Below are 57,671 nucleotides of genomic sequence, written 5' to 3' on the forward strand. Positions count from 1 at the left end.
GGGAGCGGGCGGTGCCGGCGCGGGAGCCGCGGGAGCGGGCGCTGCCGGTTGCGCGGGCTGGGGAGCCGGCTTGCCGGGCGCCGCCTGGCCGCCGGACGGCTTTGCGGCCGCCGCCTTCGCGTCGGTTGCCGCCTGTTTGTCCGCCGCCGCCTGCGCCCGGGCGAGGGCCAGAGTAGCGGCCTCGGCATCCTGGCCGGCCTGGTAGGCCCGCTCCGCCTCGGCGGTCGTGTCCTTGAGCAGGGCGAGCTGTTCGAATAGGTCGTTGGAGCGCTGACGTTCGGTCTCGTAGGCTGCCTCGGCCGCCTGGGAGGCACTGTTCGCCGCGTCGTATTTGGTCAAGGATTCCGCGCTGAGCCGGGCACGCTCGTCGGCAGCGGATGCCGCCTGCTCACCCAGCGACACGGCGGTGTTCTTGTCCTGCAGGGCCTCTCGGTAGACCGTGTCGGACTGCTCGCTCAGCTTGCTCGCGGTACCGAGCTGTTCCAGCAGTTCGTCGGCGTTGTCCCCGTCGAGGAACAGGCTCAGCGACAGGTCCTGGGACCCGGTCTTCGCCAGGTGCGCGGCGATCAGGCCGGCGCGCATCTTCGAGGTCGCGGCCCGGGCCTCCGCCGCCGCCGCCTGCCTGGTCAGGCTCGCCTCCCGGGTTGTGGCGGCGTCGAGGTCGTCCAGAGCGACGCGGTAGGCCTCCGCTGCGATCAAAGAGGCCTTCGTAGACGCGGCCGCCGAGGTCTGCAGCCCGATGAGCAGTTGGGTGATCGATTCGATCTCAGCCTGCTTGGTGGCCTCGCTCAGTTTGGCCTTCTGCACGTCATCCCAGCTGGGGTAGCCGGGTTCGGCAAACGCTGCGGGGGCAGCGACGCCGACGGATGCCGTGACCGCCCCGAGCGCGACCGCAGCGAACAGCCGGGACGGTTTCTTACGCCAGCCCCGTCGCTCAGGGCGCAGCGTTTCGGCATGCTGTTCTGCATTCTGAGGCTCGGTGCCCGTGGGCCCGGTGCCCTTAGCCAAGAGCAGCACCGCGGTCTGCCATGAACGGAGCCGGGTTGATCTGGCTGCCGTTGGTGCGCACCTCGAAGTGCAGATGGCATCCGCTGGCCGCTCCGGTCTCACCGGAGCTGGCGATGTTCTGCCCGGCGGACACGCTCTGGCCATTGGAAACGAAGATCCCACCCGACCGGATGTGGGCGTAGCCGGTGGAGACGCCGTTGGCGTGCTGGATCAGGACGAAGTTTCCATAGGTGCCGTAGGTGCCCGCATAGACGACGGTGCCGCTGCTGGCAGCGTAGATTCCGGCGCCGCAGCCCGTCCCGAGGTCGGTGCCGCTGTGGAACCCCTTGCTGCAGCCGTTGTCGCCGCAGATCACTGCCCGTGGTCCGTAACCGTCGGTGATGCGCCCGCCGGCCGGCACCGCCCAGCCCCCGCCGCCGACGGAGCCGCCACCGCCGGAGCTGCTCGATCCGCCACCACCACCGCCACCACCGCTGGACTGGGCCGCAGCCGCAGCTGCTGCTGCTCGCGCGTTTGCGGCGGCGCGTTCCGCCCGCACCCGCTCGGCTTCGATCGCCGCCAGGCGTGCCCGTTCGGCCACGCCTGCCTCATAGCCGGCCGACGTGGTGGCCTGGGCATCCTGCATGAATCTGAGTTGGGCGTCGAGCTCGACGCTCTTCGCCTCGGATTCTGCCAGGGCGGCCGCTGCGGCCTGCGCTGCGGCCTGCGCTGCGGCCAGGGCGTCCTCGGCGGCGATGCGGAGCTTCTCCCGCTCGGCCCGGGCAACCTTGGCTTGGTCGCCCAGCGACTTGGCCACGTTCGTGGCGGTCTGCGCCTCCTCGTACACGCTGCTGCTGCGCTCGACCAGCTTGCTCATGCTGCCGAGCTTCGACAGCAGGGCATCGGCGTCCTCGCCGCTCGCCTCACCATCGAGGAAGAGGTTGACGCTGAGGTCGGTGCCGCCGGTTCGGTACAGTTGCGCGGCAAGCTGTCCGGCCTGGCGGGTCGCGGTCTCGGCGACGGCGGTGCTGGCCGTGGCCTGCGCCTCCAAGTCATCGGCGCGGCGGCTCGCCTCATCGAATTTCTCCTGGGCGCTCTGCAGTTCCGCGCCCCGGGCTTCGGATTCCGCCTGGGTCTGCGTGACTTGGGTCTGCAGATTGGCGATCAGATCCTGGATCGCGCTGACCTGCGCAGATGCGGCCGCCGTGTTCGACTTGGCGTTCTGCAGATCTTCCCAAGACGGGTAGTCGATCGCCTGGGCCGTGCCGGCAGGGCCGACCAGCGCGACGAAGAGGGAAAGCGCGGCAACGAAACCGGTCGCCATACTGACGCGGTGACGACGGTTGCGCGGACCTCGCGAGGATCCACCATCCCCGTGTCGTGCTCGTGCTTCGCGGCCGAATCGAACTGCCGTGCGCTTCATTACTCCCCGATCGGGTTCATTACACACATCCGCTACTGCGGAAAGAACGGTTCACAGTAACAACGGGAGGTCAAAATTTCCCCCCCTCGAATCTAGCCGTCCGTCAAGCAAAACCCTGGAAATTCACAGGCTCGGCGGTTCTGACACCCCCGAGCGGCACAATTTCCGTTCTCGATTTGGGATTGGCGGCAGGTTGACCGTATGCTTATGCGTCGGAAGCCATGAGTTCTATGGCGTCTCGGCCCCATCGTTTAGCGGCCTAGGACGGCGCCCTTTCACGGCGTTAACACGGGTTCGAATCCCGTTGGGGCTACGCATCCTGATGGTCTGGGATGTGCAAGAATACATAAGTACGAATTAGCAACACGAACGCACAGCAGCATGAAAACAGCATCACCACTCAAAAATGACGAACTGAAGATTAATTTGGTTCCCATTACGAGGCCCTGTAGCGCAGTTGGTTAGCGCGCCGCCCTGTCACGGCGGAGGTCGCCGGTTCAAGTCCGGTCAGGGTCGCACAGGCAACAAGCCCTTTCGGAAGAAAGGGTTTTTTTCCTTGGAGCGGCTTATGCAGCCTCTTCTGGCCCTGTAGCTCAGTTGGTAGAGCGTTCGACTGAAAATCGAAAGGTCACCGGATCGACGCCGGTCGGGGCCACTGAAATCCTCGTAAGGCTCTACTTACGGGGATTTCTTTTTTCTGCGTTAGTTTTCAGTCGGTCACCCCGCATAAACCCCGCACATTCAGATCAGGCCTTCAAGTCGCTGGCCCATCACCTCGGCAGCACGCTTCGACCCCTTAACCGTGTCCATGTAGACGTCTTGAGTCGTGGACGGGTTCTCGTGACCTAGGGAGTCGGCGAACTTAGTGGCTGACAACCCCGCTTTGTCGAGGATCGTCGCTACGGGCTTGCGAAACGAATGCGTAGAGAGTTCGGGGTAGCCGAGCACGTCGCGCCGGTCGCGAATCTCGCGCTGCGTGTTCAACGGATCGCGTAGGCGCATCAGCGACGTCCGGAATAGAAGCGTCGTGACCTCCCGCAGTACTTCGTGACGGCGGCGGAGCAACTCCATCGTCTGCGCCGGCAGGGGCGTGGTGCGTGCCGACTTCTCGGTCTTGGGGAAGTTCTGCCGCACAACGCCCTGGCCCTTCACCCGAACGTTGATGGACTCAACGGTGGCCGTGCCGGCTTGAAAATCCACTGAGGCCATATCGAGGGCGCAGGCCTCGTCGACGATGTCTTTTGCATCGCGGAGCGACCTGGCTAGACGATCGAGTTTGGCCACCACGAGTGTGTCCCTGCTCCTGCAGGCGGCAATTGCTTCGCGTAATCCCGGCCTCGCACGGTTGGTTCCCGTCAAGGCATGATCGGTGTAGATCAGATTCGATCTAACGCCCAGTCGTTCCAGGGCGTTTTGTTGGGCGGTGAGGTCTTGCTCATATGTGGATACGCGCGCGTACCCGATCAGTAGTTCAGTCATGACGGCACAATTCACCTCGACCTGCAGGGCCGTCAATATTCTCCAGCCCTCCATTGACTCCGGACTGCTACACTTTTACTACTTAGTAAAAGGTGGTGATCGATATGTCAGCAGGTGTTCTTGCTCGTTCCGCCCGGGCTGCGAGCGGACTCACGCAAAGCCAGCTCGCGATTCGCTCAGGGATCGCCGGCTCGTCGCTCTCTCTGATTGAACACGGCAAGCGCGAGCCGACAGTCGCCACACTCGAGGCACTGTTACTTGCGACCCGCCACACGATTGTGACAGTCCCGACGGTACGCAGCGATGCAGCCCGTATCGCATCCGAGATCGGGGAAGCAATCACCGGATCAGATGACGTCTCGGCCTTCCGGCGGTTCCTCCAACTCGCCGACAACCTCGCTTCAGAACGCGGAGCCACCCGAGTCGGCCTCGCGTTGAGCGAGCCGTCCCCCACCGGGTCCGAGCGATGGGACGCCGCGATCGCCGCGCTCTGCGAATACCGGCTCAAGGCAGACGCCCTGCCCGTTCCGGACTGGGTCACCAGGAAAGTAGGACACCCTGACACCCCGTGGGCACCGCGCACAAGCGACTATGACATCCCGGCAGACCCGGCGCGAGTACCCGTCGAGTTCCTCCGCCGCGGCATCCTGATTGAAGTCGAAACCCTGGAAAGCGTCTAATGCCAGGAGATCAACTCGACCGCGATGACCTCATCCGCGGCATCAACGCGGTCATCATTAAACTCCGCGCGGCCGGCCAGCCTGCAGGCATCCGAATAGTCGGAGGCGCGGCACTCGCGCTTTAATACTTCGACCGCCGGACAACCTCAGATGTCGATGCGCACCTGCAGCCAGAGCAACCTATCTTGAAGGCCGCAGTTGAAGTCGCCAACGAGAACGGCTGGCCGCAAAACTGGCTCAACAGCAACGCCACGATGTTTCTACCGTCCTACGGGGCTGACCCTGGCTGGGAGGTCCTCTACGCGAACGAGGACATCACGGTGGAAGTGGCCTCGCCCCGGGCACTGCTAGCCATGAAGCTCAACGCGTCACGCCCGGGGCGCGACGTGCAGGACATCGCCTACCTGCTCGCGATCTGCGATGTTCGTGAACTCAGTGCGGCCGAGGAATTACTGAATGACTTTTTCCCGGGAGACGGGCTCCCCGACAAAGCACTGCGCCTCCTCGAACCCATCTTCAAGCAGGGGATCCCCGCAGTTCCAGCATCGCCGCCCCCTCCCCTCCTGGGTACGCACACCTCACAGCGAGCACCTCAACAAAAGCCCGGCCCCGCAGAATAGGGGGGACTCCGAGGTTCCCAAATGGCACGCAGCTGCCAAACGCCGACTCGAAGCCATAGCGGCGAATTCTGTGCCCCATGAAGGTCCGTCTTACGAGTGCGCTGCCGGGATGTTGACGCAGCACGCCATCCATATAGGTCTGCCTGTGTCTGTTCGCACATACGGCGTTGACGAGCCTTGGACGGCTTGAACATGACGAACCGACGTGCAGTGACTGATTTGTTGGTGACATCGGGCCCGCCATACCGATGCGCTGCTGGCAACTGCAATCAGCATCGGCCGGCGGGAGAGATGGCCGGAGCTCCTGTCAGCGGGGGACAGCGTGAAGAAGATTCTTGGTGCGATTCTGATTGGGAGCGTTGTCCTGGCTGTCGCCGCTTCCATCATCGTCAGGACCTTCGAAGACAGGCTCACAAAGGAACTCGTTGCGCAGGTGTCGCGACTGGCGATTCCCGCGGGCTGGAATCAACAGGCAGACACTGTCCGGCGCGAACAATTCTTATGTGTGAGCACCAACCCCTGTCCGAGCATTTCCTGGCGGTGGGAAGCGGAAGCCGGTGAGGTGGTGACCGCCGAAGACCTAGTTCAGATCGCTCCTGCGGCGGATGTGACCCTTACTGTGGATCGGCTGTGCGAACAGCCAGCGAACAACGGCGGACGCGCCATTATGTGCATCGGGCGTGGCGTTGAGGACGGCTATGAATATCAGTTGACGTTGAGCCGTGCTGCCCCTGGGGAGCCTCTGCAGGTATCGCTCTATGTGAGCCCAGTCTCAACCCCGTAGCCGTAGGAGCCACTCCGGCCCGAGATTGCTGCTGCTCGATCGGGGTCGGAGTGCACAAAGGCGCAAGCAAGCTCGACGAGCAAACCAACCCCCTGTCGTTGCAGATAGAGAACTCCTCCTCGGGTGAAGACACCTACCAGGCGGCTTACACCGGTTGGACTCTGTCGTCGGGGACGATCACTGCTATCGGCAGCGTGACGACGGCGGCGGGGAGTCGGTTCAACTACACCGACACCTACACGACACAAGACGCGACCGACGCCGGTCGGGGCCACCGAAGGTCAGTCCCAGGCTTCTACTGGGGTGGCCTTCTTTTTTGTCCTCAATCCGGCCTCCGCTGGCACGGGAACGTACTCGGCCTCCGGCGCTGCGGTCTTGTGCAGCCCTGCCCCCACCCCCCCCCCTTCGGGGTGCTACGACTCCGGCTGGAACCGAGGTACGTTCCGTTCTGTAACACGCTGAGAGAGCGCCAGATCACCCACTGACGCGCGGGCAACCGGCATCGGCGTGCCCGGCGCCCCACATCGACCTGTAACCCGAACTGCAGGGAATCACCGTGAATCCGATTCGAACGTGTCGACCTTTCTGCATCCGCGCCGTGCGCCGTGGCCTCGTCCTCCCTCCCGAGGTGATCTGATGGGCATCGCGGCGTCGGCCGACATCGACCCGAGCGCCGTGATCGGCCCCGGCTGCCTGATTAGCACTCTGGTGCAGGTGGGTGCATACGCGCGGCTCGGACCGGACTGCGTTCTCGGTCGCGGCGCCTACATCGGCCCCGGTGTTGTCGTCGGAAGGCACTGCACGATCCAGGACTACGCGATCGTCTCTGAGCCGTCCCTGCTCGAAGACGGGGTCTTCGTCGGCGCGGCGGCGGTCTTCAGCAACGACGCTCATCCGCGGGCCGTCACTCCCGACGGAACGCGCAAGGCGATCGACGAGCGGGACCTGGTCGGGGTGACCGTGCGCACGGGGGCGTCAATCGGCGCCCACGCGGTGTGCATCGCGCCGCTCACAATCGGGCGCTGGGCCATGGTGGCAGCCGGTGCGGTGGTCACCGAGGATGTCCCCGACTACGCCTTGGTTGCCGGCGTGCCTGCTCGGCGCATCGGCTGGGTCGGGCGCAGCGGCATGCCACTCCGGGCTGGAGGCGACGGTCGACTCGTCTGCCCGGTCACCGGCGAGAAATACATCGAGCACGACGGCCTGCTCACGCGCACATGACCGGTCGGCGCTAAAGCTCGGTGTCGGTCGGTGCGAACGTGTCGCAGCTGCCGGCACCGTCGGTGAAGCCGGTCTGGAACCACCGTTGGCGCTGCGCGCTGGAGCCGTGGGTCCACGCCTCCGGGTTGACCTGGCCCTGCATGGACTCCTGGATGCGGTCGTCGCCGATCGCGGATGCCGCACTGAGCGCATCCTGGATCTGCGCCTCCGTGATGGGCTTCAGGAAGGGCACTCCACCGTCGTCACGAGTGTCGGAGGCAGCCCCGGCCCAGGCGCCGGCGAAGCAGTCGGCCTGAAGTTCGACTCTTACCGCGGCGGAGCCGTCCCCGGTCTGGCCATCCTGGGAGGCCGCGAGGGTCCCTTCCAGATTCTGGATGTGGTGACCCCATTCGTGCGCCAGGACATACATTTCGGCGAGGGAACCGCCGGAGGCGCCGAAGCGGGTGCGCAAGTCGCCGAAGAACGCGGTGTCGATGTAAATGGTCGCGTCCGGCGGGCAGTAGAACGGCCCGGTGGCGCTCGTAGCCCCGCCGCACGCCGTTCCGACGCTGTCGGTGAACAGCGCGACCGGCGGCTGCTGGTACTCGGTTCCACGGGTGGGCAGTTCCTCGCCCCAGAACACGTCCAGAGACGCCGCGGCGCCCTTCATCCGGCACTCGACGTCCTCGTTCGCCTGGGCGCCGGTCGTGCACTCGGACAGGTTGGACACGCTGCCGCCGTCGGCGGGCTGCGTGCCACCGCCGGCCAAGCCGCTCAAGTCGACCCCCAGAACCTGGGAAAGCAGGAACAGGACGATGACTCCCACCCCACCTCCGCCCACGGCGATTCCCGTATTGCGGCCCCGTTTGCTGACCCGGCCGCCGCCGATGTTCGCGTTGTCGTTGAACGTCATGGAGAAACGCTACCCGGTGATGCGGGTCCTCTGTGCCGGCGCGAGATGCGAGTTTGCACCTGCGGATGACCGGCCTGTGCATGCCAACTCGTCCTACCCCCCATTCGGGGCCCGAGCCATCCTGGGCGTTCGGGGGTATGGTCTCCCCGCAAGCAGTTGATTTTCCAGCACGTATTTGTCAGCCCGGGTGGCCCGTTCCCTAGACAGGCACCCCCGGGTGAATCCCATTCCGCTCTGTAAACCCGAAATGCAGAGGACCCCGTGAACACGTTTGCTACGTGTCGACGTGTTCGTCGACCCTTTTTTGAAGGCCCCACCCCGGCCGAGCCCCCAGCGCTGCACTGCGCCCGCCAGCGAACCTTCGGTGGCGGGGTGAGCACACGGTGACGGATCCACGACCGCGCCTGTCCTTCGCCGGGCGTCTCCCCAGTGCCCAGCCGAAGCTTGCCCTGGTGCCGGCACCGACGCTCACGAAGCCGGTCACGGTCGACGCGAGGTCCTCCGGTCTGGTCTGGGCCCGACAATTTCGCGCAAAACTTTTGATAAGCGACGTGGGCATCGTCATGATCGCGGTCACGACCGCCCTGATCGTCAGGTTCCGCGGGGAGGATGCCCGGGCATCCGTCGGCGGATATCAGGCCGACTACTGGCTGGTCGCGCTGCTTATCGCCCTGAGCTGGATCGCTACCCTGGGGGCCTTCCACACCAGAGACTCGCGCGTCATCGGTATCGGGGCCACCGAATACAAGCAGGTGATCAACGCGAGCGCGATCGCTTTCGGTCTCCTTGCCATCGGCTTCCTGGCGTTCCAGGTCGACGTTGCGCGCGGCTTCTTCGTGCTCGCTCTCCCTCTCGGCATTTGCGGCCTCGTCTTGGAACGCTGGCTGTGGCGGCGGTGGTTGCTGCGCCAGAGGCTGTTCGGCCATTACCTCGCGCGCGTCATCGTGGTCGGCAATCGCCCCGATGTCGAATATGTGGTCGGACAGATCGAGAATGCCGGCGCCACCTATTACGTGGTGGGGGTCGCACTCGCGAACGGTTCGATGGCACCGGTGAAGAGCGAAAGCCGAACGATCCCCGTGGTTTCCGACCCCGCGCACGTTGCGGTCGCGGCCTCCGATCTTGCTGTAGACACGGTGATCGTCGCGGGCCAGCCCACTGGAGGGAGCGAGTACATCCGCAACCTCGGCTGGCAGCTGGAGGGAACTTCTGCAGACTTGGTCTTGTCCAACCAGCTCACGGATGTCGCCGGTCCCCGCATTCATTTCCGCCCGGTCGAGGGGCTGCCCCTGATCCACGTGGAGATACCACAATTCGAGGGCGCAAGGCATGTGCTCAAACGCGTCCTTGATATCGGCGTGTCCGGAATCTCGATTCTATTTTTCTGGCCGCTCCTGGTGGCCATCTCGATTGCGGTCAAGATCGACTCCCCCGGCCCGGTCCTCTTCCACCAGGAGCGGTGCGGGCGCAATGAGCGCACCTTTCAAATAGTCAAGTTTCGCTCCATGGTTCAGACGGCAGAGGACGACCTCGCAGGTTTGCTCGACCAGAACGAGGCATCCGGGGCCCTATTCAAGATTCGCAATGACCCGCGCATCACCCGGGTGGGTCGCGTGCTCCGAAAGTACTCGCTGGACGAATTGCCTCAGCTCTGGAACATCCTGGTCGGGAACATGAGCCTCGTCGGCCCGCGCCCGCCACTTCCGGTGGAGGTCGAAGCCTATGAAACCCACGTGCACCGGCGCCTCTACATCAAACCGGGCCTGACGGGGATGTGGCAGGTCAACGGCCGCTCGAACCTGAGCTGGGAGGACAGCGTGCGGCTGGACCTCTACTACGTCGAAAATTGGTCGTTGGCCGGTGACCTGATCATCATCTGGCGCACCTTCAAAACAGTCATGCGACCGGTGGGTGCGTACTGATGGCCATCGAAAGAGCAACGATCAACGGAGGTAACCTCGTGACACGAACAGTCGGCTACGCTGGCGGGGCTTTCGACCTGTTCCACATCGGCCACCTCAACATCCTCAAGCACGCGAAGAGCCAGTGCGACTACTTGTTCGCCGGCGTGCTGTCTGACGAAATGCTCCTGACGACCAAGGGCGCCCCACCCGTTGTGCCGTTGGCCGAGAGGCTTGAGATCGTTCGTCACATCGCCTTCGTCGATGAAGCGGTACCTGAGGTCTCCGCAGACAAAATGGACACCTGGCGCACGCTTCACTTCGACGTCTACTTCAAAGGCGACGATTGGAAGGGCACCGAGAAAGGTCGCCTGCTGGAGCGCCGGTTCGCCGAGGTCGGCGTAGAAGTCATCTACTTTCCCTATACCGTTTCGACCTCGAGCACGGCCCTCCGGCTTGCGCTGAAGGCTCTGGCCCCCAACGCGGCAGATTATCGACCGGTTCATGACTACAGCAACAGTGAGCGATAGGACGATCATGGTGTCGAAAAGGGCGTTGATCACCGGGGTAACCGGCCAGGACGGCTCCTATCTGGCCGAGTTCCTCCTGTCCATGGGCTATGAGGTTCACGGCCTCAAGCGCCGGTCGTCGCAGCTCAACACCCAGCGAATCGATCACATCTATCAGGACCCGCACGAGCACAACGCGCGTTTTTTCCTGCATTTCGGAGATCTGTCCGATTCGTCGAACCTCACCCGAATTATTCAGGAGGTGCAGCCGGACGAGATCTACAACCTCGGTGCACAGTCCCATGTTGCAGTGAGCTTCGAAATGCCCGAGTACACCGCTGACATCGATGCCCTGGGCACTCTGCGGCTCCTGGAAGCGGTGAGATTGCTGGGGATGACGGATAGGGTCAGGTTCTACCAAGCCTCGACATCTGAACTGTACGGGTTGGTCCGGGAGACACCTCAAAGCGAGATCACTCCCTTCTATCCGCGTTCTCCGTATGCGGTCGCCAAGTTGTACGCCTATTGGATGACGGTTAATTACCGAGAGTCCTACGGGATGTACGCCTGCAACGGGATTCTGTTCAATCACGAATCCCCACGCCGCGGCGAGACATTCGTGACGAGGAAGATCACCCGGGCCATCGCCAACATCGCCCAGGGTCTCGAGTCCTGCCTGTTCCTCGGAAATCTGAACTCTCTGCGCGACTGGGGGCACGCACGCGACTACGTTCGTCTCCAATGGATGATGCTGCAGCAGGATTCGCCGGAGGACTTCGTGATCGCCACGGGAGTTCAGTATTCGGTGCGAGAATTCGTCGAATGGTCGGCGAGCGAGGCTGGAATCACCCTGCGATTCGAGGGTCAAGGCCTGAACGAGATCGGCATCGTCGACAGCGTGGCCGGGGATCTCACGCCGGCTGTGCGCCCCGGTGACGTTATCGTGCGAGTCGATCCCCGTTACTTCCGACCCGCCGAAGTTGAGACCCTGCTCGGCGACTCGACACGTGCCCGTCTCAAGCTGGGCTGGCTGCCGGAGATAAGCGTTCGAGAGATGTGCGCGGAAATGGTCGCCTCAGACCTGGTGATCGCACAGAAGACCGCCCTCTTGAAAAGTCACGGTTTCCCGTCCCTCGTGTCCCTGGAGGGCTGATGGCCCGAGAACCCGGCGCTGCTGTCTATGTCGCCGGACACAACGGGATGGTGGGGTCGGCGATCGTGCGACGGCTCATGTCGTTGGGCTACGTGAACATTGTGACCGCCCTCCACTCTGAGCTCGACCTTGTCGACCAGCGAGCCGTTCAAGCCTTCTTCGACCGCAATCGCATCGACCAGGTCTACCTCGCTGCCGCGAAAGTCGGCGGGATTATTGCCAACAACTCCTCACCGGCCGATTTCATCTATGACAACCTGCTGATCGAGGCGAACATCATCAAGTCTTCACACGACTTCGGAGTTCCGAAGCTCCTCTTCCTCGGTTCGTCCTGCATCTATCCCCGGCTAGCCGACCAGCCGATACGCGAAGAGGCGCTGATGGCCGGTGAATTGGAACCGACGAACGAGCCGTACGCCGTGGCGAAAATCGCAGGAATCAAACTCTGCGAGAGCTTCAATCGTCAATACGGGCGCGATTATCGCAGCGTGATGCCCTCGAATCTCTATGGTCCCGGCGACAACTACCACGCATCCTTCAGCCATGTCATCCCCGGTTTACTCCGGCGTTTTCACGATGCACGAGAGCACGGGGAGGCTGAGGTCGTCATCTGGGGAAGCGGCAGTCCGCGACGGGAATTTCTTCATGTCGACGATATGGCGGCAGCCAGCGTACATATCATGGAGCTCGATCGGGAGGCGTACCAGACAAGCACGACGCCAATGCTGTCGCACGTCAACGTCGGGACCGGATCGGACTGCAGCATCAAAGACCTGGCAATGGCGATCGCGAAAGTCACCGGCTTCACCGGCAAGCTCACTTTCGACACCAGCAAGCCCGACGGCACCCCCCGAAAGCTGTTGGACGTTTCCCGAATCCGGGCGCTGGGTTGGGAGTCGACGATCGATCTCGAGGACGGCCTTGACGACGCTTACACCTGGTTCGTCTCCCACCAGGCCGATTTTCGCGGTCGGTGAGCACGATCATGAGAGTTACCGTCGTCGGCCTCAACTATCCCCCTGAGCCCACCGGCATCGCCGTCTACACCTCGGGGCTCTCGGAGGCGCTGGCCGCGACCGGCCACCCGGTCACGGTCATCACCGGCAATCCCCACTACCCGCAATGGCGGATCTATGACGGCTACGGCGGCCGCAACCGCGTACACGGGTACGAACGGATCAGGGGCGTCAGCGTTACCAGAGTCCATCACGGTGTGCCGTCGGAACCGCGCTTGTGGAACCGCCTGGGTATGGAACTCAGCTTCGGGGTTCGCGCATTGTTCAGCAATTGGGATAGGCCCGACGTCGCCGTGATGGTCACGCCTGCCCTATTCTCCGTAGCTGCGGCATTGCTGCGCGCGCGCCTGTTCCACATCAACACCTGCATTTGGGTGCAGGACATTTATAGCCTCGGAGTGTCCGAAAGCGGAACTGGTGGCCGCCTGGCCACCTGGCTGCTCCGGCGGATTGAGCGGTCCATCCTCCGCAGGGCGAACACGGTGGTCGTTATCCACGAGCGGTTCAAGCGGTATCTGGTCGAGGACATGGATATCGACTGCAACTCCGTACAGGTCGTGCGGAACTGGTGCCACACGGGAAACCCGAACGCCCTCGACCGGCAAGAAGTGCGTTCCTCACACGGATGGAAGGCGGACGATATCGTCGTTCTCCACGCGGGCAACATGGGTGCCAAGCAGGCCCTTGAGAACGTTGTCCACGCTTCTGAGATCGCAGAGGAGCGGGGATCGAGAGTGAGGTTCGTTCTCCTCGGTGATGGGAACCAACGGCACCGACTCGAAGCCATGGGAGGGAACCCGCATCTCGAATTCATCGATCCCCTTCCCGAAGACGCGTTCCAGGCGGCCCTCTCGGCCGCGGACATCCTGCTCGTCAATGAGCGGCCTGGCTTGACGGAGATGTGCGTGCCGAGCAAACTCACGACCTACTTCAACACGGGGTTGCCCGTCATCGCGGCCACTGATGCATCCAGTGTCACCGCTGAGGAGCTCGCCTTGGCCGGCGGCGGAGTCAGAATCAACGCCGCAGTCCCCGGCGATCTGGTGGACGCGGCCGAGATGCTCGGTGGCGATGCAGAGTCTTCGGCCGCATACGGCGCGGCCGGTCAGCGATTCTCGGCCGCCTTCCTCTCGTCGGATTCTGCACTCAGCAGGTTTCGAGCGATCCTGGAGCAGGGGGCATCCGTCGGCCGCGTCAGGGTAAGGAGAAACTGGTGGTCACGGCGGCAGCCAGACCAGCAGGGGATCCGCAACGATCAGCTGACGACGATTGATCTGAACTCGACCGGCGGTTCGCCCGGATAGTTCTTGCAGAGCCAGAAATAGCCTCCCCGGTTGCTCGCATCATCGATTTCCATCGACCAGCCTTCGCCGTCGAGCCGCAGGATGCGAATGCTGTTGGCCAGGACTTCGAGCTGGAGGCGCACCCATTCCGCCGCCCGGGGAGGGGCAGTAGCCATCATTTTGAGCCGAGTGCCGTCGGTCGAACCAGCAGCCCGACTGAACAGTTCGAGGGACCCATTGGCTCGGAGAACCAGGTGGTAGCCGGACACGTCAGTGGCCACCCTGACGCGGTACGGCCGGTCGTCAGCGATGCCAAAGGCGATCCCGGCGTGCTGCTCTGCCCTCGGAAGCGACCCTGGCCAGCGCAGCTCACACGTGATCCGATACGAGCCTGGACCCACCGGACACATTGAGCCCATCAGGTAGCTCTGCACGTCATGGTGGTCCAATGTCACGGATCCGGCTTCCCCATCGATCACGGGCTGCACCCGGGTGCCCGCGTCGACTGTCCAAGGCAGGTCGCCAGCGGCTCGCAGTCCCGTTCCGAAGGCGTCTCCTTGACTCGCAGCGGTCGTCCCCGTCACGTAGGGCAGGTTGGAGCACATCATCCCTGCCACGCCGAGGTCGCTCATCCGGTCACGCATCGAGCGAAAGTGAACTTCCCACGCAATGACCGGTTTGCCGTAGCCCACCAACGTGGCCACCTGAGCATCCGTCGCCCTGTGTGACACCCCGAGGAGATCGAAACGTGGCGCAAGTTCATCGGCGCGCTCGTACAGTTCCGGAGTGAAGTATCCCCAGGTCGTGTATCCGTGCTCGTCAACGAGTGCATACTGTGCCGCACCCGCCCATTGCTTCCAGATCACATGCTCTGTGGACTGCGGGTAGCTGTCCATGAGCTCCAGCAGGGCTTCCGTGTTGGTGCCTTGCTTGTCCTCGAGAAAGATCACGTGTGTTGCTGCGAAGGCGTTCAAGACGTCGGCGAGCAGAGGAAGCGGCTGCTGTTTCGCAGCAGGGCCGAGCCAGGCTGTCGCGTCGCTTCGGAGCTGCGACAGCTCCTTCCAGGTGACTTCCGCGATCGTGAGGTCGACACCCGTCATCCGTTTGGTCGTCAGATCGTGATGACACACGAACACGCCGTCGGATGTAGCGCTGACCGAGACTTCGATCGCTGTGGCCCCGCTGCCGATGGAGCGGCTGTACGAATCCAAGCTGTGCTCCACCCAATTGTCTCCGGAGCCACGGTGCGCTACATAGAACGGTGTCGTCCGGAGGAGATCTCCGATCGCATATCGTGCAGCAGCCGCCGGTGAAACGGGGACCGAAGGTGCGGGTGCTGCTTGGCAGGCCGACAACAGCAGAGACGACGCTCCAACCAGGATGAACTGCCTGCGGCTCATCGATGGCCGAGACGGAGCACAGCTGGTCAGAGCAGCGTTCCGTCCCTCGATGCCGCTCGGCACGTTACCCCGCTGAATAGGTGATGGTGAGCAGCGGGCGATACGTGGCATTGGTGCTGTTCGTCGACCACAGCCGGATGTTGTCCAGGCCGGTGCTGACCAGTGCGACGGACACCGTCGTACCCGCCAGCGCGCTCAACTGCGCTGCGTCGAGCGTGACCGAGTAGTTGGTGTTCGTTGCCGTTGCGCCGGTAAGGCTCCCCAGATCCACTCCCAGACCGGTGGGTCTGTTGTTCCAAGTGACCGTACCCTCCGCCCAGTCCCCACTCAGGAGTTTGAACATCTGGGTGTCCACCGACGCGGCACTCGAATCGGTCGAGGTGCGCACCCGCAGTGTCGCCCCGGTCAGCACCGTGCCCGCCGGCGCAGCCGGAACGGCGAACTTCAGGTACGACTCGATCAGCGACGGGCCGGCGCCACGTGCCGACAACTGGTTATTGGATCCGAAGTTGGACGTGGGAAGCGCCTGATAGACCATCGCATCATCGCTGGCACCGGCAGTCACAATCACCGGCTGCACAGGGGCGGCTTCAACCGTCGCCTGTGCAGCACCCGAGGCAGCGCTCAGGTTACCGGCAGCATCACGGGCCATCACCTTGTAGAAGTAAGTCCCCGCCGCCAGGCCGGGATCCGGGTAAGACGCACTCGAGGTCTCCGCGATCTTGCTCGAGGCATCGGCTACGAACGCAGCCGAGGAGCCCCGGTGCACCGTATACCCCGTGACCGCGACATTGTCCGTTGACGCCGTCCAGGCCAGCGAAACCGAACTCCCCGACACCGACGTCGTCAGATCAGTCGGAACACTCGGCGCGACAGCGTCAGGGGTCGCTATGGTCGCGGATACCGTCGTGGAAGCCGGGCTTGCGTTGCCGCGGGCGTCGTAGGCGACAACGACGTAATAATACGTCCCGTCGGCAAGCCCTGAATCCACGAAGGTCGCGTCCGTTACATCGGCGATCTTGTTGGACGCGCCTGAGACGAAGCCGGAGGCAGACCCGCGGTGCACCGAGTAGCCGGTGACGCCGACATTATCCGTTGACGGAGTCCAGGCCAGTGTGACGGATCCGCCAGAGACGGTCGACCTCAGGTCACCGGGAGCGCTCGGCGCCGTGGTGTCGGGCACAGTGTTGGTGCCCAGCTCGTAGTGAGCCGCAACGACCGCCGGGCTCAACGCCGACGGATAGACCGCTACTTCGTCGAGCGTCCCCGAGAAATAGGGACTCGCGGGCTGCGCGGGCCAGCTATTGAGATTGCCCCCGCCCGCACGCCAGTAGCCGTCGAAGCCCTCGTTGACGGTGGTGGGGTTCGATCCGATCTCTGAGCCATCCAGGAAGAGCCTCATTCCATCGGGGCCTTGCGTGCCAACCACGTGATGCCAGGTGTCGTCGTTGAATCCCGTCGTCGATTCGATGAACTGGAATCCCCCGGCATAGACGCCGAAGATGACGCTCCCCGAATTGGTCATATATATCTGCTTGTCGTAGCTCGAACCCTGACCGGTTGCGACGTTTTCGAATCCGACGATCTTCCCGCCGGATGCCGTGCCCGTCTTGAACCACGCTTCAGTGGAGAACTGCGTGAAGGAGGAGCGCGCGGTCTTGGTCGCGACGCCTCCGCTCTGAGTTCCGCTGGCCTGCACGGCGGACCCAACCTGAATGGCCCTCGGCTGCTGCAACTGCACGGCAGCGCCGTATTCGCCGTCGCTCTGGCCACTCGAGGATGAGTCCTTCGCCGTGATGCCAGAGGCTTCGTCGAAGCGCCAGTACACATCAGCCTGGTCTGTGAACACCCTGGCTCCATACGCGTCCGTCGGAGTCGGCGGCACGGCCGGGGTACCCCCAGCGAGAGTGAAGTGGTTTGCGATCTGCGTCGCGCCCAGGGCGGACCCATAGATCGCGGTGTCGTCGATCTGACCGGCGAAGAAGGCGCTGGACGGCTGGCTGGGCCATCCATTCAGGTTGTCGCCGCCGACATGCCAGTTGCCGCTGTAGGCCTGGCTGGTGTTGGTGGCGTTCTGGCCCACTCTGACGCCATCCACGTATAACTTCATGCCCGTCGCGCTCTGGGTGGCCACGATGTGGTGCCAGGCGTCGTCGTTGTATGACGATGCCGTCGTGATGGTTTCGGTACGACCGATGTAGACACCGAACGTCAGTCGGCCTTGGTCGTTCATGTAAATATGTTTGTCGTAGCTGCCGCTCAGTGAGGTGTTGCCGTTTCCCGTGTGCGGCCGGCCATCCCCGAAGCCGATGATCTTCCCCCCTCGGGTCGTCGTCGTCTTGATCCAGGTTTCGATCGAATACGTGGTGGGTGCCGGTGCCTGCTGGTCGCTCCAGATGTAGCCGTCGGTTCCATTGAACGCCGCGGAGGTGTTTGTGTCACCGGCGATCGCGCCGGCCGCCCGGTATGTGACGCCGTTCTTGTAGAGGCCGTTCAAACCGGTGACTGTGGCGCCGGACTTGTCCTGAGCCCAGGGACCGGCGGCCTCGTCCAGGCGCCAATAGAGCAGGGCTCCGTCCTGGATCACTTGACTGGGGTAGTCGACGCCCTTGATGACGGCGCGAGCAGCGACCGACGCCGACAGTGGGCTGGTGTTGACTCCATCGTTCGCGCTCACCCGATACGTGTAGTTCGTGCCCGCTGTGACATTCGTGTCCACGACGGTCACCTGAGGTCGGGTCCACCACAGCGAGCTGGCTGGTCCCGTCCAGATTGGGGTCGGACCATTGTTCCGGTAGACGCTGTACGTCAGGGCACTGTCGTCAGGGTCGACAACGGTCCGGAAGCGGATCTGGTTGGCACCAGAGGTGAGAGCTTCTGCCGCCACGACCGGGATGGGCGGCGCAGCGACGTCATCCGGACCGAACCGGGTGAGCCCCTGCTGGACCGATCCATTGACGACCGTGAACTCACCGCCGTACCAGAGGTATTTCTTTCCCGTGGTGGCACCGGTGGCAATGGTGAGAGCACGAGGGCCGATGCCTTCGCCGGTGCCGTCATTCGAAGTCGGAAACCAACCCAGCAAGGCCGCGTTGGAGGTGTTCTGCGCCATCATGAACATCCGTTTTCCGTCAGGGAAGGCGTTGTTCGATGAGCAATCGTGCGCGTGACTTGCGGAATACAGGGTGCCCCCGTACTCGAGGACCGCTTGAGTTGCGCCCAGGCAGGTGTCGCGCCAGGTTTGATCGAGTGTGCTCCAATTAATGGCGAAGCGACCGTCGAAGACTCCACCTCCAGTCCCCTCGTTGCCCCCGTAGAACGACGTGCCGTCTGACCACAGGGTCTTCGTCACCGAGGTCCGGGGAATGAACCCGAGGGGGTAGTTGCGCACGTTCACCCCGGATATCGCGTCGACGACCGCGATGGAGTGGGAATCCTGATCGTTGACGGTGAAGAAGTCACCACCAATGGCTACCTTGGTGCCGTCAGGGGACACGGCCACGGCGCGCCCGATCGTGTCAGCTGCAGGGGCCCATGCCAGAAGCGCGCCCGATGTCGCATCCACCGCTGCGAAACGCTTGCGCACCTGGCCGCCGACGGACTGGAATTCCCCAGCCAAGTAGAGAGTCGACGAGGTGGCGGCCATGCCGAAGACGAAGGAGGACACGCCGGCCACCCGGAACGGCTTGACCGTGCAGGCGACCGGGTCGATCGCCGCAACCCGCGCGGCGTTCACTCCGCCGACGGAGGAGAAGTTGCCCCCGATGTAGATGGTGTTGCCGTCAGGTGAGGCAATCACGGACCGCACGGTTGGCGTAGCCCCGTTCAGGGTCACTGCAAACTGACAGCTGTCGGGTGCCCCCGTCTCCGCGTTGAAAATCGCAAGTGTGCCCTGATTCCTCGCCACCCCTGCGCCACCGTTGGGCGGCCTGACCTGAGAAAATGTGCCACCCACCACGACTTTGCCGTGCACCGTGCCGACTCCGTAGACAACTCCATTCGTCTGCCAGGTCGAAAGGTTGTCCGCGCTGAAAGCGGTGCCGGCGGAGAGTGCCGACGCCGGTTGTGGCACGGAACTCGCCGTGACGAGACCGGCCACAACAGCCACGGTCGTGAGTATTGCGGCAAGTTTGTGCATAGCTACCTATCCCTCGGGTGAACAGCCTCGTCGCCGAAAGACGCGCCAGACTGCGGATGAACTATGAAATCCAGCCTTACGCGGCCTCGGAGCACTTCGGGTAAGGAAGCGTGGCTCAGCTGCGACGAAAGGAATCGACGGCGGCAACCTACGCCCAGTGCGCCACAGCGCGCAATGCCCCCGATGGATGACGAAAAGCGAGGGGGCTACGATGAGCCCACACCAGGGGCACCTGCTCCGAGTTCCATCGATCCAGGGACGGCCCGTGATGACACAGTTCCGTGAAGCTCACGCACGACTCGCGAGCGCACAGAAGACAAAGTCGGGAGTATCGCTGTACACGCGATACGTCAACCGGCCGTTCGGGCGAGTACTGGCCTCGGTGTGTTTTGGACTCAGGATGACGCCCAACCAGGTCACGGTGCTGTCGGCCGTCGCGACAGGTGCGGGCCTCGTCCTCCTCGTCAGCGGAGAGCCGAGCCCACTTCGGGCCGCCGGTGTGACTGTGCTACTGATTCTCGGCTTCGCACTGGATTCGGCGGACGGCCAGGTCGCACGCCTGACCGGCGGAGGCTCGCCCTCAGGCGAATGGCTCGACCACGTCGTGGACGCCGGAAAGATCGTCATGGTCCACGCCGCCATCCTCATCACGGCGTACCGATTCTGGTCATTGGAGCCGATCTGGTACCTTGTGCCTCTGGCCTTCCAGGTCGTTTCCGTCGTCACTTTCGTCGGTGGATTACTGACTGACCTGCTCCTGCGCCGGGTCACCCACATAGCCTCGACCACCCCGGCAATCGGCGAGGGCGGGGTTCGTCGCCACTCGAAAATCAGAGCCATCGCCCTTCTGCCGGCCGACTACGGGATCCTCTCGCTGAGCTTCAGCCTGACGGGCTGGCCAGCCGTGTTCATCGTGGTCTACAGCCTGCTCCTCGCCGCCAACGTGCTGATCATGGCGCTGCTGCTCGGCAAATGGTTCCGAGCGTTGTCTGCCGGGATCTAGAGCGCGTCTTCCACGGTTTCCCCTGTTGCGGGTATGAAGACCCGGCTGGTTCCCGTGGTCGAACGCTCGAACCACTCACCGTCGATCGGCCCGCGCAGTACGGCCGGAACTCCCGCCCACAGTCCGGGCAAGGCATCCTCTCTCGCCCGGGAGAGCACCGATCCACCCGCCAAAACCGACCGATCAGGCAGAATAGCGCCGCCAAGGAGCAAACAGCGCGCTCCGACAAAACTCCGGGATCCGATCCGCACCGGATACGCAGCCTGGGCATTTCGTCGCACGTCAATGCTGTGAGTGACGATTTTAGTCTCATGCCCGGCAACACTGGAATACTCCCCGATCACTATGGAACCGGAGCAATCGAACTGATGACGGCTCGTAACGAACGAGTGAGACCCGACATCCAGCGCAGCGCCGTCCGGATACAGTTTTTTGTACACGGGGTGGGACGAAAAAATGTTCAACCGGCCGATCGTTGCGTGATCGCCGATAGACACCGTGCGCATGTTCTTGAGCAGGTTCCACCGGCCGATCCGGCTGTTCGCTCCCATCGTGACCTGTGACACCCGAAAAACGAGACACGATCGGGCGATAGCGCTCGGATGAACGTCGTGGCCGATCGAGCGAAGAAGTCGGTTCTTTGCCGTGCTCGCCGGCAGTGCCCAGGCCAGCGCTCTCATCACGTCTTTGATCTGACTCATGAGCCGCCCACCCCGATTTCCGGATCCATTGTGACGTCGAGCGCGCCCCCGCTTCGGCTGGCGATTGCGCGGCGCATGCCGACGAGTTCGAGAACAAGCCTGAGTAAAAGTCCTGCGAAGATACCACAGAGCGCGCCCTCTGCCCCCCACAGAGCGGCCCCGACAGCGACGCAGGGGAGGCCGACCAGCGAACCAATGGCGGTCGCTCTGGTTACCACGTCGAGTCTGTGCAATGCCGCCAGGCAGGCCTTGCTCACCACCGCTTCGATCAGGCTCACCCCGGTGACGAGCGACATCAGCAGCAAGGTGAGAAAGGACGGTTTGATCTGGCCACCGCCGAGCCACCACACCAGTTCCGGGGCGATGGCCAGCATGAAACCGACGAGTGCCACTGCGAACACCACTGCGGCCGTAAGACCTGTCCTCACTCGGCGGGCGAGCTCCCGCTCACTAGCCCTCGGCACCCAGCCCTGAAGGATGGTGACGAACGGGCCGAGCCCGACGATCACCTGACGCTGCACCTTCTCGACCACCGCGTACACGGGCTGCGCGCCCGGAGCAATCAACGACACAATCACGATCGGGGTCGAGCTGTAGATCGACGAGAGCACGGTCGAGGTGACTCCCTGTCGCTGCGAAGCGAGCACCGCTCCGACCTGCCTGCGCGGAAGCGAACGGAGTCGACGGAGTTTCCACGGCCTCAGAATCCACACGGTGGAGGCCACGAATGCGGCCACCATGCCGATCAGCTGCCACAGCACGCCCACGAGAGCGCTCGACCCGTGGGTCATGTAGAAAATCCCGATGCCGGTGCCGAGCACCCGTGGGATGGTCTCAAAAACGAGGAGCCGATACGGTTGGGCGAGGCCGACGAACCACCAGTTCGCAGTCAGTCCCACGGTCGCCGTGGAGAGTGCGCCGACGCCGGCGAAAATGGCATAGTCGCGTCCAACGCTCCAGGCCACGGAGAACACGAGAAGGCCGATCGGGACGATGATGAGCAGCTTGCACGTGACCGACTCGGCATACGCGGTAAGTCGCATCTGGGCGTCCGCCCTCGCCACCGAAGCCGGCCCGGAAAGTCCCCAGCCGTAGGCGACGACCACCGCGCCGACGCCGCCGATGGATTGGCCCGCCGCAATCATTCCCCATGCCGCCGCACCGCTCGCCGTGACCATCGACGGGATGACGGCAAGCGAGACGACGGCCAGAAGCACCATCGAGATCGAATATCCGATCACGGTGTTCATGCTGGCGCGAACGCGTCTCAGCCGTCTGCCGCGCGGCGCACCTGCTCTCATCGCACCCTCATCTCGCCTTCCCGCGCTCAGATCGACGGGGTTACATGCGATCAAGCTAGCAGCACGTCGTTCGAGTGGGTATCTAGCTGCTGGTCGGTTGTCTGCGTACACTGACGGGCATGTCAGTCAGCGACGCGAGACCACGGATGGCCCAACCGGCAGGTCTCCCCCGCCGGAACCTGGCCGGATTCTCCGGAGCGGGGTACGAACGTGGACGAAACCCGATCTGGCAGGTCGCTTGGCTCCTCGTATCCGGGCTTGTTGTGGTTCGTTGGTGGTGCCCACCGCGTCTTCGCGTTGTGCTCCTGCGGCTCTTTGGGGCAACGGTCGGTGACAACGTCTTGATTCGCCATCGCGTGCGCATCCATTGGCCATGGAAACTGGTGGTCGGCGACAACTCGTGGATTGGGGAAGAGGTTTGGATTCTGAACCTCGAGCCGGTGGTCATTGGAAGTGACGTGTGCATTTCCCAGGGCGTGCTGCTGTGCACGGGCAGCCACGACCGCACTTCGCAGACATTCGAATTCGACAATGCACCGATTGTCGTAGAAGACGGCGCCTGGATCGCGGCCAGGGCCACAGTTCTCCGGGGCAGCCGCATCGGTCACGACAGCGTGATCGGCGCGACGGCTCTGGTCACCGGGAACGTGCCGGCCCGCGCGGTCCTGCGAGCTCCGCGCGCGGAACGATCGGACCTCACCGTCGACCGGAATCAGACCTGAATGCGTGTGCTCTCCATCGTGACGCTCGTCAGTCCCAACGGCGAGTACGGTGGCCCCGTTCGCGTTGCGTTGAACCAGGCCAGGGCACTTCGTGAAGCAGGCCATGAGGTTGTGGTGGCCGGTGGTGCCCGAGGTTTTGGCACGGACCTTCCGCACGAACTTGACGGAGTACCGCTCCGACTGTTTCCCGCGCGAACGATCATCCCTGGGATCGGTTTTGCCGGACTGTGCGCACCCGACCTGCAACAGTGGCTCAAACACGCCGCACGCTCTGTCGATATTGTGCACATCCACGCAGCTCGCGACCTCGTGACCTTGCCTGCGGCACGATGGTTGCGCAAAGCCCGGATACCGTACGTGATGCAGACGCACGGCATGATCGACCCCTCACGCAATCCCTTGGCATTTCCACTTGACCTGTTCATCACCCGGCCGGCTCTGCGGGGGGCGAAGGCGGTGTTCTACCTGACAGACCGGGAACGGACCGATCTCGGCGCCGTTGCAGGCCAACGCCCCAACCTGGTCCAGCTCGCCAATGGTGTTCCACAGTCGTCGAACGCCAGCCTCCCCGCTGCGGGCACGGAGGTTCTCTACCTGGCTCGACTCGCGCGCCGGAAGCGGCCGCAACTCTTCGTGGAAATGGCGCTTGCGCTCGCGGAGGAATTCCCGCACGTCTTGTTCACGCTGGTCGGTCCAGATGAGGGAGAGGGGCCAGCGGTTCAACGCCTGATCGACGAGGCCGATGCTCAGGGCAAACTCTCCTGGGAGGGACCCCTGGCACCAGGTGCAACCAACGAGCGGTTGGCGCGAGCCACCGTGTACGTTCTGCCTTCAGTCGATGAGCCGTATCCGATGTCGGTTCTTGAGGCCATGTCAGTCGGTGTGCCCGTGGTGATCACTGACAGCTGCGGGCTCGCTCCGGCGGTCAGTGAAATCGGCTGCGGAATTGTCGTCGACGACTCTCTTGACGCCCTCATCGGCGCTGTGGCAGCGCTCCTGCGCGACGGTGCCCTAACTCGGAGCATGGGTCAGGCCGGCGCCCTGGCTAGCCGGGACCGGTTCGGGATGCCGGCGATCGCTGAAGCCCTGGCCAGGGCGTATCGCTGAGAGAGTCCTCTCCGTGCAATCGCCCGGGCTTGCGAACAAGAAGTAGGCACGCCAGCGCAACCGCCACCGCTCCCGTCGCCTGGAGGAGCGAACCGCGCAAGAGAATCGTCATGTAGACGGGAAAGATCGCCCCGACGATGACCCAATAGCCAGATGCTTGGAATGCGGGAAGAAGCCGACTGTCCATGTCGCGCAAGAAATAGCCCACAAGAATAAAGCCCACGACAAGGGCCAGGATGCCGCCGTTGACCAGGAACTCCGCCCAGAGAGGGGCGGAGAGATTCTGAAAATTGTAGCCGCGGTATTGAGCGAGCAGAATTCCAGTGTCCACGGGTTTGTCCGGCCACACGCTTCGGGGTACCCAGAAAAGCAGGCTGCCCAGCGCTTGGCGACCCGGTTCGACCAGCCTGTCCAGATCGTACGAGAAGGCATTGGCGACTTGCCAGAAAGCGTCGTAGTCCGGGTTCCCCTGATACTCCTCGAAGAATCCGTTGCGCACCAGGTTGACCTCCGGGCGCCGGAAGGCGTCCGCCAGGGGAAAGAGGAAAATCAATCCCACAAGGGCGGAAGTCAACGTCACTCGAACACGCGCCGGAGTGAGCAGGGACCCGGCGTACACGACAAGGGCGAACAGGACAGTGCCCAAGCTGTAGCGTGCACTGCTCACCGGATTCACCACAGTCAATAAGACTGCGACCCCCGCGACAATCAGTCCGCTGTAAGCCGTTGTCAGCGGTCGGGCCGCCGTGCGCCTCAGCTGGGCGAGCGCACCGACACCCACCAACAACGGATAGATGGCAACGGCGTACATGATCGAGCGCACGGCGGGGTCGGTCCACGCCGCCGAGCGTGCTGCAAAAGCTTGATCCCTGCTGCCGAATAGCGATCCCACGCCGACTGTGGAGATGAAATACAGGCTGAGGACGAAGCCCCCGCCGACAAGCACCAGAGTCGACCAGGTGCGAACCCCGGTTATCGCCCCCCGGCGGACACCTCCAGGTGTTCGGAGCCCGGTCGTGCCCTGGGTGCGCTCGTGCCCGTAGGCAACAACTCGACCGATTTCGTAGCAGAGGACACCGAGACAGACCAGAGCGGCCGTGGGCAGCTCAAGCGACGCGTCGATCCCCTGAGTCGTGCGGGAGATGAGACCACTGCGGATCTGGACGGTCGGGGCGATCCCCATGAAAACGTAGACGAACATCCAGAAGAAGAAGTCGAAGAGCATGGGTCGACCGACAACGATGATGAGGGTGAGCCGCACGCCTGCCCACACGGAGAGGCCCAGTGTCAGAATCCACGCCGGTCCCCGGCCGACATCAGGTACCTGAGCCACGAGGGACAGCGGCACGACAGCGGCGAGGACTGCGCCGAGGACGGTGACACCAAGGACGGTTCGAAAACTGTTCGAGGACCCCGACGTACTGAGCTCGGCACCGCGGCCGGGGTCCGTCACGACAGCGCAGTCGTCACACGTGCTGCGATTGCGGCATGGCCTGCCTCATTCACACTGACACCGTCACCTGCGACCAATGATGGATCGAGTACCTTCGGTTCGAGCAGACTCACGAACGAGGCTCCTACGCGTGCCGCGGCGGCGCGAACTGCCGAGTCCAATTCGACCGCACGGGCGTCGTCCAAGCCCGTGGGCGCCGCCGGGCCGACGACGATCAGGGTGGCGTCGGGCAGTCCAACCCGCAAGGCCGCAAAGACCGCGTTGGTGGTTGCCACCGCATCAGGAGAAATCACATTCTTGCCACCCATCTCTGCCGCCAGCACCACGACGGAGGGATTCAGTTCGACTGTCCTGGCCACCAACTCCTGGTAGCTCGGGCACGACGAAGACCCACAGTTGTCAGGTGTCACTCCAAAGACAATGTCACCTCCCTGTGTCGCGAGGCTGATCTCCTGCCACCCCTTTGCGGCCGCGAGCACCGTCGACCATCTCGTAGCCGGCCCGCTGGCTCCAGCTCCCGCTGTGGTTGGTCCACCCAGGAAGACGGCCGTTGGTGCGCGCGGTGCGGGAGCGATGGTGGGGTAGGGGGTCTTCGGCGCTCCCGAACCCTCCGGGCCGACCGGCTGCAACGCGAGGAGCGCGAGGCCTAGGGCTCCCACGGCAAGCACCGCCACGACGGGGTACTTCCACCACCGAAGCCGAATCCGAAGTCGGGCTGTCATCTGCCCATAGTGGCATGCATATGCCACCCCTACGTGGGTCGCTGTGATAATGAGCTATTGATAGAGTCTCACCATTGGCCGGGTGTTCCGGTGCCGCTCGACACGGGGAAAGGCGAACTCGTGGATCAACGTGGGTTCTGGAACCTCTTACGATCACGATGGATTGCGCTCGCCACATTCGCGATTCTCGGCATCATGGCCGCGTCGGGCTATGTGCTGACCACCAAGCCTGAATACTCCGCGGAGTCTGAGCTGTTTGTTTCGGCAATCGGTAGCGACAACACCAGCGATCTTGCGCAGGGCAGCAACTACTCGCAACAGCAAGCGCGTAACTACAGCATCATGGCCACCCGCCAGATCGTGTTGGACCCTGTGATCACCGCGCTGGGCTTGAGCACCACTCCCGACGAACTCAGCCGTCGGGTGTCCGCCTCCGTGCCGCTGAACACGTCCCTCATCTCGATCGCGGTCACGGACACCTCGCCGGATCGCGCCGCCGCCACTGCCGATGCGGTGGCAACAAGCCTGGTCAACACTGTGATCCGTCTAGTCCCGAAAAGAAGCGATGGCACCACACCGCTACGCCTGGAGTCCGTTCAGAGTGCGACGACACCCACCTCACCGTCAGCGCCGAGCCCATCCATCGCTCTCGCATTCGGGTTGCTGGGCGGTCTCGTTGCCGGGCTCGGCTTCATTGTCCTGCGGGAGTTGACGAGCGCGAAAGTGAGAACCGCGGAACAGCTCAGGCAGCTCGGCCTGACGTTGCTCGGCACGATCGTCTACGACCGGGGAAGTGCAAACAACCCCTTGGTGCCGCAACGGGGCTTCAGCCCCATCCGGGCCGAGGAATTCAAGCAGGTCCGAACGAATCTGCATTTTCTCCAGACGGATCAGCGACACAAGGTGTTCGTGGTGACATCGTCCATTCCCGGCGAAGGAAAATCTGTCACCGCAGCGAATCTCGCCCTCACACTCGCGGCTTCCGGCAGCATGGTGTGTCTCGTCGAAGCGGACCTGAGGAGACCGTCGCTGGCGAACTACTTCGACCTCGAGGGATCCGTCGGCCTGACGACAATTCTCGCCCACGACGCCATCGTGGACGACGTACTTCAATCCTGGGGGCCGGACGGGCTCCAGATCCTGATGTCCGGGCCGGTTCCGCCCAATCCAAGCGAACTGCTCTCCTCCACACATGCGCAACAGGTCTTCGCCACGCTCCGCGCCCGATTCGACATCGTTGTCATCGACTGCCCGCCCCTCCTGCCCGTGACTGACGCGGCAATCCTCGGGCGGTATTTCGGCGGGGCGGTGCTCGTAGTCGGGTCTGGGAAGGTCGAAACGCGGGAACTTCGGAAGGCCGTCGAGAGTCTCAACGCGGCAGGGACTCCGGTGCTCGGTGCGATTCTGAACCTGGCCCCTGCTCGGCTTCTCGGCAGACACCGAGGCTCGTATTACGTGCCGGATTCAGTCCCGGAGCAGAAGCCGTCACATCAGGAACAGCTTGTCCGCGGCAGCGAAGAAGAGCAGCTCATTCCCTGATCGGTGACGGTGCCACCTCACCTGCTACCGAACGAGGAAGTGCCGCCAACCCGTGATCGAGACGGCGGCACCTCTGTCCTGTTGACGCTGGCTATTTGGTTCTGCTGCTCGCGGCGTAGTACTGCAGGTCCTGGACGACAGGACGTGCAACGACCTGATAGGGCGACGTGACGGCAGCTACCTGCGCCCCGTTTCGAGCCGCACTCGCACCGACCGTGCCCAGCGCCAGCGGAAAGGTCCTGGAGGATTCCCCTGCCGGCGCTTCGAACGTTGTCTTCGTTCCTCCGATCGAGACGGTCACTGTCGCCGGTGCCGTGAGGAATGTCAGCACGCCGACTGTGTCCCGAGGCTTCATGGAGGTTCCGCTCAACGTGGGCGACATGAGCTTCTGAGCCGTAGTCGGCGTTGCCGCGTGGGGCTGAATCCGATGCGTCACATAAATTGAGTCTCCGACGATGGTCGGCGCCGATCCCGTCTTGAACTGGCTCAGGTAGTACGCGTTGATATCCAGGAAAGCGTCGCCGTGCGCCGCTGACGGAGCGAACGATGTCCCCTCGGAATAGTCATTCCAGGTCACCAGCTGTACCAAGTCGGAACCATTCTTCAAGGCACGATTCCAGGAAGCCTTGAGGGTTTCAGTGTTGCCGGCTTCGTCGTAGAGGTAGCTCCGCGGGCGCACGTCCTGGACGGCAACAGGAGACATCCATTTCACGCCGAGCGCCTGTGCCTTGGCTGCGTAGTCTGGACCGTTCGCGATGGTGACCGGTGTGCGGGTCCCCCAGTTGCTCAGGGCATAACTGATCGGTGCGAAACTCTTCAGGTTCGCGTCATTGGCATCGAGGAACACCGCGATGAGCGCCGTCTTGATTCCATACTGCGATTCCAGAGTCGATTTCAGCTGGCCCCACCAAGCCGCGTTCTGACGCTCCGCGGCGAAGGAGGAGAGAACCATCTCGCCGGTGCTGAGCCGATAGGCGGCCGGCGACTTGTACAGCTCGGCAAGCTTGGCCGCGATGGTCGGAATGCCTGCCTTGCCGGCGCTGGCGGTCATATCCAGGTTCGGGACGATAGTGAAGTTTCTGCCGGACTGCTCCGCGCCCTGCATCAAATCGAGCGTTCGCTCCCAGTTGAGACCGGACAAACTCATGATGTCGACGGTGAAGCCGTCGATGCCGGCGTCGGCTGCGTCGGTGACTTCCTTCTTCATGTCAGTGAGTTTCCAGTCACCCGAAAGTGGAGCGCGCCCCTCCGGACGGTCGCGCAACAACCCGCCATAGTTGGCGTGGATTCCTCCCTCACCCCGGGTGGTGAGGTAGTTGTTTGCGTAGTAGTCCGACGAGGGCACCTTGTTCTCGATTGAGATGGGGTACGGGGGAAAGTAGTGTGCAAACACCTTCTTGCTGCTGGTATTCGACCCGGGCACCGCGAATGACAGTTTGTCGGATCCGACAACCGGCTCGGGCACCGATATCGAAGGCGCCAGAACGAGCCGCAACGTGGGGAGCGACTCTCCCCTGCCGGCGAACGAGGTGCTGACGTATTTCTGGGCGTAGCGCAGCTCAAAGGACGTCGAGCCGGACAGCGCCGTGTCAGTCAGACCCGAGAGCGGAACAGAAATGGACCTTCCGGATACTGCCTGAACCGCCGCGCCACTCAGCTCCACGTTGTTGTGGACGGGGCGATTCGAATCAGTCAGAGATGATGCACTCCAGGCGGAGGAAGCCGGGAAGACCTGAACTCCGGGCGCAGTCGACGTGGTACTGGCAACTTTCAGGTCCAGAGTTGCCGACACGATGCTCATGCCCGCGTATTGTGCGGTGTCGAATTTGAGGAAGGTCTTGTCAGCCGACGATGTGGCGTTCACGTAGGGAGTGGTGTTCTGGGGTGTGTTGGGCTGGCGGATCGTGGTCCAGGTCGCCTCTGTCGCTTTCACCGCGATCGGGGTACCGGTTCCAGTCGCCGTAGAGGTTGCCGCTGACGCGGGAATCGGGATGAAAGCCGACAGGGCCAGTGCCGCCGCCGCAAGGACGGCTGTCCACCTCCATGGCCTGGCAGGACCTGGACTGTCATTGGTGTGTCGGTTGGGGGAATTTTCGTGTGAATAGGGAGCAGACATACAACATCTCGGGATTGTGCGCGATGAGAAGCGCGAAAGGATGCGACCCCCCAAAGAGGGGTCACCTGAGCAATACTCGAATGCTATCGAACGAAAGCGCAGAATCAAACATCGCGAGAGTTGCACGCGCCCTGGATGGTCCTCCGGTGAGAATCGTCTCGTTGGAGTGCCAGCACATTCGTGGCCTTGTCGAGGACAGCCCCGGCCGGTGCATACTGGGCCCGTCGCGCGTTTCAGCCGGCGAAGCGGTCTGTGGCCTCGATGATGGCATCCAGATTCCCCGGCTCATCGAAGGAGTGGCCGGCATCCGGAATAAGTTTGAAATCGGCTTCCGGCCAGTTCTGGTGCAGGTCCCAGGCGGTGAATGCCGGGGTGCACATGTCGTAGCGGCCCTGCACGATGACGCCGGGAATGTCCTTCAGGCGCTCCGCATCGCGGATGAGCTGATTCGGCTCGAACCAGCCCTTGTTGGAGAAGTAGTGGTTTTCGATCCGGGCAAAAGCCACCGCGAACGCCGGTTCGGTGAAGCGCGCGATGGTGTCGGGCTGCTGCAGGAGCGTGATGGTCGAGGATTCCCAGGTGGACCAGGCGACACCCGCCCGCTCGCGCACATACTGGTCGGGGTCGTGCAGCAGGCGCCCGTAGGCCTTGATCAGGTGGCCCCGCTCCTCGACCGGGACCGGGGCGATGAAGCTCTCCCAGAGGTCCGGGTAGATCGCCGCGGCGCCGCCCTCGTAGAACCAGTCGAGCTCCATCGGCCGCAGCGTGAAGATGCCGCGCAGCACGAGCTCGGTGACCCGGTTTGGGTGCCTCTCGGCGTAGGCGAGGCTGAGGGTGCTGCCCCACGAGCCGCCGCAGACCAGCCAGCGATCGATACCGAGGTGCTCGCGGAGCTTCTCGAGGTCGGCCACGAGGTGCCAGGTGGTGTTGGTGCGAAGATCGGCGTCGGCCGCGCTCGCGTGCGGCGTGCTCTGGCCGCAGCCACGCTGGTCGAAGAGGATGATGCGGTACTTCTCCGGGTCGAAGACGCGGCGCTGGTTGGGGCTCGACCCACCGCCCGGTCCTCCATGCAGATAGACCGCCGGCTTTCCTTCGGGGTTGCCGGATGCCTCCCAGTACATGGTGTGCCCGTCACCGACGTCGAGTAGTCCGGTTTCGTAGGGTTCGATCTCGGGATAGAAGGTGCGCATACCCCCGAGCCTATTCGCCGGGTGTGGCCGCGCGGAATCGGAGCGGACCGCGGGTTCACGACGAGGGTGACCGTTCCGGTCGAGAGTGACCCAGGGGACGGACATTCTCGACCGGGAGAGGTTACTTTCTGGCCGGGGCCTTCTCGGCACGCGGGGCGGTGCCGTCGGCCCGCTGGGCAGCGTAGTAGTCCCTGGCCTCGTTCTGGCGTTCCAGCTCGGCACCGCTGGCGATCGACGACCGCAGGTGGTCCGGGCTGTAGCCGAAGGCGTCGACCAGGTCGAGCGCGTGCGGGCGGAGCCGGGTGAGGATGCGGTCGATGTACGCCGTGACCGACTGCGCGCGCTGAGCCGATAGGCGTCCGTGGATCAGGTACCAGGCGAGGTGCTTCTCCAGAAGCCCCAGGCCGAACAGGTCGCGCAGCCAGGTCAGGACCTGCTTCGTGCCGGCATCCGGCGTGGTCTCGACCGCCCGGGTGAACGCCTCCCACTGCAACAGCTCGCCGTGGGAGCGGGCCGCCTCGATCAGCTGGTCCTGGTTGGCGTTGAAGAGAGCCGCGGCATCCTTCGGCCCCAGCTTGCCCGCCGAACGGAGCTTGCCGGCGATCTCGGCGATCATCGTCTCGACCCGGTCGGTGAGCAGCTCACGTTGCACCTCAGTGTCGCGGAGGTGTCCGACGGACCGCGCGGTGGATCCGAAGTCGGCGACCGCCTGACCCAGGGTGCGGAGCCCCGTACCGTGGTAGGCGCGGCCGGCGGCCTGCTGCACGACATAGCGGGCGAGCACGCCCGGGCCGGCCGCGGCGAACTTGCGGCTGTAGTCGGTGAGCAGTCGCTTGGCTACGAGCTGGAGCAGCACGTTGTTGTCTCCCTCGAAGGTTGCGAAGACGTCCAGGTCGGCGCGGAGGCCCACCAGACGGTTTTCGGCCAGGAATCCGGCGCCTCCGCAGGCCTCGCGGGCCTCCTGCAGGGTGTCGAGCGCGTGCCAGGTGGAGAGGGGCTTGAGGGCGGCGGCGAGAGTTTCGAGGTCTTGCCGGTCGGCATCCGTGTTCGCCTGCCCGCTGAAGACCTGATCGAACTTGACCAGGAATTCGTCGTGCGCGAACGTATGCGCGTAGGTCGTGGCCAGGCGCGGAAGCAGCCTGCGCTGGTGGCGCTGGTAGTCGAGGATGACCTCCTCGTCGGTATCGCTGCCGGCGTTGAACTGGCGGCGCTGGCTGCCGTAGGTGATCGCGATCGTGAGGGCCATCGCGGATGCCTGGGTGGCGGCGCCGTCGAGCGAAACGCGACCCTGCACGAGGGTGCCGAGCATGGTGAAGAAGCGGCGGCCGGGGCTGGAGATCGGGCTGGCGTAGGTGCCGTCCTCGGCGACGTCGCCGTAGCGGTTCAGCAGATTCTCGCGCGGGATGCGCACCCCGTCGAAGTGGAGCCGGCCGTTGTCGATGCCGTTCAGCCCGCCCTTGAGGCCGTCGTCCTCGCCGCCGATCCCGGGCAGGAACGCCCCGGACTCGTCACGGATCGGCAGCCAGAAGGCGTGCACACCGTGGTTGACGCCCGCGGTGATCAGCTGGGCGAAGAGCACAGCGGCGATGCCATCTTTCGCGGCGTTGCCGAGATAGTCCTTCCACGCCGCGCGGAACGGGGTGTCTATGACGAATTCCGCCGTGGCCGGGTCGTACGTCGCCGTCGTGCCGATGGCCGCGACATCCGAACCGTGGCCCGTCTCGGTCATCGCGAAGACGCCGGGGACCTGCATGGTCATGATGCCGGGCAGGTAGGCGTCGTGGTGCTTCTTGGTGCCGAGGTGCAGCACGGCCGCGCCGAACAGGCCCCACTGCACGCCCGCCTTGATCTGCAGGCTTGGGTCGGCCGTGACGAGTTCCTCGAACCCGGCGATGTTTCCACCGTGATCGTCGGCGCCGCCGAGTTCCTCCGGGAACGCACGGTGCACGTGCCCGTTCTCGGCAAGGATGCGCAGCTGGCCGAGCACACGCTCGCGATGCTCGGCCATGGACTGGCCCTCGATGCGCTGCAGTTCGGGCCGGGCCGTGAGCTCTCGGGCGCGCAGACGCACATCGGCCCAGGTACCGAGCAGCTGGCGGCCCAGCGATTCAGTGTTCACCCGGGGGGCGCCGGCTTGGCCGGCGAGCATAACCGGGCCGGTGTCGACGCCGGGCGCCACGGGAGCCGTGACGGCGGAGGTCGTGTTCTTCTTGGCGGAGGTCCTGCCTGGGGTGCTGGCAGGTTTCTTGCTGTTGGAGCGCTGGGCAGTGTCAACCATCATTGGTCCTTCGTCTTCGCGCGAACTCGAAATTTTCTTACACGCTAGGGGGCACTTCCGGGGTGGAGAAATAGTGCGTGACGGGCCTACAACAAAGCATGCGTCGCCCGGCATCCGCCTTGTAGGATTCCACAGCGGTAGCGCGTCCGGCGGTACCGTTACCCACAAACGGGCACCGCCGGTGCCGGAGCACCGCCGAAGCCGGAGCGCCGCCCCGAACGAATTCGACGGAGATTTTGCCAGAGAAGCCCTCTAAATAGACCCAAAGCGTGGTTTCAACTCCAGATCTCCGTCGAATTGGTTAGGCAGGGGCGTCGGGGGTGCGGGCGATCACGTGAAAGAGGTGCCAGTGGCGGGGCCCGAACGCGGACTGTCCGGGACGGTCCTCTTCGACCAGGCTGACGACGTGCAGACCGGCCAAGAGCGCGGCGACCTGGCCACGGTCGTGAAAGTTCATGTCTGCGCGGCCGGCCCAGTCGTCGTGGGGGCCGAAGAACTCCCCGGCGAACCAGGCACCGGGATTCAATGATTTACGGATGCCGTCCCAGAGTTCGGGAAAGACCGCCGGGTCACAGAAGGGCAGCGAGAACCCCGCATAGACGAGGTCCGCTGCGGGCAGTTCGGGGAGATCCTCGAAGCGGAACCGGTGGAAGGTCAGGCGGGCCTGATCGGCCCGCCCGAGGCCCTGCCTGACGCGGAACTCGGAACCCGGATCGGCGTCGAACGCGTGCACGGTCCAGCCGGCCGCGAGCAGATGCCGGGTCTCGGTGCCCTCGCCGCAGCCGAGGTCGACAGCCGTGCCGGGCGGGGAGGCAGGCGTGGGAGTCGGGCCGCCGGGGTCAGGGTCAGAGGCCCCTGGCACCGCAGCGGCGAGGTCGAAAGACGTGCCGGCCCGCAGGTCGAGGGACCGCAGCAGCACTGAACGTGGGCGACGGCCGGCCTGCGTGTCGAAGTACTCGGTCCAGTCCATGACTTAGTTCTATCTGGTCCCGCGCACGTCTACCCCGTCCCGCACCGGGCGTGGGTCAGGTTCCAGCGGCGACGACCTCGAGCAGGGCGGAGCCGTAGGCGTCGAGCTTCTTGGCACCGACGCCGGAGATACCGTCAAGGTCGGCCAGGGTGGCCGGCTTCGTGGCGGCGATCGCCAGCAGGGTCGCGTCTCCGAAGATGATGTACGCCGGCACGCCCTGTTCCTTCGACTGGGCCGACCGCCAGACCCGGAGGGCCTCGAACAGCGTCTCCTGCTCGGGACTGAGATCGGCCGCCGCGGCCTTCGCGGCGCTCTTGCGGGCTCCGACAGCGGGACGGGCGGCTCGTTCGGGTTCGGTGCGAAGCTCGACGGTGCGGCGGCCTGCGAGAACCTCCGCGGCGGCATCCGTCAGCACCAGGGTGCCGTATTCACCGGAGGTGGCCAGGAAGCCCTGGGCCAGCAGCTGCCGCACGACGCCCCGCCACTGCTGGTCGCTGAGGTCGGCGCCGATGCCCCAGGTGGCCAACTGGTCGTGGCCGTGCTGGGTGGTGCGCGGGGTGACCTTGCCGCGCAGGATGTCGACGAGCTGGCCGGCGCCGAACCGTTGGTTGCGCTCGCGCAGCAGGCGCACCACGGTGGAGAGGAGTTTCTGGGCAGGGACGGTGCCGTCCCAGCCGACGGGCGGCTCGAGGCAGGTGTCGCAGTTACCGCAGGGCTCGCTTGCCTGGCCGAAGTAGCGCAGCAGGTTCACCCGGCGGCAGCTGACGGTCTCGCAGAGCGCGAGCATGGCGTCGAGGTGGGCGGAGAGCTTGCGCCGGTGGCTTAGGTCACCGGGCGACTCGTCGATCATTCGGCGTTGCTGTACGACGTCTTGGAGACCGTAGGTGAGCCAGCCTGTAGAGGGCAGACCGTCGCGGCCGGCACGGCCGGTCTCCTGGTAGTAGCCTTCGACGGACTTGGGCAGGTCGATGTGGGCGACGAAGCGGACATCCGGTTTGTCGATGCCCATGCCGAACGCGATCGTGGCGACGATGATGACGCCCTCCTCGCGGAGGAACCGGGACTGCGTGCGGGCGCGCAGGCCTTGGTCGAGGCCCGCGTGGTAGGGAAGCGCGTTCAGCCCGTTCTGGCGCAGGAAGTCGGCGGTCGCCTCGACGGTCTTCCGGCTGAGGGCGTAGACGATGCCGGCATCCGTGGGGTGCTCCGCCGTGATGAAGGCCAGCAGCTGCTTGCGCGGCTCGGCCTTGCCGACGATGCGGTACTGAATGTTGGGCCGGTCGAAGCTGGCGACGAAGTGCCGGGCGTCACCCATCTGCAGGCGGGTGGTGATCTCTTTGTGGGTGGCGTCGGTGGCCGTGGCGGTGAGGGCGATGCGGGGCACGTCGGGCCAGCGGTCGGCCAACTCGGACAGGGCCAGGTAGTCGGGCCGGAAGTCGTGCCCCCACTGCGACACGCAGTGGGCCTCGTCGATGGCGAACAGGGCGATGGTGCCCCGGTCGAGGAAGCGCTTGGTGGCCTCGTTGGAGAGCCGTTCGGGAGCCACGTAGAGCAGGTCGAGGTTGCCGGCGAGGTAGTCGCGCTCGACCTGGCCGCGGGCGGCGGAGTCCTGACTGGAGTTGAGGAACGCGGCGCGCACGCCCACTGCGGTGAGCGCGTCGACCTGGTCTTGCATGAGGGCGATCAGAGGCGAGATGACGATGCCGGTGCCCTCCCGCACGAGCGAGGGGATCTGGTAGCAGAGGCTCTTGCCGCCGCCGGTGGGCATCAGCACGACCGCGTCGTTGCCGCCGATGACCTGGTCGATGATGGCGGCCTGTTCGCCGCGGAAGGATTCGTAGCCGAAGACCGTGCGCAGGGCCTCTGCGGCGGTGGCGAACTTGGCGGTGGCACGGCGGGCCGGGGCCACGGGCGTGCGCAGAGCGGAGGCACCGGCGCGGCCGGCCTCGCCTGCCGCGGGCTCCCACGCCATGGCTCCGCCGGCATAGCCGTCGGGCGGTGGCGGGGCGTCGAACTCGTCAGGTGGCTCGATCTCGTCAGGGTCCCACGGTATTTCGGCGTTCCAACTCACCCGGTAACTCTACCTGCGGCCTCCGACACGGCCGTGCCCGCGGCGGAGGCCACGGTCACCGTGATGGCCGGTGCCGGGTGCTCGAGAGGGGGCGTGACGCTCAGATGGGCTCGGGAACGCCGACGCCGATGGCGGACGTGGCCGACCCGGCGCACCCACGCGGGAAGCGCGCCCAGCGCGAGCTCACGGTCCCCTCCTCCGCGAAAAGTCGTGGTTTTCAGGATACCGGCCACTCGCTAGGCTCGGGTTCTATGCTTCCCGCGGTCCTCGGCCTCACCGGCGCACTCATCTTCGGCAGCGCCGACTTCCTCGGGGGGCTCGCTGCGAAGCGCCTGAGTTCGCTGCTCGTGACGGCGGTGGCCGCGGCCTCCGGGCTCGTGGCCCTGCTGCTGGCCCTCCCGTTCGTGGCGGGGACCTGGTCGCAATCGGCCGTGCTCTGGGGCGCATTGTCGGGGATCAGCGGCGCCATCGCCATCTCGCTGCTGTACGCCTGCCTTGCGATCGGGCCGATGAGCATCCTCTCGCCCCTCACGGCCGTGGTGTCGGCGGTGGTGCCGATGACGGTGGGCCTGGCCGGAGGCGACCGGCTGGCCCCGATCGGCTATTGGGCGCTCGGCCTCGCCCTGTTGGCCGTCGTGCTCGTGGGATTCGTGCCCGAACGCGGCGCCGTGCGCCCAAGTCTGCTCGGCGTGATGATGGCCCTCGGTTCCGGCGCGATGATCGGCGCGTTCATGGTGATGATCGACCTCACCCCGGAGGACAGCGGGCTCGTTCCCCTCGTGATGAACCGCGCCGTGAACGCGAGCATCATGTTCTCCGTCGTCGGAGTTCTCGCGCTCGCCACTCTGCGACGGCGCCGGGCCGTGGTGGCGGCCGGGCCGACGATGCAGGCGTCGCCTTCGGCCACGGATGCCGGCGCGCACCGCCGCTCGACGCTCGCCATCGGGCTCCGCCTGGCCGTGGCCTGCGGTGTGGTTGACGTCGTGGCAAACGTGCTCTTGCTGCTCGGCATGCGCGCCGGAGAACTGAGCGTGATGAGCGTGCTCACGGCGATGTACCCGGCCGGGACGATCCTGCTGGCCGCCGTGGTGCTTCGGGAACGGATCGCGCCGGTTCAGTGGCTGGGCCTCGCGCTCGCCCTCGCCGCGGCCGGAATGCTCGCCCTGGCCTGACAGGTCGACCGACGGCGCGCATCCGTTCACGGCCGCCACCGTCACCCACTCGTTACGTAAGGCCGTCCCGATGGTCTTGCCGCGCGCATCGGTGCCACGGTACTGTCAGGCCCACACCTGAATTAGTGAACGACTGGTCGGTCACTAATTATCTGTTCCTCTGAAGGAGATTCCAATGAAGAAGTCTCGTCTGCGTTTCATCGCGCCGATTGCCGTGGTCACAGCCCTCGCGCTGGCCGGATGCAGCACCTCGAACCTAGGAGGAACGGCCGAGGCCGACCCTGCCGCGGAGGCAGGCCCGATCAAGATCGGTGCGGTCCTCGACGTCACCGGAGTGGGCGCCAGCCTCGGCGTTCCGGAGCAGAACACGCTCACCATGCTGGCCAAACAGCTCAACGACGGCGGCGGCATCGGCGGCCGCGACGTGGAGCTCACCATCATCGACAACCAGTCCACCGAAGACGGTGCGGCAAAGGCCACCAGCAAGCTGATCGAGAGTGACCAGGTCGACCTCATCATCGGCGCGTCCCGCACCGGACCCAGTCTGGCCATGCGCCCCATCGCGGAAGCCGCGAAGATCCCGATGATCTCCGTCGCGGCCAACGTGGCCATCGTCGAGGGCTCGGAGTGGGTCTTCAAGACCGCGCAGAACGACGTGGTGGTGCTCGAGCGCATCCTCGACGACGCCGAAGCCAAGGGCTACACCAAGCTGGCCCTCGTGCGGGACGCGACCGGATTCGGCGAAGGCGTCGCCGACTACATCACCAAGCTCGGCGCCGAGCGCGGCATCACCCTCGTGATGACGGAGGCCTTTGAGCCGAGCGCCACCGACTTCACCCCGCAGATGACCAACGTGCGCGGTTCCGACGCCGACGCCGTCATCATCTGGGGCATCAACCCCTCGGCCGGTCTGGCCCAGAAGGCCTACGTGCAACTCGCCGTGAACAAGCCGGTGTACCACTCGCACGGCATCTCCAACCAGGCTTTCTTCGACGCGGCCGGCGACTCTGCCAACGGCGTCATTGCGCCGATGGGCCGGCTGCTCGTCGCCGACCAACTCGCTGCCGACAACACCCAGCGCAAGGTCATCGAGCAGTTCAAGGCCGACTACAACGAGGCCTACGGCGAGCAGCCGTCCGGTTTCGCCGGCCACGCCTTCGACGCCTGGCACATCGCCGTCAACGCAATCGACGCCGCCGGAACCGATGCCGTCGCCCTGCGCGACGAACTCGAGAGCGCGGAGTGGACCGGGATCTCCGGAGTCTTCACGATGACCGCGAAGAACCATTCCGGCCTCGACGCCTCCGCCCTCATCCTGGCTGAGGCCGAGGATGGTCGCTGGAACCTTCTCAAGGACTGATTGTGCTCACTGATTTCCTGCAGCTGACGGTGGCAGGGCTTTCACAGGGATCTGTGTACGCCCTGCTCGCCGTCGGCCTGATCGCCGTCTACACCGTGCGCCATGTCATCAATATCGCCCAGGGCGAGTTCGCGATGCTGGCGGGCCTGGGCAGCGCCTGGCTTACCGCGTCCGGCATGCCGCTCCTCCTCGCGGTGCTTGTTGCCATCCTCACGGTGACCGTCGTGGCCGTCGCGATGGAACGCGTGATCATCGCGCGAGTGAAAAAGCTGACTCCGCTCCTCTCGATCATCCTGACCCTCGGAGTATCGACCCTGCTGCAGGCGATCATGCTGCTGGTCTGGGGGCCCGAGGCCAAGGGCGTGCCCCTGTTCCCCGGGACCAACGTCCTGATCGGTGGGGTGAGCATCCGTTCTCAGGAATTCTGGATGCTCGGTGCCCTCGTCGTGGTCGGTGGAGGAATCGTGCTCTTCTACGAGAAATCCCGCTGGGGCAAGGCGTTGCGGGCCTGCGCGGAGCAGCCCGTTGCGGCGCGAATCGTGGGCATCTCCCCCATTGCGGCATCCGTGCTGGCCTTTGCGATCGCGGGTTTCGTCGGGGGTGTCGCCGGCGTGGTGGCCTCCCCGATCTACCTCTCGCTCTGGTCGGGCGGCGTGCTGCTCGGCCTCAAGGGCTTCGTCGCCGCCGTCCTGGGCGGCTTCGTCTCCTTCCGTGCCGCGATCGTCGGAGCCCTCCTGCTCGGCATGATCGAGGCCTATGTGGCCGGCTACGTCTCGTCGGGCCTGAGGGACGGCGCCGCCTTCCTTATCCTCATTCTTGTGCTCGTCGTGCGTCCTCAAGGCCTCGTTCTCAAGCCCACAGCGGTAAGGGTGTAGCGAAATGACACATGTGACCACACCAGCCCCCGCCGGGATGAGCTCTCGCCGTGCGCGTTTCTGGACAAACAACAAGAGCACGCTGATCGGCTGCGGCGTGCTCGTCGCGCTGATGATCGTGGTTCCCTTCACGGCCAATTCCTCGGTCATGAACATCGTCGTCTTCGCGATGATCTTCGCCCTGCCGGCCATCGGGCTCAACCTGCTGATGGGCCTGGCCGGACAGGTCAGCCTGGGGCAGGCCGCGTTCTTCGCGATCGGTGCGTACACCCACGCGATCATGCTGACCAAGCTCGATCTGCCCGGCCCGGTCGCCGCCACCATCGGAGTGCTCGCCGCCATGCTGGTAGCCCTTCTCGTTGGCCTTCCCCTGATGCGCTTGCGCGGGCACTACCTCGCGCTGGCGACACTGGGGCTCGGCTTCATCGTGATGATCGGCGTGCGTGAATGGGACGTCACTGGACGCACCACTGGCATCTACGGCATCTCGAGGCCCTCGGTCTTCGGGATCCCGATCGACAACAGTGGGTTCTTCCTCTGGTTCGTCACGCCGTTCGTGGTGATCGGGCTGATCCTGGCCCTGAACCTGACCCGCAGCCGCGCCGGCCGCGCCCTCTCGGCGGTCAACGACTCCGAACTGGCCGCGGAGAGCCTCGGCGTGAACACCTATGCGCTGCGACTGAAGGTCTTCGTGCTCTCCGCCGGGTTCGCGGGACTGGGCGGCGTGTTCTACGCCTACCAGGTCGCAATCGTGAGCCCGACCACCGCCGAATTCCACCTGTCGGTCTCGATCCTGCTGATGGTCGTCATCGGCGGTCTCGGATCCGTCTGGGGCGCCGTTGCGGGCGCGTTCCTGGTGCAGTTCCTAGGCGAGGGCATGCGCGACGTCATCCCGGCCATCTTCCCCGGCGCCAGCGGCGAGGTGCAGCTGCTCGGCTACGGCATCGTGCTGATTCTGGTGATCCTTCTGCTCCCCGGCGGCCTCCACCAGGCGGCGACCACGCTGTGGCGGAAGCTGCCGCTGGCTGGCAAACGCCCGCCCGGCGACGCCCACGCTCACTCCGCAGCAGAGGATACGACCATCCCGCAGCTTCCGGCGGTGAGCACCCCGGTCGCGGCCGGCGAGCCCATCCTGGTGATTTCGGGACTGACGAAGCGGTACGGCGGCGTCGTCGCCGTCGACGACGTCAGCCTCACGGTGCCGGCCGGCAGCATCCTGGGTCTGATCGGGCCCAACGGCGCCGGCAAGACGACCTGCTTCAACATGATCTCCGGGGCGCTGACCCCAAGCAAGGGAACCGTCACCTTCCTCGGGCAGGTCATCTCCGGCCGGAAGCCGCACGTCGCCGCCGCGCACGGGCTGACCCGCACGTTCCAGAACCTGCAGGTGTTCACCTCGACGGATGTCGTGGGCAACGTCTACATGGGCCGGTACCGCAAGGGCAGGGCGGGCGTGCTCCGCGGAATGCTGGGGCTGCAATCGGGTGAGCAGAGCGCCCACCACGCGGCGGCCTACGAGATCCTGCAATCGATGAGGCTCACCGATGCCGCAGACGACTCTGCCTCGGACCTCTCCTTCGGCAAGCAGCGCATCATGGAGGTCTGCCGGGCCCTGGCCGCCGAGCCGGCCCTGCTCCTGCTCGACGAGCCGATGGCCGGCCTCTCCAGCACGGAGCGCGAGGTGATGGCCGAGCTGCTGCGTCGACTGCGGGCCGCCGGGCTCACCATCGTGCTCGTCGAGCACGATGTGGCGCAGGTCATGTCCCTCGCCGACCAGGTCGCGGTGCTCGACGACGGTGTGCTCATCGCGCACGGGGACCCGGACTCGGTGCGCAACGATCCGGCCGTGGTCGTGGCCTACCTGGGCACGGACCTCGACGAGGCCGAAGCCGAACTGACCGAGTTGGAGGAACACGCATGACCCTGATCGTTTCCGGTCTGGACGCCGGCTATGGCAAGCTCGCAGTGCTTCACGAGGTCAGCTTCGAAGTGGCCCGCGGGGAAATAGTCGCCGTTGTGGGGTCGAACGGTGCCGGGAAGACAACTCTGCTCCGTGCCGTCAGCGGCCTGATCCGGCCCACCGCGGGCAGCGTAACCCTCGAAGGGCGCACGATCACCGCGAAGCCCGCGGAGAAGATGGCCGGTTTTGGCCTGACCCATGTGCCCGAGAACCGGCTGTGCTTTCCGTCCCTGTCGGTGCGCGACAACCTCATGCTGGGCGCCTGGACGAAGAACGGCCACGGCGACGTGGAATCGATCCTCGACCTGTTCCCCCGGCTGCGCACCCGGATGGGCCAGGCCGCCGGCACGCTCTCGGGCGGCGAGCAGCAGATGGTGGCCATCGGGCGAGGCCTGATGGCGGACCCGACGGCGATCATGCTGGATGAGCCGTCCATCGGCCTGGCGCCGAAGGTGGTTGCCGAGATCATGGAGGTGCTCTCCCGGCTCTGCGTCGAGAAGCAGCTCGCCGTGCTGCTGGTGGAACAGAACGTGCGCGCGTCGTTCAAGATCGCGCACCGCGCCGTAGTCATGCACCGGGGGCGCGTGGCGCTCACGGGGACCCCGGCCGAACTCGTCGAGCTGCCCGAGGTGCACAACGCGTACCTGGGCGGCGCGACCGTGTAACGGGGCGCGGCGCGGCGGCAACGCACGCGAAGGAGGGGCGCGCACCTGGGTGCCCGCCCCTCCTTTCGGCTTGTGCGCGGCATCCGTTCCCGCACCGGGCGCGGCGCGCGGGTGCTGCGCCGTTTCGCGCGTGGCGTGCCACCAGCGCAGCGGCGCAGCACCCGCGCGGGATCCGATCCGTCGCTGCCAGCAAAGGATGACTTTCGCTTCCCGAGCGAATGTGACGGAGATTGGGGTTCTCCCGAGTCCTCCGTGGGTCAGCCCTGGCCGAGCCCGCGCGCGTGGCCAACTCAGGACATCCGTTGCCGATGTTACCCGGCCACCGCAGACCAGTGCGGAACCGGTGCGGATGTCCGGCCCGGCCGGACGGATCTCAGGAGTTAGCCACAACACGCGCCGGTGCGGACAAGGGACGGGAGTGGAGGGGACGGGACAGGTCAGTCGCGGCCGGTGAAGGTGGGCTTGCGCTTCTGCTGGAAAGCGGCGAAGCCCTCACGGTAGTCACTGCTGTCGCAGAGGGCCGCCTGGGCCCGGTTCTCGGCGGCGACGCTCTGCCAGAGGCCGAGCCGGTCGTCACGGAGAGCGCGCACGAGCTCCTTACTGGCGAGGAACGCCTGGGTCGCCCCATGCGCCGCCCGCTCGGCGGCCTGCACGGTCACATCCATCACCTCATCGGCCGGGAAGACCTGGCTGAACAGGCCGGACGCCACTGCCTCCGCGCCCGACATGAGCCGTCCGGAGTAGATCAGGTCGAGGGTGCGGTGCGCGCCGAGCCGTTCGACGAACAGGGCATGACCGCCGGAATCGAGCGTGGCACCGAGGTTCGCGAACGGCGAACCGATCTTCGCGGTGTCGGCGACGTAGACGACATCCGTGGCGATCAGCAGGCCGAGGCCCACGCCCAGGCACGCCCCGTGCGCGGCTGCGAAGGTGGGGGCCGGGAAGGCGCTCATGCGCTGCAGTAACGGTGTGACGAGTCCCCCCAGGAAACCCATCACATCGTCGTCGCGCGGGTCGACGCCCGAAATGTCCCGGCCCGCGCAGAACGCACGGCCCTCGCCACGCAACACGAGGGCGCGCACGCCGGCCGCCTCCGCGGTCTCGTAGGCGGCATCGAGCTCGGCCAGAGCCGCCTCATCGAACGCGTTCAGCCTGTCGGGGGCGTTCAGGACGACGTGGGCAACGTCGCCCTGAATGGTCAGCTCGATCACGGGAACCGCTTTCTGCGCTCGCGCGCCATACCTATTCGACGGATTTGTCGGTGCATTCGGCGCTACACGTCGTAGTCCACGACGACCCGGTCAGTCGTGGGGTGGGACTGGCAGGTGAGCACGTAGCCGCGCGCGATCTCGTCAGGCTCCAGGGCGTAGTTCTCGGTCATCGTGACGTCTCCGCTCACAAGCTTGGCGCGGCAGGTTCCGCACACTCCCCCGGCGCAGGCGAACGGCACGTCCGGGCGCACGCGCAGGGCGGCATTCAGGATGCTCTCCTTCGCATTGACCGGCGTGGTCACCGTGGCGCTCTCGCCGTCGAGGGTGAACTCGATCTCGAAGGTCTTGTCGCCGATTCCGACGACGACGGGCCGACCGGTGTCGCCGGCGGCGTGCGTCGGTTCGCCTGTGGTGAACAGCTCGAACCGGATGTGACGCGGGTCGACCTGCACGCTCTCCAGCGTGTCCCGGCACAGCTGCACCAACTCGAACGGTCCGCAGAGGAACCATTCGTCGACGGCGGCGGGGCGGATGATGCTGGCCAGCATCAGGCGTAGCTTTTCCTCGTCGATCCGGCCGGAAAGGAGGGCCGAGGAGCGGGACTGGCGGGAGAGGACGTGGTGCAGTGCCAACCGGGCCGGGTACCTGTCCTTGAGGTCGGCTAGCTCGTCGAGGAACATCACGTCGAGCGCGGTGCGGTTCGTGTAGACGAGTGTGAAACGGGAGGTCTCCGAGCGTTCGAGCACGGTGTGCGCGAGGGACATCAGCGGCGTAATGCCGCTGCCCGCCGCGATGCCGACGATATGCGTGTCGTCGAGGGTCTCCAGGGCCGTGGTGAAGGTGCCCTGCGGGCTCATCACGTCGAGACGGTCACCCACGCGCAGCACGGTGTTCGCCCAGCTGGAGAAGACACCGCCGAGGTCGCGCTTGATGGCGACGCTGACCGAGCCGACCGTGCGGGGGCGGCAAATGGAGTAGCTGCGGCGCAGCTCCCGGCCGTCGATCGTGGCGCGCACTGCCAGGTGCTGCCCGGGGTCGTAGTCGAACTCCCCGTGCAGCTCGTCGGGAACCAGGAAGGTCACCTCGACGCTGTCCTGCGTGAGCTGGCGCACATCGCCGACGGTGAGCGTGTGGAACCGGGCGCGGCGCTTCGTGGACCCGGCGGTGAGGTCGGCGGTGAGGTCGGCGGTGGCTGCGGTGGCCTCGGCTGAGGGGTCCAGAAGGGCTGAATCGGTACTGCCCAGATTGAGTGCGGCCATGGTTACAACACCTTGAAGTAGTCGAACGGCTCGAGGCAGTCCCGGCACTCGTAGAGCGCCTTGCATGACGTCGAACCGAAGCGGGCGAGTTCCCGCGTGTTCAGTGAGGAGCAGCGCGGGCATTTGACCGCGAGCTGGAGGCGGACGGTGCCGGTGGGGCGCACGCCCGAGTGGCCGGTCGGGGCGGCGATGCCGTAGCTGACGAGCTTCGCCCTGCCCTCCTCACTCATCCAGTCGGTGGTCCAGGCCGGCGCGAGCACAAGCTCGACGGTGACGTTGCGGTAGCCCGCACCGGTGAGGGCCGCCATGACATCGTCGCGCATGGCCTCCATGGCGGGACATCCGCTGTAGGTCGGCGTGAGGATGGCGTGGGTTCCGTCGGCCGTGACGGCGACCGAGCGCAGCACACCCAGGTCCTCGATCGTGAGCACGGGCACCTCCGGGTCGCAGACCAGGGCGGCGATGTCCCAGGCCTGCTGGGAGGCCGCGTCGCTCGGACGCGGCCGGGCAACGGATGCCACGGTCACCATGTCGCTCCGGGGTGCGCCCGTGCCAGCACCTGCAGCTCGGCGAGCAGCGGACCAAGGTTCTCGGAGTGGTCGCCACGGCGACCACCCCCGGAAGAGATAAAGCCGCGGGGAACCCCGAGCTCGGCTTCGGCGAGCACGGGGGACATGGCGGCTTCGACCAAGGCGCGGAGCGACGACGGCCGCACCGCGATGCCTTCCAGTCGGTCGATCAGCGGCTCGTCGACGAAGAGTTCCTCCAGGAACGGCCATAGGTCGGAGAGGCCCGTGATCATGCGCCGACGCGATTCCTCGGTGCCCTGCGCGAGGCGCAGCACCCACTGGATCGAGTGGTCACGATGGTAGTCCACCTCCTTCACTGCCTTGGCCGCGATCGCGGCGAGCGTCGCATCCGTCGAGTTCATCAGGGCACTGTAGAGCTCGAACAGGTAGTGCGCGGCGATGAACTGGCGGGCGATCGTGTGCGCGAAGTCACCGTTGGGCTGCTCGAACAGATGCGCGGAGCGCCATTCGGGTTCGTCCCGCCAGTAGGCCAGGTCGTCTTCGGTGCGACCGGACTCTGCCCCGGCGTAGTGCAGCAGGGAACGGGCGTGCCCGATCAGGTCGAGGGCTATGTTACCGAGGGCTATGTCCTCTTCCAGCTCCGGAGCGCGGGAGATCCACCAGCCCAGGTGCTGGGCCAGAACGAGTGAGTCGTCGCCGAGCCAGAGCGCGTATTCCGCGATATCGTGCGAGGCGACGGATGCCGCCTCGACCAGTTCCGCGGAGAGCTGCACCGTGTCGACGTCGACGTGCCCGTGAGCGTCGGGGTCGGCGGCGACATCTGCCTGTCCGTGATCAATCACAGGTGCTTCACCCCTTCGCTCTTCGTGTAATAGCTGGCGTGGCGATAGTTCTTGCCGGCGGGCGATTCGAAGAAGGCGCCCTTCGCATCCGGGTCGCTCGTGGTGATCGCGTCGGCAGGCACAACCCAGATCGAGACGCCCTCGTTGCGGCGGGTATAGAGGTCACGCGCGTTGCGAACCGCGAGGGTGGCGTCGGGGGCGTGCAGGGAGCCCACGTGAGTATGGCTGATTCCGCGGCTGGAGCGCACGAAAACCTCCCAGAGGGGCCAGATCTCCTTCTCGGAGGCGCCGGGAGCGCTCATTATGCGACCGCCTTCACGGCCTGCTTGGCGGCGTACGCTGCAGCGGCCTCCCGCACCCACTGACCCCCGTTGTGCGCGTCGCGGCGTCGCTGAAGGCGCCTCGCATTCGCCGGGCCACGGCCCGCGAGCACTTCATGGAATTCGGTCCAGTCGATGTCCCCCATGTCGTAGGCACCCCTTTCTTCGTTCCAGCGCAGGTCAGGATCCGGCAGCGTCACACCGAGCACCTCGGCCTGCGGCACGAGCATGCCGACGAACCGTTGGCGCAAGTCGTCGTTGGAGAACCGCTTGATGTTCCACGCCATCGACTGCGCCGAGTTGGGTGAGTCGTCGTCGGGTGGGCCGAACATCTGCAGGGCCGGCCAGTACCAGCGGTTGACCGACTCCTGGGCCATTTCGCGCTGGGCGGGAGTGCCGTTCATGAGTTCCAGCAAAATCTCGAAGCCTTGCCGCTGGTGAAACGACTCCTCCTTGCAGATGCGCACCATAGCGCGTCCGTAGGGGCCATAGGAGGCCCGGCAGAGCGGCACCTGGTTGCAGATCGCGGCGCCGTCGACGAGCCAGCCGATGGAGCCCATGTCGGCCCAGGTCGGGCTTGGGTAATTGAAGATCGAGGAGTAGCGCGCCGTGCCGGCGATGAGCTGGTCGGTCATCAGGTCACGGCTGATGCCGAGCGTTTGCGCGGCGGAATAAAGATAGAGGCCGTGGCCGGCCTCGTCCTGCACCTTGGCCAGCAGGATCGCCTTGCGCTTGAGGCTGGGTGCCCGGGTGATCCAGTTGCCCTCCGGCTGCATGCCGATGATCTCGGAGTGCGCGTGCTGCGAGATCTGCCGAATGAGGGTCTTACGGTAACCGTCCGGCATCCAATCGCGCGGTTCGATTCGAGAATCGGCGGCAATCAGGTCGTTGAACTGCTGCTCCTCGGCCGACACCGTAGCGGCGTTCTCCGGGGCGATAGCGTAGGGAACTGGCGGGATTGTCATCGTTGACTCCTGGGTTTGGCGAACTTTTACCAACCGATCGTTCAGTTAGTATATGGTTTCCCTACTACCCCGGCAACCATGCGTTGCGGCCCGCGGAACTCAATGAGGAGAACCACATGACGGATGCTTTACCGCCCTCCAATGGGGCCATGATGCAGAACGACCGGGCCTCCGCCGCACTGGGCATGGTGGTGCGTTCTTCTGAACCGGGCCGCGCCGTTGTCTCCATGCTTGTGCGCGACGACATGATGAACGGCTTCGACGTGACCCACGGCGGGATCGTCTTCGCCCTGGCCGACACCGCGTTCGCGATCGCCTGCAACGACGACCACCACGTCACACTCGCCTCCGGCGCGGACATCACCTTCCTCAAGCCGACGGCGGCCGGGCAGACCCTCACCGCGACCGCCGTGCTCCGCACCAAGAGCGGGCGGTCGGGCCTCTACGACGTGCGTGTCACCAATGAGCACAGCGTTCCGGTCGCCGAGTTCCGCGGGCGCAGCCGCACCACCAACTTCCCCCTGCCTGCCCCTGCCGCACCCACGCTTTAATCCGCACCTCACCAGGAGGCCTCATGTCAATGATGACCAAGACCCGCTTGCACGCCCCCGCCCAGGACGAACTCGACCCCGAAGAGCGGATGTCCCGCGACGAGCTGCAGGCCCTGCAGCTTCGACGCCTGCAGAAGACCGTGCGCCTCGCCTACCAGAACGTACCTCTCTATACCCGCAAGTTCGACGAGGTCGGCGTGCATCCGGACGACATCCGCTCTCTGGACGATGTGGCGCTCCTGCCGTTCACGACCAAGGACGACCTGCGGGTGTCCTACCCGTTCGGCATGTTCGCGGTGCCGATGGACCAGGTCGCGCGCATCCACACCTCCTCCGGCACCACCGGGCTGCCGACCGTCGTCGGCTACACGAAGAACGACTTGGTGATATGGGCGGGCCTGGTGGCCCGCAGCCTGCGCGCCTCGGGCGTGCGCCCCGGAATGCGCGTTCACAACGCCTACGGTTACGGCCTGTTCACCGGCGGCCTCGGTGCGCACGCGGGAATCGAAGCGCTCGGCGCCACCGTGATCCCGATGTCCGGCGGCCAGACGAACAAGCAGGTCAAGATGATCCAGGACTTCGAGCCCGATGTCATCATGTCCACGCCTAGCTATCTCCTGACGATCACGGATGCCATGGCCGCGGCCGGCATGGACCCCCGCTCGTCCAGCCTCAAAGCCGGCGTGCTCGGCGCGGAACCGTGGACCAACCAGATGCGGCTCGAGCTGGAGGACCGCCTCGACTTCGACGCCCTCGACATCTACGGGCTCAGCGAGGTGATGGGCCCTGGCGTCGGCAACGAGTGCATAGAGACGAAGGACGGCCCGCACCTCTGGGAGGACAATTTCCTGCCCGAAATCATCGACGGTGACAGCGGGCTCGTGCTGCCTGACGGCACCCAGGGTGAGCTCGTGTTCACGTCGCTGACCAAGGAGGCATTTCCGGTCATCCGTTACCGCACCAGGGACCTGACCCGCCTGCTGCCCGGCTCCGCCCGCCCGGGGATGCGCCGGATGGAGAAGATCACCGGCCGCAACGACGACATGATCATCCTGCGGGGGGTCAACCTGTTCCCGACCCAGATCGAGGAGATCGTGCTCAGCATCCCGAGCCTCTCCCCGCACTTCGTGATCGAGCTGACCCGCCCGAACCGGATGGATGAACTCACCGTGCGAATCGAACGGCACGAGCACGCCAGCGATGTCGCCTCCGACATCGCTTCGGCACTGCTGATCCACCGAATCAAGGACCTGATCGGGTCCAGCGTCAGCGTGCTGATCGTCGAACCCGGCACGCTCGAGCGCAGCACGGGCAAGCATAAGCGTGTCTACGACCTGCGCTGAGCCTTGCCCTCGACCCTGCCACCACCCGAGCAGTCACAGGCCGCCCGCTCCCCCGGGGAGCCCGGCCCGTGAGAGACTTCTCGATTATGCCTGAATCAGCCCTCACGAAACGCGGCCGCCCCGGCTACGACCAGCGCGCCATCCTCGAGGTCGCTGTCGCCGCCTTCAACGAGTTCGGCTACGACGCCACATCGATGGGGGTGCTTGCGACCCGCCTCGGTTTATCGAAGTCGGCGATCTATCACCACTTCACCTCGAAGGAGGAGCTGCTGGAACAGGCTCTCGACGAGGCCCTGGGCGGACTCGAAGGGGTGCTGCTCGAGCAGAGCGCGCAGGTCGGCCCGGCCATTGACCGGCTCGCCGCCGTGCTGCGTGGAGCCGTGGAAGTTCTCACGTCCCGGCTGCCCTACGTGACACTTCTGCTGCGGGTGCGCGGCAATACGGATATCGAACGCGCCGCGCTCGCCCGCCGCCGCGCCTTCGACCGGTCCGTGTCCACCTTCGTGGTGGAGGCCCGCGACGAGGGGTCGTTGCGCGGCGACATCGACCCTCGCATCGTGACCCGGCTTCTGTTCGGTATGGTCAACTCGATCGTGGAGTGGTACCGGCCGGAGGGCCCGGAAGACGCCGGGCAGCTGGCCAGCGACGTGCTCGCGGTGGCACTCGACGGGCTGCGGGTGGCGCCGAATCGAGGCAACCTCGACGGTCTGGACAAGCACGACCGACGGTCGACGGTGGAGGGGGAAGCGTGAACGGGAACTGGAAGATCTCCCTCGGCGAACTCGACGAGAAAATGGGCGTGACCATCGTCGAGGAGTCCGCGGAGCGGGTTGTCGCGACCATGCCGGTGGAGGGCAATCGGCAGTCGTTCGGGCTGCTGCACGGCGGGGCATCCGTCGCCTTCGCCGAAGCGCTCGGATCGTGGGCGGCCGTGATCCACGCGGGCCCGGGCCGCAGCGCCGTGGGCCTCGACATCAATGCGACGCACCACCTCGCCGCCCGGTCGGGCATCGTGACCGGGGTGGCCACGGCCATCCGTCTCGGTCGCACGATCGCGTGTCACGAGATCGTGATCAGCGACGACGAGGGCCGTCGGCTCTGCACCGCACGCATCACCAACCTGATCATCGACGCGCCCGACCGACCGTAAGCTGCCCCGCCCGGCGCGAGACGGCCGAGACAGCACGACACCGGAGGACTAATCTTGCTTAGATGAACGCATCGGACGCCGACCTCGAGCCTCGCCCCAACGCCGGGAGCGACGCCCGCTGGACGCTCCTAACCAACCACGCGCACGTACTCGTCACGATCGCCCGGGACCCGCAGTGCCGGATGCGCGACGTGGCCTCTCGGGTGGGCGTCACCGAGCGCGGCGCCCAGAAGATCATCGCCGACCTCGTAGCGGACGGTTACATCACGAGAACCAGGATCGGGCGGCGCAACAGCTACCAGATTGCCACCGGGCGACCTTTCCGGCATCCTGTGTCCGAAGGCCACGAACTCGACGAATTGCTCGCCATGCTCGTGCCGGTCCCGCCTCACAAATTGGACACCTGAACTGCAGTTCGCTAATCTGGGAGTGTTCTGACCGTTTTATTCCACTCCCCCCAGTTCGGAGAGTCCGCAGTGACCACCGAAGGCACCACCCCTACAGGCACACCGGAAACTGCCGAGGCCTCCAGGCCGGCACCGGCGCCGGCAGACAGCATCGTCGTCGGCCACGACGGCTCGGCTTTCGCTGACCACGCGCTCAGCACGGCGTTCGGGCTCGCCGAGCAGTTGCACGCCCCGGTGGTGATCGTGCGCGCCTGGTCAATCGACACAGCCCCCCGGCCCGCGAACTGGGAGTTCGGGTTCGTGTCGTCATTCGACGAATACTCCGAGGCGGTTCGGGTCTCCCTGATCGAGGACACCGCTTCGCTGGTGCACGCCTTCCCACACGTGAGCGTCGACTACCGGGCCGTGCATGCGGGGCCGGCCCGGAGCCTGATCGAGGTGGCACGGGACGCGCGCATGCTCGTGGTCGGTTCCCGCGGCCGCGGCAACCTGGCCGGCCTTCTGTTGGGCTCGGTCAGTGACCAGTGCACCCGACTCTCGGTATGCCCGGTTCTGGTGACGCGCAAGCGTCCGACGCGCTGAGGCAGACGGATGCCTACCACCTCGCCCGCAGCCGCCCCAGTGCGACCCGCGTGGCACACCCTTTCGGCTGCTGAAACCATTGCGGCGCAGGACGTCGATGCCCGCACCGGGCTCGCCGCATCCGCCGTCGACGACCGCCGGCGGCTCCACGGACCGAACCGTCTGAGTAAGCCGAACCGCGTGCCGACCTGGCGCAAGATCGTGCGCCTCCTGGCCGAGAAGATGACGATCGTCCTGCTGGTGGCCGCGGTCGTCAGCGCCGTCGTCTCCCGGGAACTGGAAACGCCGATCGTGATCCTGGCCGTGATCATCCTCAACACCAGCCTGAATTATGTGCAGGAGCGGCGGGCCGAGAGCAGCCTCCAGGCGCTGCAGAAGCTGTCGGAAGGCAAGGCCGTCGTTCGCCGGGACGGCACCGAAATCGAGGTGCAATTCTCCGAGTTGGTGCCGGGCGACATCGTGCTCCTCGATGCCGGCGACTCCGTTCCGGCCGACGGTCGCCTCATCGACAATGCCGGAATACACGTAGCAGAGGCGACCCTGACCGGGGAATCCGAGCCCGTCGGCAAGTCGATTCCCGCGCTGGACGATGCCGGGCTGCCGCTCGCCGACCGCACCAACATGCTCTTCATGAACACCCTCGTCACCCGCGGCCGGGCCACCATGGTGGTCACCGACACCGGCATGGGCACGGCCGTCGGCGGCATCGCGGGACTGTTGAACGAGGTGAAGAACGACAAAACACCTTTGCAGCGCAGGATCGACCAGCTGGCCCAGCTGCTCACCGTCGCGGCGCTGGTCGTGGTAGCGATCGTCTTCGTGCTGGGCCTCCTTCGCGGGGAGTCCTGGAGCGAGCTGCTGATCACCGCCGTCTCGCTGGCCGTCGCGACCATTCCCGAGGGTCTCACCGCGGTCGTCGCGTTCACCCTGGCGATGGGCGCCTCCCGGCTGGCCGCCCAGGGCGCGATCATCAAGCAGCTCTCGGCGGTTGAAACGCTCGGCAGCGTCAGCCACATCGCCACTGATAAAACCGGCACGCTGACCATGAACGAGATGACCGCCCGCCGGCTGCACACCCACGGCCGCGACTTCCGAATCACCGGGGAGGGCTACTCCACCGAGGGCAGGATCCTCACCGGCGACGACCGGCCGATGCCCGACCTCACTGAGGCGTTCCTGACCATGGCCCTCTGCAACGACTCCGTGCTGCACGACGGCGTGCTGGTCGGCGACCCCACCGAAGGAGCCCTGGCCGTGCTCGCGGAGAAGGGCGGCATCGACGTCGCGGGGGCGAGGCGGACCCACTCCCGGGTGGCCGAAGTTCCCTTCGACTCCGACTACAAATTCATGGCCACGTTCCACCGACCGGCAGAGCCGACGGGCGAATTCCCGCGACCAGCCGGCCACCGCTGCTGCGCCAAGGGTGCACCGGGCGCCCTGCTGCCCCTGACCGACTCGGTGCTCACCGACGACGGCGTCCGCCCTCTGGACGACATGCTGCAGCAACGGATCCACGACACGATTCAGGAGCTGGCCGGGGAGAGCCTGCGCACGATCATGATCGCGGGTCGCACCCTCGACGCCGGCACCGTACCGGACGACGACTCGGGTCGCTCGCTGGTCACCGGGCTGACCCTCTACGCCATCGTCGGAATCGTCGACCCACCTCGGGTCGAGGCGGCCGAGGCCATTGCGGTGGCGCTCGGAGCCGGCATCCGCGTGCACATGATCACGGGCGACCATCTCGTGACGGCCTCGGCCATCGCCCGTAATCTAGGCCTGCCGGGCGAGGCTGCTGCCGGCCCGACGCTGGACGACCTCGACGACCTCGAGCTCTCCGCCCGCGCCCCCGACTACGGTGTGCTCGCCCGGGTGTCGCCGGCCCACAAGATCCGGGTGGTCAGGGCGTTGCAGGCGGGCGGCAACGTCGTGGCCATGACCGGTGACGGCGTCAACGACGCGCCGGCGCTGAAGCAGGCCGACATCGGGATCGCCATGGGCATCACCGGCACGGATGTCTCCAAGGGCGCCGCGAACATGATCCTCACCGACGACAACTTCGCCACGATCGTCGCCGCTGTGCGGGAGGGACGGGGCATCTACGCCAACATCCTGAAGTTCGTCAGGTTCCAGCTGACCACGGCGTGGGGATTCGTGCTCATCTTCCTGATCGCGGGCGTCACCGGCTGGGCCGCCGGTGCGCCGTTCACGGCGCTGCAAATCCTCTGGGTCAACATCATCATGGACGGCCCACCCGCCCTGGCGCTCGGCCTCGATCCGGCCGAGCCCGGAACCATGAGCCGACCTCCGCGGCCGTCCGACGAACCTCTGCTCACGCGGGACCGAATGCTGCGGATTCTCGGGCTCGGGCTCGTCATGGCCGCGGGAACCCTGACCGTGCTGATCCAGGCGCCCGCCCTGTTCCCGGACAGCGCGGGGAACGCAGCCTTCGCCACCACCCTCGCGTTCACGACCTTTGTCTTCTATCAGGTGTTCAACCTGATCAACGTGCGCTCGGACACCCACTCCGTCTTCTCACTCCAGACGTTCACCAACCGCAGCATCTGGCTGGCACTCACCGCCGTGATCATTCTGCAGGTCCTCGTGGTGCAGATCGACGTGCTCCAGGGTCTCTTCGACACCACCTCGCTCACTTCGGGTCAGTGGGGCCTCTGCGTGCTGGTCGGGTCGTCCGTGCTCTGGATTGAGGAGATCCGGAAGACCATAGTGCGGGCAAACGGACGCCGCGCAGCCCACCGCTGAGGTACCCCGCTCCGGGACGCGAAAAGGGGGCACCCACCGTGACGGCGGGTGCCCCCTTCTGTATTTCAGGTGCTGCTGGAGGTGCTGCTGACTACATTCCGGCGAGGTCGCGCACGGACGTGTCGCCGGGGGCCGCGTTCGTGAAGGACGCCTCGATCTCGGCGCGCTCAAGCAGGTCGTCCATGCGGCGGCGACGCTGCTTCGGGATCAGCGTGACGACGGTACCGGACTTGCCGGCTCGTCCGGTACGACCGGAGCGGTGCAGGTAGGTCTTGTACTCGTCGGGAGCGTCGGCCTGGATGACCAGGTCGATGTCGTCCACGTGGATGCCGCGAGCCGCGACATCCGTCGCCACCAGAACGTTGACGCGACCGCTGGTCAGCATCTGCAGGTTGCGGGTACGGCGGGCCTGGTTCAGGTCTCCGTGCAGGCTCGTGGCCTTCACGCCGGCATCTTCGAGCTGCTCGGCGAGCTGCTCGGCGTAGGCGCGGGTGCGGGAGAAGATGAGCGTCTTGCCCTGGCGGTCGACGAGCTGCCCGATGATGGCACTCTTGTCACGGTGCTCGATCACGAGCACGCGGTGGTCGATCGTGGAGGAGGCCTGGTCTTCGCCGGCAACCTCGTGCACGGCCGGGTTGATCAGGAATTCCTTGACCAGCGAGGCCACGCCCTTGTCGAGGGTGGCCGAGAAGAGCAGCTTCTGGCCGCCCTTCTTGGTCTGACGCAGGATGCGCTGAACCGGCTCGAGGAAGCCCAGGTCGCACATGTAGTCGGCCTCGTCGAGGACGGTGACGACGACCTCGCTGAGGTCGAGACGACCCTGCTCGATTAGGTCTTCAATGCGACCGGCGGTGCCGATGATGATGTCCACGCCGCGCTGGAGGGCGCTGACCTGACGGTACTGGGGAACCCCGCCGTAGATCTGGGTCGTGAAGAGGCCGACGCTGCGGGCGATGGGCTGGATGGTGCGGTCGATCTGCAGGGCCAGCTCACGGGTCGGGGCCAGGATGAGCGCGCGCGGCTTGCGGGCCATCTTGCGGTCCTTGGCGCCGTTGTTCTCCAGCAGCTTCTCCACGAGGGGAGCACCGAAGGCGATGGTCTTGCCGGAACCGGTCTTTCCACGGCCGAGCACGTCGCGCCCGGCGAGCACGTCCGGGATGGTCGCGGCCTGGATCGGGAACGGCGTCGCGGCACCGAGGGTGGCGAGCTCGCGCACGATGTTCTCGCCGAGCCCTAAGTCGCCGAAGCTCACACCGACGACTTCGGCAGCCGTCGTTGCGATGGCTTCGAGGCGCTCAAGCACGACGTCGTCACCGGCGGCGAAGTGCGCCTTGGTGTCGCGGTCGGGGTAGAAGTTGCTGGAGTGGCCGCCGTCGGACGCCGAGCGGGTCGGACGCGCCGGACGGTCGGAATTCGCCCGCTCGGAACGGTCGTAGCCACCGCGCTCAGGGCGGGCGGGACGGTCACCGTAGGACGGGCGGTCGTTGTTGTACGCCGGACGCTCGGTGCGCGGCGCGCGGTCGCCGTAAGAGGGACGGTCACTGTTGTACGAGGGACGGTCGGTGCGGGGACGGTCACTGTTGTAGGCCGGGCGGTCGGTGCGGGGACGGTCACTGTTGTACGACGGGCGGTCCGTGCGCGGAGCGCGGTCGCCGTAGGAGGGACGGTCATTGTTGTACGAGGGACGGTCGGTGCGGGGACGGTCACTGTTGTACGACGGCCGGTCCGTACGCGGAGCGCGGTCGCCGTAGGAGGGACGATCGCTGTTGTACGAGGGACGGTCGGTGCGGGGACGATCGTTACCGTACGACGGGCGGTCCGTGCGGGGACGATCGCTGTTGTACGACGGACGGTCCGTGCGCGGACGATCGCTGTTGTACGACGGACGGTCCGTGCGCGGACGATCGCTGTTGTACGACGGACGGTCCGTGCGCGGACGATCGCTGTTGTACGACGGACGGTCCGTGCGCGGAGCGCGGTCGCCGTAGGAGGGACGGTCGTTGCCGTACGACGGGCGGTCGGCGCGGGGACGGTCGCTGTTGTAGGAAGGACGGTCGGTGCGCGGGGCACCACCGGAGGAGGGACGGTCGTTGCGGTTCGGGCGGTCGCCGTAGGCGGGACGCTCCGAGCGCTGGCCGGAGGACGGACGGTCGTTGCCGGCGGGACGGCCGGCGGCACGGTCGGCACGCTCTCCAGCGTTCCAACGGGCCTTCTTGGGCGCACCCTCGGCGGCATTGTGGCCACGGTGTCCGGGGCTCTTGCTACCACCCTTGGACGGTCCGCCCTTGGCGGAGTACTTGGGATCGAAGTTCTTAGGCATGGAGGTGTTCCTGGGTTGTATTGGGTACATGGCAGAACAGCGCCGCACAGCGACGCAACCTGAGAACCCGGGCAGTCTATGGCCGGGGCCGTTCACATACAGTGATTTTTCTCCAGCGGATTACTGGGAAACCGGCCCATCCTGACTTACAAACCCATCCGCGCACACAAAAAAACGCGCGGTGTCAAGAGCCGACTTGACCACGTTACCTGATTGATGCCGAAATGTCACGGGCTATCTTCACCGTCTACTCTGTTCTGATGCTGACGACCATCTCTATCGAGTCTCCGCGGCAGCCGGAACTCGCCGAATTGCTGCGCCTGAGTGGCGAGTACGCCCAGTCCCTGTATCCGCCCGAGAGCAACTTCCTGCTCGGCGTCGACGAACTCGAGCAGCCCGGCGTCGCCGTGTACGTGGCGCGGGATGCGACGGGTCGCGCTGTCGGAATCGCCGCTTTGGTGGGCAGTCCCGATTCGGGTGGCACCAGCCGCGAGGCGGAGCTCAAGCGCATGTTCATGCACCCCGATGTTCGGAGGCACGGCGTAGCCGGCCACCTACTGGCCGCGATGGAAACGGAAGCGGCGGCCCGCGGCATCCGTGAAATCGTGCTCGAGACCGGGCCGGCAAGCCATGCGGCCCTCGGCTTCTATCGGAATGCGGGCTACCGGGAGGTCCCCTTGTTCGGACAGTACGTAGGGGAGGAACTCAGCGTCTGCTTCGCCAAGGTTCTCCCCAAGGCC

The 57,671-nt window shown here is 65.4% G+C and carries 49 protein-coding genes and 3 tRNA genes (1 of these 52 running past the window's edge); 30 read left to right on the forward strand and 22 right to left on the reverse strand.

Annotation, left to right across the window (positions count from 1 at the left end):
- Together E3O65_RS07565 and E3O65_RS07570 are read right to left on the reverse strand one after the other, a co-directional pair.
- The coding region (locus E3O65_RS07565; RefSeq protein ID WP_134363143.1) for a coiled-coil domain-containing protein at nucleotides 1-1,017 on the reverse strand (1,017 nt) is incomplete at its 3' end.
- Nucleotides 1,001-2,311: a M23 family metallopeptidase gene (locus E3O65_RS07570; RefSeq protein ID WP_174722276.1), complete on the reverse strand. Its 1,311-nt coding sequence runs from the start codon at nucleotides 2,309-2,311 to the stop codon at nucleotides 1,001-1,003. The genes E3O65_RS07565 and E3O65_RS07570, both read right to left, overlap by 17 nt.
- Nucleotides 2,312-2,650: 339 nt before the next feature.
- On the opposite strand from E3O65_RS07570, the gene E3O65_RS07575 reads away from it, so the two are divergent.
- The 3 genes from E3O65_RS07575 (at nucleotide 2,651) to E3O65_RS07585 (ending at nucleotide 3,065) form a co-directional block, all read left to right on the forward strand.
- A tRNA-Glu gene (locus tag E3O65_RS07575) sits at nucleotides 2,651-2,723 on the forward strand.
- 129 nt (nucleotides 2,724-2,852) lie between these two features.
- A tRNA-Asp gene (locus tag E3O65_RS07580) sits at nucleotides 2,853-2,926 on the forward strand.
- A gap of 66 nt (nucleotides 2,927-2,992) precedes the next feature.
- Nucleotides 2,993-3,065, forward strand: a tRNA-Phe gene (locus E3O65_RS07585).
- Nucleotides 3,066-3,151: 86 nt separating this feature from the next.
- Here E3O65_RS07585 and E3O65_RS17170 read toward each other — a convergent pair.
- Nucleotides 3,152-3,889: a recombinase family protein gene (locus E3O65_RS17170; protein ID WP_134363184.1), complete on the reverse strand. Its 738-nt coding sequence runs from the start codon at nucleotides 3,887-3,889 to the stop codon at nucleotides 3,152-3,154.
- A 104-nt stretch (nucleotides 3,890-3,993) separates the two neighbouring features.
- Here E3O65_RS17170 and E3O65_RS07595 point away from each other — a divergent pair, with 104 nt between their 5' ends.
- The 5 genes from E3O65_RS07595 to E3O65_RS07610 all read left to right on the forward strand — a co-directional run bounded on the left by E3O65_RS07595 (nucleotide 3,994) and on the right by E3O65_RS07610 (nucleotide 7,194).
- Nucleotides 3,994-4,569, forward strand: coding sequence for a helix-turn-helix domain-containing protein (locus E3O65_RS07595; protein ID WP_134363145.1), 576 nt, complete (start codon nucleotides 3,994-3,996; stop codon nucleotides 4,567-4,569).
- Nucleotides 4,569-4,694 (forward strand): hypothetical protein, encoded by a 126-nt coding sequence (locus tag E3O65_RS17410; RefSeq protein WP_277870426.1) that lies wholly within the window; start codon nucleotides 4,569-4,571, stop codon nucleotides 4,692-4,694. Before E3O65_RS07595 ends, E3O65_RS17410 begins: the two co-directional genes overlap by 1 nt.
- Nucleotides 4,695-4,754: 60 nt before the next feature.
- On the forward strand, nucleotides 4,755-5,189 hold the full coding sequence (locus E3O65_RS07600; protein ID WP_134363146.1) for a hypothetical protein: 435 nt from the start codon (nucleotides 4,755-4,757) through the stop codon (nucleotides 5,187-5,189).
- 322 nt (nucleotides 5,190-5,511) lie between these two features.
- Nucleotides 5,512-5,973 (forward strand): hypothetical protein, encoded by a 462-nt coding sequence (locus E3O65_RS07605; protein ID WP_134363147.1) that lies wholly within the window; start codon nucleotides 5,512-5,514, stop codon nucleotides 5,971-5,973.
- 636 nt (nucleotides 5,974-6,609) lie between these two features.
- Nucleotides 6,610-7,194, forward strand: a complete 585-nt coding sequence (locus tag E3O65_RS07610; protein ID WP_134363148.1) for an acyltransferase — start codon at nucleotides 6,610-6,612, stop codon at nucleotides 7,192-7,194.
- Nucleotides 7,195-7,204: 10 nt separating this feature from the next.
- On the opposite strand, the gene ypfJ is transcribed toward E3O65_RS07610, so the two are convergent.
- Nucleotides 7,205-8,086 (reverse strand): KPN_02809 family neutral zinc metallopeptidase, encoded by an 882-nt coding sequence (ypfJ, locus tag E3O65_RS07615; protein WP_134363149.1) that lies wholly within the window; start codon nucleotides 8,084-8,086, stop codon nucleotides 7,205-7,207.
- A 383-nt stretch (nucleotides 8,087-8,469) separates the two neighbouring features.
- Here ypfJ and E3O65_RS07620 point away from each other — a divergent pair, with 383 nt between their 5' ends.
- From E3O65_RS07620 to E3O65_RS07640, 5 genes are read left to right on the forward strand one after another with little or no spacing between them, the layout of a single operon-like run.
- Nucleotides 8,470-10,008 (forward strand): sugar transferase, encoded by a 1,539-nt coding sequence (locus tag E3O65_RS07620; RefSeq protein WP_241985725.1) that lies wholly within the window; start codon nucleotides 8,470-8,472, stop codon nucleotides 10,006-10,008.
- 38 nt (nucleotides 10,009-10,046) lie between these two features.
- Entirely contained in the window at nucleotides 10,047-10,517 is a 471-nt protein-coding gene (locus tag E3O65_RS07625; protein ID WP_134363150.1) for an FAD synthase family protein, read from the forward strand.
- Nucleotides 10,518-10,527: 10 nt separating this feature from the next.
- Nucleotides 10,528-11,649 (forward strand): GDP-mannose 4,6-dehydratase, encoded by a 1,122-nt coding sequence (gmd, locus tag E3O65_RS07630; RefSeq protein WP_241988660.1) that lies wholly within the window; start codon nucleotides 10,528-10,530, stop codon nucleotides 11,647-11,649.
- Nucleotides 11,649-12,626: a GDP-L-fucose synthase gene (gene fcl, locus E3O65_RS07635; protein ID WP_134363152.1), complete on the forward strand. Its 978-nt coding sequence runs from the start codon at nucleotides 11,649-11,651 to the stop codon at nucleotides 12,624-12,626. Before gmd ends, fcl begins: the two co-directional genes overlap by 1 nt.
- Nucleotides 12,627-12,634: 8 nt before the next feature.
- Nucleotides 12,635-13,969, forward strand: coding sequence for a glycosyltransferase family 4 protein (locus E3O65_RS07640; protein WP_134363153.1), 1,335 nt, complete (start codon nucleotides 12,635-12,637; stop codon nucleotides 13,967-13,969).
- Here the strand turns inward: E3O65_RS07640 and E3O65_RS07645 are convergent.
- Complete coding sequence (locus E3O65_RS07645) at nucleotides 13,921-15,459, reverse strand: glycerophosphodiester phosphodiesterase family protein (RefSeq protein WP_134363154.1); 1,539 nt, start codon at nucleotides 15,457-15,459, stop codon at nucleotides 13,921-13,923. The two genes, E3O65_RS07640 and E3O65_RS07645, sit on opposite strands and share 49 nt — an antisense overlap.
- A complete protein-coding gene (locus tag E3O65_RS07650; protein WP_198411682.1) occupies nucleotides 15,413-19,147 on the reverse strand; it encodes a LamG-like jellyroll fold domain-containing protein in 3,735 nt (1,244 codons plus the stop codon). Before E3O65_RS07650 ends, E3O65_RS07645 begins: the two co-directional genes overlap by 47 nt.
- 739 nt (nucleotides 19,148-19,886) lie before the next feature.
- Here E3O65_RS07650 and E3O65_RS07655 point away from each other — a divergent pair.
- Nucleotides 19,887-20,489: a CDP-alcohol phosphatidyltransferase family protein gene (locus E3O65_RS07655; protein WP_198411681.1), complete on the forward strand. Its 603-nt coding sequence runs from the start codon at nucleotides 19,887-19,889 to the stop codon at nucleotides 20,487-20,489.
- Here the strand turns inward: E3O65_RS07655 and E3O65_RS07660 are convergent.
- Complete coding sequence (locus E3O65_RS07660) at nucleotides 20,486-21,190, reverse strand: acyltransferase (protein WP_134363156.1); 705 nt, start codon at nucleotides 21,188-21,190, stop codon at nucleotides 20,486-20,488. The genes E3O65_RS07655 and E3O65_RS07660 overlap by 4 nt on opposite strands.
- Nucleotides 21,187-22,431 carry a polysaccharide biosynthesis protein gene (locus E3O65_RS07665; protein ID WP_134363157.1) on the reverse strand — a complete coding sequence of 415 codons (1,245 nt, stop codon included), beginning with the start codon at nucleotides 22,429-22,431 and terminating at the stop codon, nucleotides 21,187-21,189. The genes E3O65_RS07660 and E3O65_RS07665 overlap by 4 nt, the downstream gene beginning before the upstream one ends.
- A gap of 359 nt (nucleotides 22,432-22,790) precedes the next feature.
- Here E3O65_RS07665 and E3O65_RS07670 point away from each other — a divergent pair, with 359 nt between their 5' ends.
- Nucleotides 22,791-23,213 carry an LbetaH domain-containing protein gene (locus tag E3O65_RS07670; RefSeq protein ID WP_241988658.1) on the forward strand — a complete coding sequence of 141 codons (423 nt, stop codon included), beginning with the start codon at nucleotides 22,791-22,793 and terminating at the stop codon, nucleotides 23,211-23,213.
- Nucleotides 23,214-23,231: 18 nt separating this feature from the next.
- Complete coding sequence (locus E3O65_RS07675) at nucleotides 23,232-24,320, forward strand: glycosyltransferase (RefSeq protein WP_241985722.1); 1,089 nt, start codon at nucleotides 23,232-23,234, stop codon at nucleotides 24,318-24,320.
- Here the strand turns inward: E3O65_RS07675 and E3O65_RS07680 are convergent.
- Both E3O65_RS07680 and E3O65_RS07685 read right to left on the reverse strand, forming a co-directional pair.
- Nucleotides 24,259-25,773: a hypothetical protein gene (locus tag E3O65_RS07680; protein WP_134363159.1), complete on the reverse strand. Its 1,515-nt coding sequence runs from the start codon at nucleotides 25,771-25,773 to the stop codon at nucleotides 24,259-24,261. The genes E3O65_RS07675 and E3O65_RS07680 overlap by 62 nt on opposite strands.
- Nucleotides 25,770-26,495, reverse strand: coding sequence for an SGNH/GDSL hydrolase family protein (locus tag E3O65_RS07685; protein WP_134363160.1), 726 nt, complete (start codon nucleotides 26,493-26,495; stop codon nucleotides 25,770-25,772). The genes E3O65_RS07680 and E3O65_RS07685 overlap by 4 nt, the downstream gene beginning before the upstream one ends.
- A gap of 120 nt (nucleotides 26,496-26,615) precedes the next feature.
- Here E3O65_RS07685 and E3O65_RS07690 point away from each other — a divergent pair, with 120 nt between their 5' ends.
- A complete protein-coding gene (locus E3O65_RS07690) occupies nucleotides 26,616-28,034 on the forward strand; it encodes a tyrosine-protein kinase domain-containing protein (protein WP_134363161.1) in 1,419 nt (472 codons plus the stop codon).
- A gap of 91 nt (nucleotides 28,035-28,125) precedes the next feature.
- On the opposite strand, the gene E3O65_RS07695 is transcribed toward E3O65_RS07690, so the two are convergent.
- The 5 genes from E3O65_RS07695 to recQ all read right to left on the reverse strand — a co-directional run bounded on the left by E3O65_RS07695 (nucleotide 28,126) and on the right by recQ (nucleotide 36,557).
- A complete protein-coding gene (locus E3O65_RS07695) occupies nucleotides 28,126-30,150 on the reverse strand; it encodes a glycoside hydrolase family 71 protein (RefSeq protein ID WP_241985727.1) in 2,025 nt (674 codons plus the stop codon).
- Nucleotides 30,151-30,383: 233 nt separating this feature from the next.
- Nucleotides 30,384-31,340 (reverse strand): prolyl aminopeptidase, encoded by a 957-nt coding sequence (gene pip, locus E3O65_RS07700; protein ID WP_134363163.1) that lies wholly within the window; start codon nucleotides 31,338-31,340, stop codon nucleotides 30,384-30,386.
- Between the two features lie 121 nt (nucleotides 31,341-31,461).
- Nucleotides 31,462-33,618, reverse strand: coding sequence for an acyl-CoA dehydrogenase family protein (locus E3O65_RS07705; RefSeq protein WP_134363164.1), 2,157 nt, complete (start codon nucleotides 33,616-33,618; stop codon nucleotides 31,462-31,464).
- Between the two features lie 301 nt (nucleotides 33,619-33,919).
- Entirely contained in the window at nucleotides 33,920-34,588 is a 669-nt protein-coding gene (locus E3O65_RS07710; RefSeq protein WP_134363165.1) for a class I SAM-dependent methyltransferase, read from the reverse strand.
- Nucleotides 34,589-34,643: 55 nt separating this feature from the next.
- Complete coding sequence (recQ, locus tag E3O65_RS07715; RefSeq protein ID WP_134363188.1) at nucleotides 34,644-36,557, reverse strand: DNA helicase RecQ; 1,914 nt, start codon at nucleotides 36,555-36,557, stop codon at nucleotides 34,644-34,646.
- A gap of 350 nt (nucleotides 36,558-36,907) precedes the next feature.
- Here recQ and E3O65_RS07720 point away from each other — a divergent pair, with 350 nt between their 5' ends.
- From E3O65_RS07720 to E3O65_RS07740, 5 genes are all read left to right on the forward strand, one after another.
- Nucleotides 36,908-37,828 (forward strand): EamA family transporter, encoded by a 921-nt coding sequence (locus tag E3O65_RS07720; protein WP_134363166.1) that lies wholly within the window; start codon nucleotides 36,908-36,910, stop codon nucleotides 37,826-37,828.
- Between the two features lie 175 nt (nucleotides 37,829-38,003).
- A complete protein-coding gene (locus E3O65_RS07725) occupies nucleotides 38,004-39,188 on the forward strand; it encodes an ABC transporter substrate-binding protein (protein ID WP_134363167.1) in 1,185 nt (394 codons plus the stop codon).
- A 2-nt stretch (nucleotides 39,189-39,190) separates the two neighbouring features.
- A complete protein-coding gene (locus E3O65_RS07730; RefSeq protein ID WP_166785690.1) occupies nucleotides 39,191-40,063 on the forward strand; it encodes a branched-chain amino acid ABC transporter permease in 873 nt (290 codons plus the stop codon).
- Nucleotides 40,064-40,067: 4 nt separating this feature from the next.
- The gene (locus tag E3O65_RS07735; protein WP_134363169.1) at nucleotides 40,068-41,984 is read left to right on the forward strand and encodes a branched-chain amino acid ABC transporter ATP-binding protein/permease; all 1,917 of its coding nucleotides are present in this window, start codon (nucleotides 40,068-40,070) and stop codon (nucleotides 41,982-41,984) included.
- Entirely contained in the window at nucleotides 41,981-42,688 is a 708-nt protein-coding gene (locus tag E3O65_RS07740) for an ABC transporter ATP-binding protein (protein WP_134363170.1), read from the forward strand. The genes E3O65_RS07735 and E3O65_RS07740 overlap by 4 nt, the downstream gene beginning before the upstream one ends.
- A gap of 437 nt (nucleotides 42,689-43,125) precedes the next feature.
- Here E3O65_RS07740 and E3O65_RS07745 read toward each other — a convergent pair whose 3' ends face one another.
- The 6 genes from E3O65_RS07745 to paaA form a co-directional block, all read right to left on the reverse strand.
- Nucleotides 43,126-43,899, reverse strand: a complete 774-nt coding sequence (locus E3O65_RS07745; RefSeq protein WP_134363171.1) for an enoyl-CoA hydratase/isomerase family protein — start codon at nucleotides 43,897-43,899, stop codon at nucleotides 43,126-43,128.
- Nucleotides 43,900-43,961: 62 nt separating this feature from the next.
- Nucleotides 43,962-45,158 (reverse strand): 1,2-phenylacetyl-CoA epoxidase subunit PaaE, encoded by a 1,197-nt coding sequence (gene paaE, locus E3O65_RS07750; RefSeq protein WP_134363172.1) that lies wholly within the window; start codon nucleotides 45,156-45,158, stop codon nucleotides 43,962-43,964.
- 2 nt (nucleotides 45,159-45,160) lie between these two features.
- Complete coding sequence (gene paaD / locus E3O65_RS07755; protein WP_134363173.1) at nucleotides 45,161-45,688, reverse strand: 1,2-phenylacetyl-CoA epoxidase subunit PaaD; 528 nt, start codon at nucleotides 45,686-45,688, stop codon at nucleotides 45,161-45,163.
- Nucleotides 45,682-46,530, reverse strand: coding sequence for a 1,2-phenylacetyl-CoA epoxidase subunit PaaC (paaC, locus tag E3O65_RS07760; protein ID WP_422386411.1), 849 nt, complete (start codon nucleotides 46,528-46,530; stop codon nucleotides 45,682-45,684). The genes paaD and paaC overlap by 7 nt, the downstream gene beginning before the upstream one ends.
- Entirely contained in the window at nucleotides 46,527-46,832 is a 306-nt protein-coding gene (gene paaB, locus E3O65_RS07765) for a 1,2-phenylacetyl-CoA epoxidase subunit PaaB (protein WP_104102564.1), read from the reverse strand. The genes paaC and paaB overlap by 4 nt, the downstream gene beginning before the upstream one ends.
- Complete coding sequence (gene paaA, locus E3O65_RS07770; protein WP_134363174.1) at nucleotides 46,832-47,815, reverse strand: 1,2-phenylacetyl-CoA epoxidase subunit PaaA; 984 nt, start codon at nucleotides 47,813-47,815, stop codon at nucleotides 46,832-46,834. The genes paaB and paaA overlap by 1 nt, the downstream gene beginning before the upstream one ends.
- A 116-nt stretch (nucleotides 47,816-47,931) precedes the next feature.
- Between paaA and paaI the strand changes: the two genes are divergently transcribed.
- The 7 genes from paaI to E3O65_RS07805 all read left to right on the forward strand — a co-directional run bounded on the left by paaI (nucleotide 47,932) and on the right by E3O65_RS07805 (nucleotide 54,611).
- Nucleotides 47,932-48,366 carry a hydroxyphenylacetyl-CoA thioesterase PaaI gene (gene paaI / locus E3O65_RS07775; RefSeq protein WP_134363175.1) on the forward strand — a complete coding sequence of 145 codons (435 nt, stop codon included), beginning with the start codon at nucleotides 47,932-47,934 and terminating at the stop codon, nucleotides 48,364-48,366.
- A gap of 32 nt (nucleotides 48,367-48,398) precedes the next feature.
- Nucleotides 48,399-49,709 (forward strand): phenylacetate--CoA ligase PaaK, encoded by a 1,311-nt coding sequence (paaK, locus tag E3O65_RS07780; RefSeq protein ID WP_422386412.1) that lies wholly within the window; start codon nucleotides 48,399-48,401, stop codon nucleotides 49,707-49,709.
- 86 nt (nucleotides 49,710-49,795) lie between these two features.
- A complete protein-coding gene (locus tag E3O65_RS07785; protein WP_134363177.1) occupies nucleotides 49,796-50,461 on the forward strand; it encodes a TetR/AcrR family transcriptional regulator in 666 nt (221 codons plus the stop codon).
- Nucleotides 50,462-50,502: 41 nt separating this feature from the next.
- Nucleotides 50,503-50,859: a hotdog fold thioesterase gene (locus tag E3O65_RS07790; protein ID WP_134363190.1), complete on the forward strand. Its 357-nt coding sequence runs from the start codon at nucleotides 50,503-50,505 to the stop codon at nucleotides 50,857-50,859.
- Between the two features lie 62 nt (nucleotides 50,860-50,921).
- Nucleotides 50,922-51,266 (forward strand): helix-turn-helix transcriptional regulator, encoded by a 345-nt coding sequence (locus E3O65_RS07795; protein WP_134363178.1) that lies wholly within the window; start codon nucleotides 50,922-50,924, stop codon nucleotides 51,264-51,266.
- Nucleotides 51,267-51,335: 69 nt separating this feature from the next.
- Complete coding sequence (locus tag E3O65_RS07800; RefSeq protein WP_198411680.1) at nucleotides 51,336-51,848, forward strand: universal stress protein; 513 nt, start codon at nucleotides 51,336-51,338, stop codon at nucleotides 51,846-51,848.
- Nucleotides 51,849-51,857: 9 nt separating this feature from the next.
- Nucleotides 51,858-54,611, forward strand: coding sequence for a cation-translocating P-type ATPase (locus E3O65_RS07805; RefSeq protein WP_134363179.1), 2,754 nt, complete (start codon nucleotides 51,858-51,860; stop codon nucleotides 54,609-54,611).
- 91 nt (nucleotides 54,612-54,702) lie between these two features.
- On the opposite strand, the gene E3O65_RS07810 is transcribed toward E3O65_RS07805, so the two are convergent.
- Nucleotides 54,703-56,931 (reverse strand): DEAD/DEAH box helicase, encoded by a 2,229-nt coding sequence (locus E3O65_RS07810; protein ID WP_134363180.1) that lies wholly within the window; start codon nucleotides 56,929-56,931, stop codon nucleotides 54,703-54,705.
- 224 nt (nucleotides 56,932-57,155) lie between these two features.
- Here E3O65_RS07810 and E3O65_RS07815 point away from each other — a divergent pair, with 224 nt between their 5' ends.
- Nucleotides 57,156-57,671: the 5' portion of a GNAT family N-acetyltransferase gene (locus tag E3O65_RS07815; protein ID WP_241988659.1), read on the forward strand. It continues 9 nt past the right edge of the window; 516 of the gene's 525 nt are visible here — the first part of the coding sequence; the start codon lies at nucleotides 57,156-57,158; its stop codon lies beyond the right edge, outside the window.

Origin of the sequence: Cryobacterium breve (genome assembly GCF_004402375.1) — a bacterium.
Taxonomy (GTDB): Bacteria; Actinomycetota; Actinomycetes; order Actinomycetales; family Microbacteriaceae; genus Cryobacterium; species Cryobacterium breve.

Coding starts and splice junctions, on each gene's coding strand:
- paaI (WP_134363175.1), top strand. CDS start 47,932: ATGACGGATGCTTTACCGCCCTCCAATGGGGCCATGATGCAGAACGAC.
- E3O65_RS07720 (WP_134363166.1), top strand. CDS start 36,908: ATGCTTCCCGCGGTCCTCGGCCTCACCGGCGCACTCATCTTCGGCAGC.
- paaK (WP_422386412.1), top strand. CDS start 48,399: ATGACCAAGACCCGCTTGCACGCCCCCGCCCAGGACGAACTCGACCCC.
- E3O65_RS07595 (WP_134363145.1), top strand. CDS start 3,994: ATGTCAGCAGGTGTTCTTGCTCGTTCCGCCCGGGCTGCGAGCGGACTC.
- E3O65_RS07655 (WP_198411681.1), top strand. CDS start 19,887: ATGACGCCCAACCAGGTCACGGTGCTGTCGGCCGTCGCGACAGGTGCG.
- paaB (WP_104102564.1), bottom strand. CDS start 46,832: ATGAGCGCTCCCGGCGCCTCCGAGAAGGAGATCTGGCCCCTCTGGGAG.
- E3O65_RS07795 (WP_134363178.1), top strand. CDS start 50,922: ATGAACGCATCGGACGCCGACCTCGAGCCTCGCCCCAACGCCGGGAGC.
- E3O65_RS07740 (WP_134363170.1), top strand. CDS start 41,981: ATGACCCTGATCGTTTCCGGTCTGGACGCCGGCTATGGCAAGCTCGCA.
- E3O65_RS07710 (WP_134363165.1), bottom strand. CDS start 34,588: ATGGACTGGACCGAGTACTTCGACACGCAGGCCGGCCGTCGCCCACGT.
- E3O65_RS07705 (WP_134363164.1), bottom strand. CDS start 33,618: ATGGTTGACACTGCCCAGCGCTCCAACAGCAAGAAACCTGCCAGCACC.
- E3O65_RS07660 (WP_134363156.1), bottom strand. CDS start 21,190: ATGAGTCAGATCAAAGACGTGATGAGAGCGCTGGCCTGGGCACTGCCG.
- E3O65_RS07695 (WP_241985727.1), bottom strand. CDS start 30,150: ATGTCTGCTCCCTATTCACACGAAAATTCCCCCAACCGACACACCAAT.
- E3O65_RS07645 (WP_134363154.1), bottom strand. CDS start 15,459: ATGCCACGTATCGCCCGCTGCTCACCATCACCTATTCAGCGGGGTAAC.
- E3O65_RS07805 (WP_134363179.1), top strand. CDS start 51,858: ATGCCTACCACCTCGCCCGCAGCCGCCCCAGTGCGACCCGCGTGGCAC.
- ypfJ (WP_134363149.1), bottom strand. CDS start 8,086: ATGACGTTCAACGACAACGCGAACATCGGCGGCGGCCGGGTCAGCAAA.
- E3O65_RS17410 (WP_277870426.1), top strand. CDS start 4,569: ATGCCAGGAGATCAACTCGACCGCGATGACCTCATCCGCGGCATCAAC.
- E3O65_RS07640 (WP_134363153.1), top strand. CDS start 12,635: ATGAGAGTTACCGTCGTCGGCCTCAACTATCCCCCTGAGCCCACCGGC.
- paaA (WP_134363174.1), bottom strand. CDS start 47,815: ATGACAATCCCGCCAGTTCCCTACGCTATCGCCCCGGAGAACGCCGCT.
- pip (WP_134363163.1), bottom strand. CDS start 31,340: ATGCGCACCTTCTATCCCGAGATCGAACCCTACGAAACCGGACTACTC.
- E3O65_RS07685 (WP_134363160.1), bottom strand. CDS start 26,495: ATGACAGCCCGACTTCGGATTCGGCTTCGGTGGTGGAAGTACCCCGTC.
- E3O65_RS07790 (WP_134363190.1), top strand. CDS start 50,503: ATGGGCGTGACCATCGTCGAGGAGTCCGCGGAGCGGGTTGTCGCGACC.
- E3O65_RS07570 (WP_174722276.1), bottom strand. CDS start 2,311: ATGGCGACCGGTTTCGTTGCCGCGCTTTCCCTCTTCGTCGCGCTGGTC.
- E3O65_RS07735 (WP_134363169.1), top strand. CDS start 40,068: ATGACACATGTGACCACACCAGCCCCCGCCGGGATGAGCTCTCGCCGT.
- E3O65_RS07610 (WP_134363148.1), top strand. CDS start 6,610: ATGGGCATCGCGGCGTCGGCCGACATCGACCCGAGCGCCGTGATCGGC.
- paaE (WP_134363172.1), bottom strand. CDS start 45,158: ATGGCCGCACTCAATCTGGGCAGTACCGATTCAGCCCTTCTGGACCCC.
- E3O65_RS07810 (WP_134363180.1), bottom strand. CDS start 56,931: ATGCCTAAGAACTTCGATCCCAAGTACTCCGCCAAGGGCGGACCGTCC.
- paaD (WP_134363173.1), bottom strand. CDS start 45,688: ATGGTGACCGTGGCATCCGTTGCCCGGCCGCGTCCGAGCGACGCGGCC.
- E3O65_RS17170 (WP_134363184.1), bottom strand. CDS start 3,889: ATGACTGAACTACTGATCGGGTACGCGCGCGTATCCACATATGAGCAA.
- E3O65_RS07725 (WP_134363167.1), top strand. CDS start 38,004: ATGAAGAAGTCTCGTCTGCGTTTCATCGCGCCGATTGCCGTGGTCACA.
- fcl (WP_134363152.1), top strand. CDS start 11,649: ATGGCCCGAGAACCCGGCGCTGCTGTCTATGTCGCCGGACACAACGGG.
- E3O65_RS07785 (WP_134363177.1), top strand. CDS start 49,796: ATGCCTGAATCAGCCCTCACGAAACGCGGCCGCCCCGGCTACGACCAG.
- recQ (WP_134363188.1), bottom strand. CDS start 36,557: ATGGCGTGGGAGCCCGCGGCAGGCGAGGCCGGCCGCGCCGGTGCCTCC.